At 76.0% G+C, this 56893-nt stretch carries 51 protein-coding genes (1 of these 51 cut by a window edge); 30 read left to right on the top strand and 21 right to left on the bottom strand.

All coding sequences use genetic code 11. From position 1 onward, the window contains the following. Window positions 1-1455 (bottom strand): 7,8-didemethyl-8-hydroxy-5-deazariboflavin synthase CofG (gene cofG, locus RM780_RS00005; RefSeq protein ID WP_311628268.1); only part of this gene is annotated, 1455 nt, incomplete at its 3' end. A 204-nt stretch (window positions 1456-1659) separates the two neighbouring features. Here cofG and RM780_RS00010 point away from each other — a divergent pair. From RM780_RS00010 to RM780_RS00030, 5 genes are all read left to right on the top strand, one after another. After that, window positions 1660-3180, top strand: a complete 1521-nt coding sequence (locus RM780_RS00010; RefSeq protein WP_311628269.1) for a CehA/McbA family metallohydrolase — start codon at window positions 1660-1662, stop codon at window positions 3178-3180. Window positions 3181-3230: 50 nt separating this feature from the next. Next, complete coding sequence (locus RM780_RS00015) at window positions 3231-6161, top strand: AfsR/SARP family transcriptional regulator (RefSeq protein WP_311628270.1); 2931 nt, start codon at window positions 3231-3233, stop codon at window positions 6159-6161. Between the two features lie 198 nt (window positions 6162-6359). Then, entirely contained in the window at window positions 6360-6788 is a 429-nt protein-coding gene (locus tag RM780_RS00020) for a hypothetical protein (protein ID WP_311628271.1), read from the top strand. 331 nt (window positions 6789-7119) lie between these two features. Further along, the gene (locus RM780_RS00025; RefSeq protein WP_311628272.1) at window positions 7120-7308 is read left to right on the top strand and encodes a hypothetical protein; all 189 of its coding nucleotides are present in this window, start codon (window positions 7120-7122) and stop codon (window positions 7306-7308) included. 456 nt (window positions 7309-7764) lie between these two features. Then, a complete protein-coding gene (locus tag RM780_RS00030) occupies window positions 7765-8487 on the top strand; it encodes an SDR family NAD(P)-dependent oxidoreductase (RefSeq protein WP_311628273.1) in 723 nt (240 codons plus the stop codon). A 75-nt stretch (window positions 8488-8562) separates the two neighbouring features. Here the strand turns inward: RM780_RS00030 and RM780_RS00035 are convergent, their stop codons facing one another. Next, window positions 8563-10335 (bottom strand): endonuclease/exonuclease/phosphatase family protein, encoded by a 1773-nt coding sequence (locus RM780_RS00035; RefSeq protein ID WP_311628274.1) that lies wholly within the window; start codon window positions 10333-10335, stop codon window positions 8563-8565. 167 nt (window positions 10336-10502) lie between these two features. Here RM780_RS00035 and RM780_RS00040 point away from each other — a divergent pair, with 167 nt between their 5' ends. Together RM780_RS00040 and RM780_RS00045 are read left to right on the top strand one after the other, a co-directional pair. Then, a complete protein-coding gene (locus RM780_RS00040) occupies window positions 10503-11081 on the top strand; it encodes a hypothetical protein (protein ID WP_311628275.1) in 579 nt (192 codons plus the stop codon). A gap of 222 nt (window positions 11082-11303) precedes the next feature. Continuing rightward, window positions 11304-14426 (top strand): AfsR/SARP family transcriptional regulator, encoded by a 3123-nt coding sequence (locus RM780_RS00045; RefSeq protein ID WP_311628276.1) that lies wholly within the window; start codon window positions 11304-11306, stop codon window positions 14424-14426. Window positions 14427-14734: 308 nt separating this feature from the next. Here the strand turns inward: RM780_RS00045 and RM780_RS00050 are convergent, their stop codons facing one another. Beyond that, on the bottom strand, window positions 14735-17155 hold the full coding sequence (locus RM780_RS00050) for a serine/threonine-protein kinase (protein WP_311628277.1): 2421 nt from the start codon (window positions 17153-17155) through the stop codon (window positions 14735-14737). A gap of 313 nt (window positions 17156-17468) precedes the next feature. On the opposite strand from RM780_RS00050, the gene RM780_RS00055 reads away from it, so the two are divergent. Further along, window positions 17469-18119, top strand: coding sequence for a TetR/AcrR family transcriptional regulator (locus RM780_RS00055; RefSeq protein ID WP_311628278.1), 651 nt, complete (start codon window positions 17469-17471; stop codon window positions 18117-18119). A 381-nt stretch (window positions 18120-18500) separates the two neighbouring features. Further along, the gene (locus RM780_RS00060; protein WP_311628279.1) at window positions 18501-19715 is read left to right on the top strand and encodes a flavin-containing monooxygenase; all 1215 of its coding nucleotides are present in this window, start codon (window positions 18501-18503) and stop codon (window positions 19713-19715) included. Window positions 19716-19883: 168 nt separating this feature from the next. On the opposite strand, the gene RM780_RS00065 is transcribed toward RM780_RS00060, so the two are convergent. Continuing rightward, window positions 19884-20357 (bottom strand): ATP-binding protein, encoded by a 474-nt coding sequence (locus tag RM780_RS00065; RefSeq protein ID WP_311628280.1) that lies wholly within the window; start codon window positions 20355-20357, stop codon window positions 19884-19886. Between the two features lie 175 nt (window positions 20358-20532). Further along, window positions 20533-20907 (bottom strand): STAS domain-containing protein, encoded by a 375-nt coding sequence (locus RM780_RS00070; RefSeq protein ID WP_311628281.1) that lies wholly within the window; start codon window positions 20905-20907, stop codon window positions 20533-20535. Window positions 20908-21299: 392 nt separating this feature from the next. Here RM780_RS00070 and RM780_RS00075 point away from each other — a divergent pair, with 392 nt between their 5' ends. Next, on the top strand, window positions 21300-21944 hold the full coding sequence (locus RM780_RS00075) for an RNA polymerase sigma factor (RefSeq protein ID WP_311628491.1): 645 nt from the start codon (window positions 21300-21302) through the stop codon (window positions 21942-21944). Window positions 21945-22111: 167 nt separating this feature from the next. Then, entirely contained in the window at window positions 22112-23131 is a 1020-nt protein-coding gene (locus RM780_RS00080; protein WP_311628282.1) for a zf-HC2 domain-containing protein, read from the top strand. 104 nt (window positions 23132-23235) lie between these two features. Here the strand turns inward: RM780_RS00080 and purU are convergent, their stop codons facing one another. From purU to RM780_RS00100, 4 genes are all read right to left on the bottom strand, one after another. After that, window positions 23236-24099 (bottom strand): formyltetrahydrofolate deformylase, encoded by an 864-nt coding sequence (gene purU, locus RM780_RS00085; RefSeq protein ID WP_311628283.1) that lies wholly within the window; start codon window positions 24097-24099, stop codon window positions 23236-23238. 45 nt (window positions 24100-24144) lie between these two features. Continuing rightward, window positions 24145-24591 carry an SCO4402 family protein gene (locus RM780_RS00090; RefSeq protein WP_311628284.1) on the bottom strand — a complete coding sequence of 149 codons (447 nt, stop codon included), beginning with the start codon at window positions 24589-24591 and terminating at the stop codon, window positions 24145-24147. 65 nt (window positions 24592-24656) lie between these two features. Continuing rightward, on the bottom strand, window positions 24657-25604 hold the full coding sequence (locus RM780_RS00095; RefSeq protein ID WP_311628285.1) for a hypothetical protein: 948 nt from the start codon (window positions 25602-25604) through the stop codon (window positions 24657-24659). 989 nt (window positions 25605-26593) lie between these two features. Next, window positions 26594-28012, bottom strand: coding sequence for a transcriptional regulator (locus RM780_RS00100; protein WP_311628286.1), 1419 nt, complete (start codon window positions 28010-28012; stop codon window positions 26594-26596). A 269-nt stretch (window positions 28013-28281) separates the two neighbouring features. Here RM780_RS00100 and RM780_RS00105 point away from each other — a divergent pair, with 269 nt between their 5' ends. Then, entirely contained in the window at window positions 28282-28914 is a 633-nt protein-coding gene (locus tag RM780_RS00105; protein WP_311628287.1) for a bifunctional DNA primase/polymerase, read from the top strand. 28 nt (window positions 28915-28942) lie between these two features. Here RM780_RS00105 and RM780_RS00110 read toward each other — a convergent pair whose 3' ends face one another. Beyond that, entirely contained in the window at window positions 28943-29797 is an 855-nt protein-coding gene (locus tag RM780_RS00110) for an alpha/beta fold hydrolase (RefSeq protein WP_311628288.1), read from the bottom strand. Between the two features lie 275 nt (window positions 29798-30072). Next, complete coding sequence (locus RM780_RS00115) at window positions 30073-30777, bottom strand: metal-dependent transcriptional regulator (protein WP_311628289.1); 705 nt, start codon at window positions 30775-30777, stop codon at window positions 30073-30075. Window positions 30778-30910: 133 nt separating this feature from the next. Between RM780_RS00115 and RM780_RS00120 the strand changes: the two genes are divergently transcribed. After that, window positions 30911-31663 carry an SIS domain-containing protein gene (locus RM780_RS00120; RefSeq protein ID WP_311628290.1) on the top strand — a complete coding sequence of 251 codons (753 nt, stop codon included), beginning with the start codon at window positions 30911-30913 and terminating at the stop codon, window positions 31661-31663. A 44-nt stretch (window positions 31664-31707) separates the two neighbouring features. On the opposite strand, the gene RM780_RS00125 is transcribed toward RM780_RS00120, so the two are convergent. Both RM780_RS00125 and pdxH read right to left on the bottom strand, forming a co-directional pair. Then, complete coding sequence (locus RM780_RS00125) at window positions 31708-33150, bottom strand: PAS domain-containing protein (protein ID WP_311628291.1); 1443 nt, start codon at window positions 33148-33150, stop codon at window positions 31708-31710. Between the two features lie 423 nt (window positions 33151-33573). Continuing rightward, complete coding sequence (gene pdxH, locus RM780_RS00130; RefSeq protein WP_311628492.1) at window positions 33574-34197, bottom strand: pyridoxamine 5'-phosphate oxidase; 624 nt, start codon at window positions 34195-34197, stop codon at window positions 33574-33576. 295 nt (window positions 34198-34492) lie between these two features. On the opposite strand from pdxH, the gene RM780_RS00135 reads away from it, so the two are divergent. From RM780_RS00135 to RM780_RS00145, 3 genes are all read left to right on the top strand, one after another. Beyond that, window positions 34493-35587: a citrate synthase 2 gene (locus tag RM780_RS00135; RefSeq protein WP_311628292.1), complete on the top strand. Its 1095-nt coding sequence runs from the start codon at window positions 34493-34495 to the stop codon at window positions 35585-35587. 70 nt (window positions 35588-35657) lie between these two features. Continuing rightward, window positions 35658-36560 (top strand): PhzF family phenazine biosynthesis protein, encoded by a 903-nt coding sequence (locus RM780_RS00140; RefSeq protein ID WP_311628293.1) that lies wholly within the window; start codon window positions 35658-35660, stop codon window positions 36558-36560. A gap of 596 nt (window positions 36561-37156) precedes the next feature. Further along, window positions 37157-37495 (top strand): MerR family transcriptional regulator, encoded by a 339-nt coding sequence (locus RM780_RS00145; RefSeq protein WP_311628294.1) that lies wholly within the window; start codon window positions 37157-37159, stop codon window positions 37493-37495. A 42-nt stretch (window positions 37496-37537) separates the two neighbouring features. Here the strand turns inward: RM780_RS00145 and hemC are convergent, their stop codons facing one another. After that, the gene (gene hemC / locus RM780_RS00150; RefSeq protein WP_311628295.1) at window positions 37538-38473 is read right to left on the bottom strand and encodes a hydroxymethylbilane synthase; all 936 of its coding nucleotides are present in this window, start codon (window positions 38471-38473) and stop codon (window positions 37538-37540) included. A gap of 84 nt (window positions 38474-38557) precedes the next feature. After that, window positions 38558-38956: a DUF6463 family protein gene (locus RM780_RS00155; protein WP_311628296.1), complete on the bottom strand. Its 399-nt coding sequence runs from the start codon at window positions 38954-38956 to the stop codon at window positions 38558-38560. Window positions 38957-39017: 61 nt separating this feature from the next. Between RM780_RS00155 and RM780_RS00160 the strand changes: the two genes are divergently transcribed. The 4 genes from RM780_RS00160 to RM780_RS00175 all read left to right on the top strand — a co-directional run bounded on the left by RM780_RS00160 (window position 39018) and on the right by RM780_RS00175 (window position 40889). Next, window positions 39018-39668, top strand: coding sequence for a TetR/AcrR family transcriptional regulator (locus tag RM780_RS00160; protein WP_311628297.1), 651 nt, complete (start codon window positions 39018-39020; stop codon window positions 39666-39668). Between the two features lie 85 nt (window positions 39669-39753). Beyond that, the gene (locus RM780_RS00165) at window positions 39754-40206 is read left to right on the top strand and encodes a hypothetical protein (RefSeq protein WP_311628298.1); all 453 of its coding nucleotides are present in this window, start codon (window positions 39754-39756) and stop codon (window positions 40204-40206) included. 40 nt (window positions 40207-40246) lie between these two features. Beyond that, the gene (locus tag RM780_RS00170; RefSeq protein WP_311628299.1) at window positions 40247-40531 is read left to right on the top strand and encodes a hypothetical protein; all 285 of its coding nucleotides are present in this window, start codon (window positions 40247-40249) and stop codon (window positions 40529-40531) included. 7 nt (window positions 40532-40538) lie between these two features. After that, window positions 40539-40889: a hypothetical protein gene (locus RM780_RS00175; protein WP_311628300.1), complete on the top strand. Its 351-nt coding sequence runs from the start codon at window positions 40539-40541 to the stop codon at window positions 40887-40889. A gap of 207 nt (window positions 40890-41096) precedes the next feature. Here the strand turns inward: RM780_RS00175 and RM780_RS00180 are convergent, their stop codons facing one another. After that, window positions 41097-41294, bottom strand: coding sequence for a DUF397 domain-containing protein (locus tag RM780_RS00180; protein ID WP_311628301.1), 198 nt, complete (start codon window positions 41292-41294; stop codon window positions 41097-41099). Window positions 41295-41304: 10 nt separating this feature from the next. After that, window positions 41305-42003, bottom strand: a complete 699-nt coding sequence (locus RM780_RS00185; RefSeq protein ID WP_311628302.1) for a DUF5753 domain-containing protein — start codon at window positions 42001-42003, stop codon at window positions 41305-41307. Window positions 42004-42143: 140 nt separating this feature from the next. On the opposite strand from RM780_RS00185, the gene RM780_RS00190 reads away from it, so the two are divergent. The 3 genes from RM780_RS00190 to RM780_RS00200 all read left to right on the top strand — a co-directional run bounded on the left by RM780_RS00190 (window position 42144) and on the right by RM780_RS00200 (window position 43673). After that, the gene (locus tag RM780_RS00190; protein WP_311628303.1) at window positions 42144-42356 is read left to right on the top strand and encodes a hypothetical protein; all 213 of its coding nucleotides are present in this window, start codon (window positions 42144-42146) and stop codon (window positions 42354-42356) included. A gap of 35 nt (window positions 42357-42391) precedes the next feature. After that, on the top strand, window positions 42392-43177 hold the full coding sequence (locus tag RM780_RS00195) for a phytanoyl-CoA dioxygenase family protein (RefSeq protein ID WP_311628493.1): 786 nt from the start codon (window positions 42392-42394) through the stop codon (window positions 43175-43177). Window positions 43178-43265: 88 nt separating this feature from the next. Further along, a complete protein-coding gene (locus RM780_RS00200; RefSeq protein WP_311628304.1) occupies window positions 43266-43673 on the top strand; it encodes a PPOX class F420-dependent oxidoreductase in 408 nt (135 codons plus the stop codon). Window positions 43674-43714: 41 nt separating this feature from the next. Here RM780_RS00200 and RM780_RS00205 read toward each other — a convergent pair whose 3' ends face one another. Further along, on the bottom strand, window positions 43715-44413 hold the full coding sequence (locus RM780_RS00205) for a 2OG-Fe(II) oxygenase (protein ID WP_311628305.1): 699 nt from the start codon (window positions 44411-44413) through the stop codon (window positions 43715-43717). A gap of 73 nt (window positions 44414-44486) precedes the next feature. Continuing rightward, complete coding sequence (locus tag RM780_RS00210) at window positions 44487-47306, bottom strand: FAD-binding and (Fe-S)-binding domain-containing protein (RefSeq protein WP_311628306.1); 2820 nt, start codon at window positions 47304-47306, stop codon at window positions 44487-44489. Window positions 47307-47645: 339 nt separating this feature from the next. Between RM780_RS00210 and RM780_RS00215 the strand changes: the two genes are divergently transcribed. From RM780_RS00215 to serC, 7 genes are all read left to right on the top strand, one after another. Beyond that, complete coding sequence (locus RM780_RS00215) at window positions 47646-50396, top strand: ATP-binding protein (protein WP_311628307.1); 2751 nt, start codon at window positions 47646-47648, stop codon at window positions 50394-50396. Beyond that, the gene (locus RM780_RS00220) at window positions 50393-50815 is read left to right on the top strand and encodes a roadblock/LC7 domain-containing protein (RefSeq protein WP_311628308.1); all 423 of its coding nucleotides are present in this window, start codon (window positions 50393-50395) and stop codon (window positions 50813-50815) included. Before RM780_RS00215 ends, RM780_RS00220 begins: the two co-directional genes overlap by 4 nt. Beyond that, window positions 50812-51171 carry a DUF742 domain-containing protein gene (locus RM780_RS00225; protein ID WP_311628309.1) on the top strand — a complete coding sequence of 120 codons (360 nt, stop codon included), beginning with the start codon at window positions 50812-50814 and terminating at the stop codon, window positions 51169-51171. Before RM780_RS00220 ends, RM780_RS00225 begins: the two co-directional genes overlap by 4 nt. After that, on the top strand, window positions 51152-51814 hold the full coding sequence (locus tag RM780_RS00230) for a GTP-binding protein (RefSeq protein ID WP_311628310.1): 663 nt from the start codon (window positions 51152-51154) through the stop codon (window positions 51812-51814). The genes RM780_RS00225 and RM780_RS00230 overlap by 20 nt, the downstream gene beginning before the upstream one ends. A gap of 23 nt (window positions 51815-51837) precedes the next feature. Then, window positions 51838-53190: a cytochrome P450 family protein gene (locus RM780_RS00235; protein ID WP_394812852.1), complete on the top strand. Its 1353-nt coding sequence runs from the start codon at window positions 51838-51840 to the stop codon at window positions 53188-53190. Next, window positions 53187-54512, top strand: a complete 1326-nt coding sequence (locus RM780_RS00240; protein WP_311628311.1) for a cytochrome P450 family protein — start codon at window positions 53187-53189, stop codon at window positions 54510-54512. Before RM780_RS00235 ends, RM780_RS00240 begins: the two co-directional genes overlap by 4 nt. Before the next feature lie 104 nt (window positions 54513-54616). Then, window positions 54617-55735, top strand: coding sequence for a phosphoserine transaminase (gene serC / locus RM780_RS00245; RefSeq protein ID WP_311628312.1), 1119 nt, complete (start codon window positions 54617-54619; stop codon window positions 55733-55735). 102 nt (window positions 55736-55837) lie between these two features. Here serC and RM780_RS00250 read toward each other — a convergent pair whose 3' ends face one another. Beyond that, window positions 55838-56686, bottom strand: a complete 849-nt coding sequence (locus RM780_RS00250) for an ABC transporter permease (RefSeq protein ID WP_394812847.1) — start codon at window positions 56684-56686, stop codon at window positions 55838-55840. Next, window positions 56683-56893: the 3' end of an ATP-binding cassette domain-containing protein gene (locus RM780_RS00255; protein WP_311628496.1), read on the bottom strand. Its footprint extends 983 nt past the window's final position; only the last 211 of its 1194 coding nucleotides appear in the window; the start codon falls outside the window, past its right edge; its stop codon occupies window positions 56683-56685. The genes RM780_RS00250 and RM780_RS00255 overlap by 4 nt, the downstream gene beginning before the upstream one ends.

Genomic DNA, 56893 nt, shown 5'->3' on the forward strand with positions numbered 1-56893 from the left:
GCGTTCACCCGGCGCGTCCGTGGGCGAGGCGGTGGCTTCTGCGAGGGTGCGCAGTTCGGCCCAGTCGCCGTAGACCTCCTCGAAGTCCGCGCGGCGGTCGCCGGTGCGGCCCTGCGTGTCGATGGTGCGGTGCAGGTCGGTGCGGCCCGCGGCGGTCAGGGGCCGGTCGGGCTCCTGCCAGGGCAGGCCGCGCGGCAGGGCGTTCTCCCGGGCCAGGCCGGTGTCCGGGTCGGCCAGGGCGGTGACGTGCGGCAGCAGCCTGGGGTCGAGCCAGGGCTCGCCGCGCAGGACGAACTCCGGGTGGATGGTGAGGCGTTCGCGCAGCGTGAAGCCGGAGGCGGCGGTGCGGGCGGCCAGTTCCTCGATGTGCGGCCAGGGGCGTTCGGGGTTGACGTGGTCGGGGGTGAGCGGGGAGACGCCGCCCCAGTCGTCGATGCCCGCGCGGATCAGCGGGGCGTATTCCTCGTCCACCAGGTTGGGCGGGGCCTGCACGCGGGCGGCGGGCCCGAGGAGCAGGCGGGTGACGGCCACGGCCGCGGCCAGGTCGGCCGGCCCGGCGTCGGGCGCCGCGCGCATCGCCGTGTCCGGCTTGGCGCGGAAGTTCTGGACGATGACCTCCTGGATGCCGCGGTAGGCGCGGGCCACCTGCCGCATCGCCAGGATGGACTCGGCGCGCTCCTGGTAGGTCTCGCCGATGCCGATGAGGATGCCGGTGGTGAAGGGAACGCTGGAGCGGCCCGCGTCGTGCAGGACCCGCAGGCGGACGGCGGGCTCCTTGTCCGGGGAGCCGTGGTGGGGGCCGCCGGGCTCGGACCACAGGCGGGTGGCGGTGGTCTCCAGCATCATGCCCATCGAGGGGGCCACGGGCTTGAGCCGCTGGAAGTCGGTCCAGGACAGGACGCCGGGGTTGAGGTGCGGCAGCAGGCCGGTCTCCTCCAGCACCCGGATGGCCATCGCCCGGACGTAGGAGAGGGTGTCCTCGTACCCGGCGGCGGCCAGCCACTCGCGGGCCTCGGGCCAGCGGTCCTCGGGCCGGTCCCCGAGGGTGAACAGGGCCTCCTTGCAGCCCAGGGCCGCGCCCCGGCGGGCGATGTCCAGCACCTCGTCCGGGGAGAGAAAGAGGCCATGTCCCTCGGCCCGGAGCTTGCCCGGGACGGTCACGAACGTGCAGTAATGACAGCGGTCCCGGCAGAGCCTGGTCAGCGGGATGAACACCTTCTTGGAGTAGGTGATCACGCCCGGCCGTCCGGCGGCTTCGAGGCCCGCGTCCCGCACCCGGCCGGCGGCCTCGGCCAGCCGTTCGAGGTCCTCGCCGCGGGCCTGAAGCAGCACGGCGGCCTCGGCGGCGTCCAGGGTCACGCCGTCGCGGGCGCGGCGCAGGGCGCGCCGCATGGCGTTCGGGGTCGGCGCCGGCGCCGTCGGTTCCTGCGGCCCGGCAGTCGTTCTCCGCGTCATGCCCCGAGCATAGAGACGGACCCCCCGCGCGGGTACGGCGTCGCCCGCTGTGCGCCGCCTCCTCCCCCGCGCTTCCCCTGGGCGCCATCCGGGCGTGTCAGCGTGTCCACTCCCCCGTCCCGCGCGCGTCCGTCCCGCCCGCGCCGCGCCCGTGTGCCGCGACGGACCGTTCCCTCCCGGACATGAACGATCGGAGACATTTCCATGAACCGACGTGACATGCTCAGAATCGGCGCCACCACGGGCGCGACCGCCGCGGTGACCCTCGCCCCGCTGGACTTCGCCCGGGCCGCCCCCGGCGAGGAGAGCGGGGACGGCGCCACCACGACGCGCACCGTGCGCGGCCATCTCGACACCGGCGCCCCGGACTTCGTCCACCTGCCCGTCCTCGTCCCGCGCGGCGTGCGCCGGATCGCCGTCTCCTACCGCTACGACCGGCCGCAGGTCCCGGCCGGAACGCCCGGCAACGCCCTGGACATCGGCATCTTCGACGAGCGCGGCACCGACCTGCCGGGCGCCGGCTTCCGCGGCTGGTCCGGCGGCTTCCGCACCGAGTTCGCCATCAGCGCCGAGGAGGCCACCCCCGGCTACCTCGCCGGGCCCGTCAACCCCGGCACCTGGCACGTCATCCTCGGCCCCTACACCGTCGCGCCCCAGGGCCTGGACTACGAGGTGACCGTCACCCTGGAGCGCGGAACGGCCGGGAGCACGCCCCGCCCCGTCTACCCGCCGGAGCGCGCGACCGGGCGCGGGCGCGCCTGGTACCGCGGGGACTGCCACCTGCACACCGTGCACTCCGACGGGCAGCGCACGCCCGCCGAGGTGGCCGCCGCCGCCCGTGCCGCCGGGCTCGACTTCATCGTCACCACCGAGCACAACACCACCTCCGGGCACGGCGCCTGGCAGGGCCTGTGGGGGGACGACCTGCTGGTGCTGTGCGGCGAGGAGGTGACCACCCGCAACGGCCACTACCTGGCGCTCGGCATCGACCCGGGGACGTTCGTGGACTGGCGCTACCGCGCGCGGGACGACGCGTACGGGCGCTTCGCGCGCCGCGTCCACCAGGCGAACGGGCTCGTCGTCCCGGCGCACGCGCACGCCACGTGCATCGGCTGCTCCTGGAAGTTCGGCTTCCGCGAGGCCGACGCCGTCGAGCTGTGGAACGGTCCCTGGACGGCCGACGACGAGCTGTCGCTGGCCAGTTGGGAGACCCTGCTGCGCGCGGGCGGCGACTGGCTGCCCGCGATGGGCAACAGCGACGCGCACCGGGAGCCGCAGGTCGTGGGACTGCCGCAGACCGTCGTCCTCGCGGACGGCCTCACCCGCCGCGACATCCTCGCCGGGCTCTCCGCCGGGCGCAGCTACCTCGCCGAATCCTCCTCCGTTGAACTGGAGTTCGGAGTCAGCGACGCGCGCGGCCGGCACGCCGGCATCGGCGGACGCCTCGCGGCCCCCGGCGGAACGCCCGTCACCGTCCGCCTCGCCGTCCGGGGCGGACCGGCCGGCGGAAGCGCACGGCTGCTCACCGACCAAGGGCTGATGCGCAGTTACGCACTCGCGCCGGACGGCTCCGGAACCGTAACCTGGCAGACCACCGTCTCGAACGTCGGTTTCGTGCGGGCGGAGGTCCGCCACGCTCCCGTCGGCGGCGGGGTGCCGGGCCTCCCTGGAGCCATGGCGGCCATGACCAATCCGGTCTTTCTCGACCGCGTCGGTGGCCTATAGACTCCAACGTTCTGCTCCATAGGTTCAGTAGGTCAGAAGCAGAGGACACCATGACCGTTGGTGAGGGGACCACGGGGGGCCACACTGTTCTGCGTTTCGCCGTCCTGGGACCGGTCCACGCCTGGCAGGGAGACCGGCCGCTCCCGTCGGGTTCCCCTCAGCAGCGCGCGCTGCTGGCGGCGGTGCTGCTGCGGCGCGGCCGGACGGCGACCGTCGATGAGCTGATCTCCGCGCTGTGGGGCGAGGACCCGCCGCCGCAGGCGCTTCCCGTGCTGCGCACCTACGCCTCCCGCATGCGCCGCGCGCTGGCCCCGCGCAACGACGTGCTGGTCACCGAGCCGGGCGGCTACGCGCTGCGGCTTGGGCCGCCCGACGAGCTGGACCTGGACACGGTGACCGAGCTGGCCGCCCGGGCGGAGCGGGCCGCGGCGGCAGGGCGCCCGGCGGCGGCGCACGTGCTCTACGGCGAGGCGCTGGAGCTGTGGGAGGGCGAGGCGCTGGGCGGGGTGCCGGGTCCGGAGGCGGACTCCCAGCGCGACCGGCTGGCCGAGCAGCGCCTGGCGTTGCGGGAGCAGCGGCTGGAGGCCGGGCTGGAGGCGGGCCTGCACGCCGAGTCCGTCTCCGAACTCACCGCGCTGACCACGCACTACCCGCTCCAGGAGCGGCTGCGGGAGCTGCTGATGCTGGCGCTGTACCGCAGCGGGCGGCAGGCCGAGGCGCTGGCGGTGTACGCGGATGCCCGGCGGCTGCTGATCGAGGAGCTGGGCGTGGAGCCGCGCGCGGAGCTGTCGGAGCTGCACCAGCGCATCCTCACCGCCGACGCCTCCCTCAACCTCGCCGGCCCGGCCGCCGGGCAGGCCGCTCCGGCCGTGCGGCCCGCCCAGCTCCCCGCCGCCGTCCCCGACTTCACCGGCCGGGCGTCGTTCGTCGCGGAGCTGGGCGCGCAACTGGCCACCGCGGGCGGGCGGGTGATGGCGGTCTCGGCGGTGGCCGGGATCGGCGGGGTGGGCAAGACCACCCTCGCCGTGCAGGTGGCGCACGCCGCGCGCGAGCACTTTCCCGACGGCCAGCTCTACGTCGACCTCCAGGGCGCCGGCCCCGCCCCCGCCGACCCCGGCGCGGTGCTCGGGGCGTTCCTGCGCGCCCTGGGCACGCCCGACGACTCCATCCCCGACGGCCTGGCCGAACGCGCCGCGCTGTACCGGTCGTTGCTGGACGGGCGGCGGGTGCTGGCGTTGCTGGACAACGCCCGGGACGCCGCCCAGGTCCGCCACCTGCTGCCCGGGACGCCCGGCTGCGCCACGCTGATCACCAGCCGGGTGCGGATGGTGGACCTGGCCGGGGCGCACCTGGTGGACCTGGACGTGATGAGCCCGGAAGAGGCACTGACCCTCTTCACCCGCATCGTGGGCGCCGACCGGGTCGGCGCCGAGCGCCAGGCCGCCATGGACGTGGTCGCCGCCTGCGGATTCCTGCCCCTGGCCATCCGCATCGCCGCCTCCCGCCTGGCCGCCCGCCGCACCTGGACCGTGGCCGCCCTGGCCCGCAAGCTCTCCGACGAACGCCGCCGCCTGGACGAACTCCAGGCCGGCGACCAGGCCGTCAAGGCCACCTTCGAACTCGGCTACGGCCAGCTCGAACCCGAACAGGCCCGCACCTTCCGCCTGCTGGGCCTCACCGAGGGCCCCGACATCTCCGTCGCCGCCGCCGCGGCCCTCCTGGACCGCGACCCCGAGGACACCGAAGACCTCCTCGAATCCCTCGTCGACACCTCCCTGCTGGAATCCGCCGCCCCCGGCCGCTACCGCCTCCACGACCTCGTCCGCCTCTTCGCCCGCGCCTGCGCCGAACGCGACGAACAGCCCCCCAGCGAACGCGAGTCGGCCCGCTCCCGGCTCCTCGACCACTACCTCGCCACGGCCACGGCGGTCTACCGCATGCAGCGGCCGGGGGACAGGGTGGCGGACCACCTGGAGCGGGCGGCGTACCCGGGGCTGGAGTTCGCCGACAGCGCGGCAGCACTCGAATGGCTCTTCGCCGAGGCGGCCTGTCTGCTGGCCTGCGTCCGGGCCTCCCGTGTGAGCGGGCAGCACTTCCTGCGCCGTGCCGTGGACACCCTCTACGCGACGGAGGACCTGGCCGAGTCCGGCGCGTACTCCATCCAGCACGAACAGGTGGTCAACATCCTGCTGGACGCCGCGCAGCAGGCCGAGGACGAGCGGGCGCAGGGACGGCTGCACGGACTGATGAGCAGGCACCACGTCGTGGCCGGCCGCTTCGACCAGGCCGATGTCGAGGCGCAGCGGTCCCTCCTGCTGGCCACGGCGGCGGAGGACCCCCTGGCCACCGGCGAGGCGCTCAACGGACGGGGCATCGTCGCCATTTACCAGTCGCGCTTCCGGGACGCGGAGGCGTATCTCAACCACGCCGTCGACGCCTACCGCGAGGACGGCAACCGGCCGGGCGAGGCCAGCGCCCTGTGCAACCTCGCCCGGGTGCACGTGGCGCTCGGCCGCCTGGACAGCGGCGTCAACCTGGCCCGGGAGGGCATCGCCATCTACGACGCGGCGGGCCTGGCCATGCGGCGGGCCAACGGGCGTTACACCCTGGGCGTGGTGCTCAACCAGGCCGGGCGCACGGCCGAGGCGCTGGGCGAACTCAACCAGGCCATGGCCGACTTCCGCAGCAACCGGCAGCGGCTCTGGGAGGGCGTCACCCACTTCAGGATCGCCGAGGTTCACCACGCCGACGGACGCCCCGCCGAGGCCGCCGCCCACGCCGAACAGGCCCTGGCCCTCAAGGGCATCGGCGGCGAATGGCGCCGCGGCACCGTCCTGCTGATCCTCGGCCGCGCCCTGCGCGACCTCGGCCAGACCGACCGCGCCCGCGCCTGCTGGAAGGACGCCCTGACGATCTTCGAGAAGCTGGACAGCCCGGAGGCGCCAGAAGCCCGGAACCTCCTGAGCGCTGTCGGCGTCTGAGACCGCAACAGCCCGCGCGCCCAAGGGGGGGCGTTCAACCATCGTTTATGGGGCCCGTGCCACGCTGCTGCGCATCCAGCGCCGCCGCAAGCGGGGGGGCTGGCGGCGGCTGGGACCCAAAGGCCATGGACATGGGGAAATCAATGGCCGGCCTCACCGCATCTCGTGCCTACCACGACGACAGGTGCAGGAGCAGACATGACCGACATAACTGTGCAGAGTGAGACCACCACCGAGCCCGGCAGCGGGTCGGCCAAGCCGCCGCGGCCGGTGGCGCCGAAGGACCACCACGCCTCCAGCGAGCCGGCGGTGGCCGGTCCGCCGCGGCCGAGGCCCCAGGACCAGCAGGTCTCGGACGAGCCCGTCGACGCGGGCCGGGACGGGGACGCGGAGGAGACGGCCGCGGACGAGGCCGGGGACAGCGCCGCCGTGACCGTCCCGGGGCAGCGCAAGCCCGCCCAGGCGGGGGGAAGGAAGCCCGCCCCGGCCGACGGCAAGAAGGACGACCCCCGGCTCACCCGGCCGCCGCGGCCGGTGACCCCCTCGGACCACCACGCCTCCAGCGAGCCGGCGGGGGACGCCGTCCCGCCCCGCCGCCCGGCCCCGGCGGACTCGCGCCCTTCCTGAGGGCGCTTCGGAGGGCCGTCGCCGGGCCGGCGAACGGCCGGGGGGAGACAGCACGCAGTCGGCAGGGCCGGTTCCCACGGCTTCGGGGAACCGGCCCTGCCCCGTGCCCGCGTGCACACTTTTCGGCCATCGACGCGTCACATCTCGCCCGTCTCCGGCGCATATCCGCACCCGGAATCTCCGCTTCCGCCCTAGTAGGCCGGAGGATGGGGCAGGTACATCTGGCACGCGCTTTCGGCCGCGCCCGGCCCGCGCCGGGCGCGGCTCATCGTGGGGGGACGGCCCGCCCCCGGTGAAGCCACCAGGACGACACGATCTTGAGGAGCTGAGCATGACGCGCTGGAAGAGAATGGCCGCAGTGGCCGGGCTGGCCGTAGGCATAGTCGTCGGCGCGGCCGGTGCCGCGCAGGCGGACCACCACATGAGCAGGACGGTCTCGCCCACCGATACGCACGTCTCGGGGGGCCAGGCCGAGGAGGGGCCGGGCGCGATCCGGCCGCTGGACACGCACGTGTCCTAGGCACGCGGCGCACGTCCGGGCCCTGCGGTCAGGAGGCGGGCCGGCTCCCGTTGTCACCACGGGGCCGGCCCGCTGTCGTTCTCCGGAGGGCACCGAGGGCGGCCCCGAGGCCCGGATCACGCCTGCGACCAGCGTTTATCGCTTGTTTATGCCTGACTGCCATGCTCGTAGTCACCAGCCGCACAGGGGTGCGTGGCTGGTCTACGCGGGTCTGTTCGGCGGCTACGGGGGAGCCGCTGGGCAGACCCCGGAGCAGACGTCCGGATCCCGGGCGGCGCGGAGGGGGCGCCGCCCGGGCCGGGCCAGGTCTGCGGCCCGGCCGCCCGGCCGGGATCGCCGGTGGGGGCCGGCGCTCCCGCCGGGCGGCCTTTCCGTGTCTGCGGCTCTCCCAACCCCGCGTCTTTTCCCCGACGCGCTCTGGTCCGTACCCGGGCGGGGCGTCGTAGGGTCGGGGGCATGACAGGTGCGCTTGAGGGCAAGGCGGCCGTCGTGACCGGGGGGTCGCGGGGCATTGGGAGGGCGATCGTCGAGCGGCTGGTGCGGGACGGGGCGCGGGTTGTCTTCAGCCACGCCTCGGCCGCGGGGCCGGGGGCGGCGCCGGGGGGCGCGCGCGGGGTTCGCGCGGACTTCACCGATCCGGCCGCCGCGGAGCGGCTGATGGCCGAGGCGGAGAAGCTGCTGGGCGGGCTGGACGTGCTGGTGAACAACGTGGCCCTGGTGTCCGGGCCCACGCCGCTCGCCGAGACGACCGAGGAGGAATTCGAGCGGGTACTGGGGGGCAACGCCAAGGCGGCGTTCCTGACGATGCGGTACGCCGCCCGGCACATGAGCGACGGCGGACGGATCGTCAACATCTCGTCCATGAACACGGTGCGCCCCGCGCCCGGCTTCGCCCTGTACGGGGCGAGCAAGGGCGCGCTGGAGCAACTCTCCGCGGTGGCCGCGGAGGAGTTGGGGCCGCGAGGGATCACGGTCAACGTCGTCTCCCCCGGCGCCACGGACACGGAGCTGCTGCGCGGGGCGAATGCGCCCGAGGCGCTGGAGCAGGTCCCGGCCCTCACGCCGCTGGGACGGCTGGGCCAGCCCTCGGACATCGCGGACGTGGTGGCGTTCCTCGCCGGCCCGGACGGACGCTGGATCACCGGCCAGAACATCCGCGCCACCGGCGGCCTGGCCTGAACGCCCGGACGGACGCGGGGGAAACGGCCGGGGCCGGGGCGCGCCCGGCCGTTTCGCTCCAGGCAGGCGGCTGCTTCAGTCCAGGTAGACCGTGACGGCCAGCGGCAGGTGGTCGGAGGCGTCGGAGTCCAGGATCTCGAACTCGCCGAAGGAGACGCCCGGCGCACCCAGGATCCAGTCCACGCGGCGGGGCGGGGCGAGGGCGGTGTCCCGGTCCGGGTCCCCGATCTCGTCCTGGGCGCTGCGCAGCCCGGCCGCCGTCACCTCGCGGGTCTCGGGGGAGCCGGGGCGGGCGTTGAGGTCGCCGGCCAGGACCGCGGCCCGGTCGGGGCCGACCGCGCGCAGCAGCGGCCCGAGTTGAGCGAGCCGGGCGCCGGGGTCCTCGGCGCCGTCGAGGTGCGTGGTGGTGACACGGGATGTCTCGCCGTCGGTGAGGCGGACGGTGGCCGAGGCGTAGGAACGCCCGTGCGGGAGCCCCCCGTTGGCGCGGTCGACGACGGGGAGGCTGGTGAGGAGGAGGTTGCCGGTCTGCGGGCTGCCGCCCTCGGCCCAGACGGCGGTCGCGTCCACGCGGCGCTCCAGCCAGGCTGCCAGGTCGAGCCCGCCGGAGCCGGTCCAGCCGCGCGGGACCTCCTGGAGGAGCACGACGTTGGCCTGCGAGCCGCGGATGACGTCCACGACAGCGGCGGCGGAGGGCTCGCCCCCGCGGTCCAGGGCACCGTGGACGTTCCAGGTCAGGACGCGGTAGGTGCCGCCCGCGGTGTCGGTGGGCAGGGGGTCGGGCGCGGCGCGCAGCGCGCCGGCCAGCGGGGGCAGCGCGAGCAGGACCGTGGCGGCCAGGACGGGGCGGTAGGCGTGGCGCAACGGCGGGAGCGCGGCGTTCCCGGCCCCGGGTCCAGCCGCGAGAGCCGCGTAGCCCGCCGCCCCCGCGAGGGCCAGGACCGCCACGAGCCCGCCCGCGCGCGGGGCGAGCGCAGGCAGCGCACAGGCCAGCCCCGCGCCAGCGCCCGCAAGGGCCAGGTCCGCCAGCGCCCCGCGCCCGGTCGTGAGCCGGGGCACGCGCAGGGCGGCGCGCAGCGCGGCGGGGAGCGCCGCGAGTCCGAGCGCGAACGCCGCGGCGGGCAGCGCGGGAAAGGCCACGGCCGCCAGCAGCAAGGCGCCCGGCGCGGCCCAGGCGGGCTGGGGCAGGGAGAGCGCGGCCACGCCCAGCAGCGCCCCGGCCGCCGCCCACAGCCCGGCGGCCTGGACCGAGAGGCCGGCCTGCGCGCCGAGCCAGCCGGGCGAGGCCAGCAGCCACGCCCACAGGCCGACGGCCGCGCCCAGCAGGGCCAGCTCCGCTCCCCCGGCCGGCCCAGCGGGCGGCGGGACGCGGTCGGCCCGGAGCGCGGCGGCGGCCAGCAGCCCGGTCAGCGCCAGGGCCGCGGCCCAGCCCGCCGCCCCGCCCAGCCACAGCGGCCCGCGCAGGTCCGTCACCAGGCGCAGGGCAACGTCCGCGGCGACGGCGAGCGCGAGGGCACGGGCCGCCCGGCCGGGGCCGTTGCCCGAGGTGGCGGCCAGGCGGCGGACGGTGAGCAGCAGCGCGGCCAGGGCGACGCCCGCGGCGAGGGCCAGGACCGGCGCGGTCCGGGCGACGGGCAGCTGCGTCAGCAGCCGCACGGCCGCCAGCGCGCCCAGCGCGGCGGGAACGGCCCGCCGGGCGCCCAGCCACCACACCAGCGGCCCCGCGCCCGCGGCGGCGGCCAGGGCGAGCGGGATCGCGGCCGGGGAGCCGGCCGCGGCGGCCCCCCGCAGCAGGTCGAGCAGGACCAGGCCGGCCAGCGCGACGGCGGCCGGGAACACGGAGGTCATGGGCGGTGAGAGTAGTGCCCGCAAGCGGGCCAGGCCCGTTCGGGGTGCGGGCTCGCCGGAGGGCACGTAGCGTCGGGAGAGGGACAACAGAAGGGCCGGACGGCCCAAGGAATCTCGACAGACCAGAGCGGGCGCAGGGGAGAGCGGCCCCGCCGAGGAGGCTTGTCATGTTGCGTAACACGCTTGGCTTCGTGCTGGCGCTGATCGGTGCCGCAGTCGGTCTGGCCAGCGTTTTCTTCGACTGGTACGGCGGCCGGGACGGCCGGCACTACCGGTGGACGACGCTCTTCACGGGCGACGGGATCTCCGGCACCACGCCGGGCCTGTGGGGCGGGATGTTCCTGCCCATGCTGGTGGCCGCGGCTCTCGCGGTGGCCGCGATCCTGCTGCGCTCCCGCCTGCTGATGCTGCTCAGCGGCATCGCCTCGCTCGGCTTCACCGTCCTGTGGCTGGTGCGGCGCTACCTGATCAACGACAACCTGATCATCGGCGCGGACGGCCTGAAGTGGCCCGCTCTGGCGGCGCTCGCCTCCGGCGTCCTGCTGCTGCTCAGCGCCTCCGGCATGGCCGGGCGCCACGTCCGGGAACGCCGCGTCGCCCCCGCTCCCGCGCCGACCGCGCGCCGGGGCGAGCCCGCCGGCCCCAACGGCGAGGTGCGTCAGGGCCCGTGGCCCCAGGACCCGGAGGCCCCTCGCCCCGGGCAGGAGGCCGAGCCCGGGCGGCACCGCCGCCGCGACGTCGCGTGAGCGGCCTCCGGGCCGCTTGAACCACCCGAAGCGGTGGCCGACTTGTGGTGGGGAGAGACGGGCACAGGCTGCCCGTCTCTCCCCCTGCGGCGTGCTCGCGCCTGCCGCATCAACCGAGCGACGGGGGAGTGCGCTCGCTCTATAGGCTGGTGGGCGCGGCTGAATTCATGCTGATATTCCGCTGAACCCCGGCGTCAACGGCCAGAAAGGTAGGGGGCGTACGTGGAGGCGGTGGGCACGGAGCACGGGGAACGCGTCGGACTCGGGGAGAGCGTGGCGGACTTCCGGCTGCTGGGGCCTGTCGGGCTGTGGCGGGGAAGCGCGTTGCTGGGGCCGACCACGGCCCAGCAGCGCACCGTTCTGGCCATGCTGCTGCTGGAGCCGGGCCGGGTGGTGCCGATGGACCGCCTGGTCACCGCGCTGTGGGGGAACGAGCCGCCCGGCTCGGCCCGGAACGCCGTGCAGGGCATTGTCTCGCGGCTGCGGCGGCTGCTGGCGGGGCTCGGCGCCGGGGAGGGTCCGGCGGGCCCCCCGGCGGAATTGGCCACCGCCTCCCCCGGCTACTGCCTGTGGGTGGGCCGGGACCGCGTCGACCTGCACCGCTTCCGCGAGCTGGTCCGCCGCGCCAAGGCCGAGGAGCCCGAGCGCGGCCACCGCCTGCTGGGCGAGGCGCTGGCCCTGTGGCGCGGCCCCGCGCTGACGGAGGTCTCGGGGAGCTGGCTGGCCGAGGCCGTTGCGCCGGGGCTTGAGGAGGAGCGGCTGTCCGCGCAGGAGGAGCGCGCGGCGCTCGACCTGCGCCTTGACCGCCCGCACGAGGCGGTCGCGGGCCTGTCCGCGCTGGTCGCCGCCCACCCGCTGCGCGAACGCCCGGCGACACTGCTGCTGACGGCGCTGCACCGCAGCGGGCGGCGGGCGGACGCGCTGGAGCTGTTCCGGCGCGTGCGGCGGCGGTTCGTGGACGAGCTGGGCATCGAGCCGGGCGAGGCGCTGCGCGGCGCCCATCAGGACGTGCTCGCCGGGGACGCCGGGCCCGGCGGGGCCCGGGAGCGCACCGCCCCCCGCGCGGCCACCGTCCCGGCACAGCGCCCGGCCGAAGTGCCGCCCCAGCGGCGGGCGTTCGCCAGGGTTGCCCCTGCCCCGCTGGCCGTTCCGAAGCAACTTCCCCCCGACATCGAGCACTTCGCGAGCCGCGACGCGGAGCTTGCCATGCTCAGCACGCTCGCCGAGCAGGGTTTGAGGCGCAACGCCCCGGGATCGCCTGTCATTTGCGTGGTGGCGGGCACAGGCGGCGTGGGCAAGACGGCCTTCGCCGTGCACTGGGCGCACCGGGAGCGCGCGCGCTTCCCCGACGGCCAGCTCTACGTCAACCTGCGCGGCTTCGGCCCCACCGGCACCGCGCTGTCCACGGCGGACGTGGTGCGGGCGTTCCTCGACGCGCTCCAGGTCGCGCCCGACCGGATCCCGGACGCGCCCGAGGCTCAGGTCGGGCTGTACCGCAGCCTGCTGGCGGACCGGCGGATGCTGATCGTTCTCGACAACGCCCGGGACGCCGACCAGGTCAGGCCGCTGCTGCCGACCTCGCCGGGCTGCCTGGTGCTGATCACCAGCCGGAACGAGCTGACGGGCCTGGTCGTCGCGGAGGGCGCGCACCGCCTCCCGCTGGACCTGCTCTCGGCCGCCGGGTCGCGCGAACTCCTGCTCCGCCGCCTCGGCGCGGGCCTGGCCGGCATGAGGGGGGAGGCGGGCGCGGCCTGCGCGGCGGCCTTCGCGGAGATGTCCCGGCCGGAGCCGGCGCCCGGCGCGGTGCCGCCGCCGGGTGCGGAAACGTCAGGCGCGGGAAGGCAGCCCGGCGCGGGAACGGCCGGGACGACGGCCGTCAACCGCATCGTGGACGACATCGTGGCGATGTGCGCCGGGCTGCCCCTGGCGCTGGCCATCGTGGCCGCGCGAGCGGCGACGCACCCGGCGTTCACGCTGGCCTCGCTGACCGCCCGGGAGCCGGAGGCGGCGGGCGAGGAGCTGGACCTCTTCGACAGCGGTGACCCCAGCACGGACGTGCGGACCGTCTTCTCCTGGTCCTACCGGGCGCTGACCGGGCCCGCCGCCCGCCTCTTCCGGCTGCTCGGCCTGCGCGAGACGCCGGAGCTGACCGTGGCGGCTGCCGCCAGCCTGGCGGGGGTTCCGGCCGGGCAGGCGCGGCGGCTGCTGGCGGAGCTGGTCCGGGCGCACCTCGTCGGGGAGCGCGCGCCGGGCCGTTTCAGCTGTCACGACCTGCTGTGGGCGTACGCGCGGGAGCTGACGGAGGAGCTGGACACCGAGGAGGACCGGCGCGAGGCGCTGCACCGGCTGCTCGACCACTACGTGCACAGCGCCGTGGCCGGGGACCGGCTCCTCAACCCGCACGTGGGCATCCCGGTCGAGCCGGGGGCCGCGTGCCCCGGCGTGACGGTCACCGGGCACGCCGACGCGGCAGCCGCGCGCGCCTGGTTCGCGGCCGAGCTGCCCGCCCTGCTGGCCGCCATCGCGCAGGCCGAGCGGGCGGGCTTCGACGCGCACGCCACCCAACTGCCGCACGCCGCGCGGGCGTTCCTCTACCAGTCCGGGCACACGCGCCACCAGCTGGCCACGCACGAGGTCGCGCTGGCCGCCTCGCGCCGCCGGGAGGCCCCGGCCGACCAGGCGCTCTCCCACCTCTACCTGGGTCAAGCCTGCGGGAAGCAGGGCGACTTCGGGGCGTGGCACGCGCACGGGCAGCGGGCGCTGGAGCTGTTCGAGCGGTTGGAGGACCGGCTCGGGCAGGCGGTGGCGCACCTGCACCTGGACATCGCCATGGGCTCCCAGCGGCGCTTCGAGGACTCGCTGCACCACTCGGCCCGCGCGCTGGCCCTCTTCCGCACCATCGGCAACCGGGTCGGGGAGGCCCAGGCGCTCAACAACGTCGGCTGGAACCACGCCCGGCTCGGGGCGTTCGAGGAGGCGCGGCGCTACTGCGAGATGGCGCTGGCGATCCACCGCGAATACGCCTACGTGATGGGCGAGTCGGCGACGCTGGACAGCCTGGGGTACATCCACCACCGCCTGGGCCGCCCGGCCGAGGCCATCGCCTACTACGAGCAGGCGCTGGTGTGGCGGGCGGGCAAGGAGCGCGTCACCGAGGCCGCCACCCGCACGCGCCTGGCCGAGGCCCAACGCGACGCCCACCGCCCCGAGGACGCCCGCCGCACCCTCCGCCAGGCCCTGTCCCTCCTGGAGGAGATCACCCACCCGGACGCGACGCGGGTCCGCGACCTGCTCAGGGCCCTGCCGGCGGGGCCGGCGGAGGAAACGGTGGACGAGGCCTCCTGAGCGCGGCGGCCCCGCGGCCGGCGCGCGGCCCGCGCCGGGGCGGCAGGCCGGATGTCGCGCAGCGACAGGCGGCCGGGGCACAGCGACAGGCGGCCGGGGCGCAGCCCCGGAAACGGGCAGCGGGGGCAAGCTGCCGCGCCGCAGGCCCGAAGCCGCCCGGCGGCGGACGCCCGCCGGGCCTCACGTCCGGGGCCGCGCAGGGGCGCCCTTCTCGGGGACGACGTCCCGGAGCCGCGCAGCGGCAGGGGGCGGGGCGCAGCCTCGGAGGGCGCGGCGGACGCGCCGGGCCCAGGCCGCAGGCCGCAACGCTACTGCGAGGACTGGCGCGTGCCGCGGGCCGCGTCGAGGGCGTAGACGCAGTGGTCCTTGCTACAGGCGAAGATCATGCCGTTCGCGGCGGCGGGGGTGCCGGTGATCGCGCCGCCGGTCTCCAGCTTCCAGCTCAGGCGGCCACTGACCGCGTCCAGCGTGTAGAGGCAGTGGTCCTCGGAGCCGAAGTGCAGGCGGCCGTCGGAGACCACGGGCGCGCCCACGATCGCGCCGCCCACGGCGTACCGCCAGCGCGGGGTGCCGCTGACGGCGTCCAGCGTGTACATCGCGACGCCGCTGCCCAGGTGGACCAGGCCGTCGGCCACCACGACGGGCTCCGCCGACTGCCGGGCCTCCGTGGCGATGCCCCACCGGTCCGCGCCGGTGGCGAGGTCGAGGGCGTAGACCATGCCGCGGTAGTCCGTGAAGTAGACCCCGGCGGCGGCGGAGCCGGCCGGCTGGTACGCGGCCGGGCACAGGATCGCGGCCGGCCCGTCGAAGCGCCACCGCTCACCGCCCGTCGCGGCGTCCAGCGCCAGCACCCGCGACCCCGCGCACACCAGCAGCAGCCCGTCGTCGGTCGGCGTCACCCGCACGGGCAGCCCGCCGGTGGCGGCCGTGTCCCCGACCGGGTAGCGCCACAGCGGGGAGCCGGTGCGCGCCTCCAGGGCCGAGAGCATGCCCTCGCCCCAGACGTAGACCACGCCGCCGTGCACCACCGGCGCGGTGTCGTGCGTCTCGAAGTCGGCCTGGGCGCCGGAGATCTCCCACAGCCGCTCGCCGGTGCCCGACTCCCACGCCTGAACGCCCCCGCCGCGCGTGGCCGTCACGACCGTGCCGCGCTCGGCGCGCAGCGCGTAGATCCAGGAGTCGGTGGGGACGCGCCAGCGGTCGGAGCCGTCCGTGGCGTCCAGCGCGTAGAGGCTGGGGCCGTCGGAGGCCAGGACCCGGCCGCCGGTGACGGCCATCGACCAGGCGACCTCGCGGGTCTTGAACTGCCGCCGCCCGCTGGCCACGTCGAGCGCATGCACCTCGAAGGAGGTGACGTAGAGGAGGCCGTCGCGGACGACGGGGGTGCCCCACAGGTCGTTGTTCATCCGGAAGCGCCAGGGGCGCCAGCGGGCGGGGGCGGCCGGGTCGCTCGTGCGGACGGCGGCCTGGCTCTGCCCGGGGTGGGCCGTGGAGGGGCTGGGCATGGGGGCGCTCGCGGCGCCGGTCGGCGGGCGGGCCCAGTCCGGGGAGTGCGGGACCAGATGGTCGCCGGGGGCGGCGGGCTCGCCGCGCTGCGGCCCCGGACCGATGGGCAGGCGGGGCGCGGAGGGCAGCCTGACCGCGTCCTCGGCCGCGGGCACCGGGGTGGCCGGCGGCGGCAGCGAGGGCGGGGACGAGGGCATGGGCGGCGCGGCGGAGGGGGGCGGCGAGGGCGCGGTCGGCAGGGAAACGGCCGCCCGCGCGCCGGGGGCCGGGGACGGAGCGGAGGAGGGGGCGGGCGAGGGGGCGGCCCGGCCGGCGGGCGCGATCTGCGGGCCGCGCCCGCGGCGCCGCTCGATGAGGGCGACCGCGCCGGGCGGCAGCCAGGCCGAGGCCGTGCCGGTGTCGTCGCCGCCGGCGAAGAGGTGCGGGGCGAGCTGGGCGGTGAGGTCGGCCGGGGAGGGGCGCTCCTCCGCCTTGTGCATCATCAGCGACTCGATCAGCGGCAGCATCTCGTCCGGCAGGCCGGTGAGGTCGGGCCGGTCGCGCAGCAGCATGAACACGGTCTCCACCGGGTTCGCCCCGTGGTAGGGCGGGTGGCCGGTGGCCGCGAAGACGAGGGTGGAGCCCAGGGAGAAGATGTCGCTGGCGCCGCTGACGCTGCGCGAGTCCCTGGCCTGCTCGGGCGACATGTACGCGGGGGTGCCGACGGCGACGTTCGTCATGGTCAGGCGGGTGTTGGAGACGCCGGAGGCGATGCCGAAGTCGATGACGCGGGGGCCGTCCTCCACCACCAGGACGTTCGAGGGCTTCATGTCGCGGTGCACCAGGCCCGCGCCGTGGATGGACTGGAGGGCCTCGGCGATGCCGGCGGCCAGCCAGCGCACGGCCTGCGGGGGGAGCGGCCCGCACTCGTTGACGATCTCCTCCAGGGAGGGGGCGGGCACGTAGGCGGTGGCCAGCCACGGGACCGCGGCCTTGGGGTCGGCGTCCACGACGGCCGCGGTGTAGAAGCCGCTGACCGCGCGGGCGGCCTCCACCTCGCGCGTGAAGCGCACCCGGAAGAGCTGGTCCTCGGCGAGCTCGCTGCGCACCGTCTTGATCGCGACGCGGCGGCCGGACGCGGAACGGGCCAGGTACACCAGCCCCATGCCGCCGGCGCCGAGACGGCCGAGCACCTCGAACGGCCCGATCCGCCTCGGATCGTGCTGCGTCAGCTGCTCCACCATGTGCTGGACACCTCCCCGTACGGGCGCTGATTCACACCGCCCCGTGCAGCATCTCATTGCCACGCGGTACCGCGGACCTCACCCGACGATTCTTCCCCGCGGGACCGACAGTGGCGAACCCGGGGTCTGGATTGGAGGAAATGTCAGGAATTCTCCGTAGCGCCGCGAACACCCCGCGCGACGCCGCCGGAAGGTTTCGGCCGTCCGCCCGCAGCGCCCGGGAGGGCCGTCCGGAACGCCCGGGCCAGGGGCGTTCACCCCGTTCGGATGCGATCAAATCGCGCCTAGATCACGCGTCGATAAGCTGACTGGCATGACAGGACAGGTAACAACCGTCGACGGCCGGGTCGCCGGCCGCCGCGGGCAGGCGACGCGGCAGAAGCTGCTCGACTGTCTCGGCAAGATGCTGGGCAGCTCCCCCTACCGCGACGTCCGGGTCATCGACGTGGCCCGCAAGGCAGGCACCTCACCTGCGACGTTCTACCAGTACTTCCCCGACGTCGAGGCGGCGGTGCTGGAGATCGCGGAGGTCACGGTGCGCGAGGGCGCGAGCCTGAACGAGCTGGTGGCGGGCCGGGCCTGGGCCGGGAAGGCGGGGCGGCAGACCGCGGAGGACCTCGTCGAGGGCTTCCTGGCGTTCTGGCGCAAACACGACGCCATTCTCCGGGTGATCGACCTCGGCGCCGCCGAGGGCGACCGGCGGTTCGTGCGGATCAGGACGCGCGTGCAGGGCGCCCTGGTCAAGCCGCTGGCCGACGCGATCGAGGCGCAGCGGGCGCGGGGGCGCGCGGCGGGCGAGGAGCCGGCGGCGGCGGCCGTCGCGGGGTCGCTGGTCACGATGCTGGCCGCGGTCTCCTCCCAGCCCAAGAGCCTCCAGTCGCTGGGCGCCAAGCAGACCGACCTCAAGCCCGCGCTCGTCCAGCTCGTCCACCTCGGGGTCACGGGCCGCAAGCCCGCCAAGTAACGCCCCGGGCAGCGCCGCCGCGGAAGCGTCCCGCGGCCGTCACCGCCCGCGCCCGGCCGGCCGAGCCGCCGAGCGTTTTCGCCGCCGGGGAGAGGGGCGCGCGCCGCCTGTCCTGCGCCCGTCGCCCTCCGTTCCCCGCCGTCGCCGTCCGTCACCACCGCGCGGCCCCCGCGCACGCCCGCGCACGCCTCGGCCGTTTCCGGTGAACGCCCGCCGCGGGCGTCGTCCCGGAGCGCACGCCCGCCCCGGCCGGGCGTTCACCCGGGGCGTTCCCCCTGGTCGTCCTGGGCGCGGTGTCCGGTTCCCGACCGGCGGGTTCCCGCCCGATCACGATTGCGAGAAGCGGGCTCGCGCGCCCGTGCGCGCGCTTATGCTCACGCCATGCCCGCCCCGCCGCCCGTCCACGTCGTCGGCGCCGGCCCCGGCGGTCTCGCCGCCGCCGCCGCGCTGGCCCAGCGCGGCCTGCGAGCCGTCGTCCTGGAGCGCGCCCCCGACGTCGGCGGCGCCTGGCGCGGGCACTACGACCGCCTGCGGCTGCACACCACCCGCCGCGGCTCCGCGCTGCCCGGCCTGGCCATCCCGCGCTCGGCCGGGCGCTGGGTGGGGCGCGACGAGTTCGTGCGCTACCTGGAGAGCTACGCCCGCCGCCACCGGATCGAGCTGGCCGCCGGCGTCACCGTGGCCCGCGTCGACCCGGCAGGGGACGCACCCGGCGACTGGCTGCTGCGCGCCAACGGCGGGCGCGAGCTGCGCGCCCGCGCCGTGGTCGTGGCCACCGGCCGCAACCACACGCCCCACCTGCCCGACTGGCCCGGCGCCGCGGCCTGGGACGGCGAGCTGCTGCACGCCGCCGACTACCGCTCCCCCGCCCGCTTCGCGGGCCGGGACGTGCTGGTGGTCGGGGCGGGCAACAGCGGCGCGGACATAGCGGCCGACCTGGCGGCGGGCGGCGCCGGGCGGGTGCGGCTGGCGGTGCGCACCGCGCCGCACATCCTGCGCAAGACGATCCTGGGCTGGCCCTATCAGCGCGGGGCCACGCTCGTGGGGCGGCTGCCCGCGCCGGTGGCCGACCGGCTGGCCGCGCCCGCCGCCCGGCTGATTCCCGACCTGGCCGCGCACGGCCTGCCCCGGCCGGAGGGGGGCCTGTACACGCGGCTGCGGCAGGGCCGTTTCCCCGTGCTGGACGACGGGCTGGTGCGCGCCGTGCGGCGGGGGGAGGTGGAGCCGGTGCCCGCGGTGGTGGCGTTCGAGGGCGGGAAGGTGCTGCTCGCCGATGGGGAGGCCATAGGGCCCGAGGTGGTCATCGCCGCCACGGGCTACCGCACGGGCCTGGAGCCGCTGGTCGGCCACCTCGGCGTGCTCGACGCCTCCGGCCTGCCGCCGGCGGCCGGGCGGCGGGCCCACCCCGCCGCGCCGGGGCTGCACTTCACCGGCTTCGGCACGCCGCCCGGCGGGACGCTGCACCGGCTGGGGCGGGAGGCCGGACGGATCGCCGCCGCCATCTCGGCCACCCAGCGCGAACGCCCGCGGCGGGCGAGGGCCGCGCGGCCCTCGCGGCGGGATCGGCGGGGCTCACGCCCCGGCGCGGCGGAGTGACCGAGCGCCCCTCCCCACAGCGGGGAGGGGCCCCGCGGCGGGTGATCCGCGTTCGCCGAGGCCAAGCCTCGGCGTCCCCTCGCAGCGCATCACCCGCGCGCCCCCGCCGTCCCGGCCTCCAACGGGCCGGCGGGAACCCTCGCAAGGTGATCGGTCCGCCACGGAACGTCAATACCCGGCCACCACCGGGCTATTCGCGCCAGGCGCCGCGCGGTCGCCGTCCGTGGGAGCGCAGTCCAGCTCGCACCACACGCGTTTGCCCCCGCCCTCCTGCTGCCAGCCCCAGCGGTCGGCCAGCGCCTCCACCAGCTCCAGGCCGCGCCCGCCGGTGTCCTCCCCGCGCGCGCGGCGCGGGCGCGGGGCGCGTCCGCTGTCGTCCACCACCTCCAGGCGCACCGGCACGGCGCGGCCGGGCCCGGGCGAGGCGGGCGCGGTCAGGCGCAGCACGGCGGGGCGGCCGGTGTGCACCACGGCGTTGGTCACCAGCTCGGAGACGAGCAGCACCAGCGTGTCCGTCTGCGCGGGGTCGGGGCTCACCGGGCAGGGCTGGCCCCGGCCGAGCTGCGCCCGCAGCCACCTGCGGGCCCGGCTCACCTCCGCGGGGTCGGCGGCGACCTCCAACTGCTTGTCCAGCTCCTGCACCGTTCACACCATCCGAACCCGGCGGACATGTCCCCTCACGCCGGGTGCAACCCCGGCTGAGGACAGCATGATTGACGGGCGAGTCGGACAACAAGCGCTTCAGTAATATTCCGGCGCAAAGGAGTAAGTGCCCGGCAAACATGTGCGACGCGCAGAGCGCGGCATCGAACACGCCTCAGCGCGCGCTGCGGACGGCCGCCCGCGCCACCGCCGTCTCCAGATCGGGGTAGCAGTCGAACAGCCGCCGCACGCCGAGGGCGGCCAGCACGCGGTTGACGTGCGAGCCCTCCTCCGCGCCCCGGGCGGGCAGGATCAGCCGCAGCTCCCCCGCGCAGGACCGCATCAGCCGCCGCGCCGCCACCAGCACCCCCACCCCGCTGGAATCGCAGAACAGCACCCGGGAGAGGTCGAGCACCAGCCGCCGGTGCCCCTCGGCAACCGCCTCGTGGACGTGGCGCCGCACGGACGGGGAGGCGACCAGGTCCAGCTCGCCGACGACCCGCAGCACGGTCCACTCCCCCCGCCGCTCACCCTGCACTCTCAACGTCACGCCGCACAGCCCTTCTTGTCGGCCCGCGGGACGCCGCCCGCGAGGGCCGCGTCCCCTTGGTGTCCCGCACACCCACGGGTGCCGGTCACATGTCCCGCTGTGTCCTGCCGTGTCCGGCACTGTCCCTGAGTGTCCCGTTCCGCGTGGCCCGCTGTCACCCGGTGCCGCGCCGGAGCCTCTGAAGCGCCCTGCCCAGTTTCCCGGCCATCACGCGTGAAACGTCCCTTCCGGCCCGTCCGTCGGGAGGCGCGGGGCGCGGGATCCGGGCACAGGGGCGCGCGCGAACATCCCCGCACACTACATTTGACGTACGCACGGGGCCGGAGGTTGTCGCAAGGCGCACGCAACGCGAACACGATGCGGGAATCGCGGGAGTTGGGGGCCTGATGCCCATGGCGCACGAGACGCCGCCGCAGTGGGACCGGGACGTCCGGCAGCGGCTCCTGCGCGGTGAGGCCGCCGCCCTGTCCGAGGTGTACGACCGTTTCGCCGCCCTCGCGCACGGGATCGCGCAGCGGGTCCTGGAGGGGTGGGACGACGAGGCGGCCCCGGGGCGCGTCACCCGGGAGGTGTTCGCGCTGCTGTGGTCGGCCCCTGAGGACTTCGACCCGGGCGCCGGCCCGCTGCGTTCGTGGATCGCCTCCCGCGCGCACGGCCTGGCCGTGGCCGAACTCCGGCGCGGCGCCGAGGAGGACCCCGCCCTCGGCCCCGCCGCCCAGGCCGCCCGCATCCGCGCCGCCTCCACCGCGGCCCGCGCCGACTACATCCTCACCGCGATGCCCACCCCGCTGCGCGCGGCCCTCGAACACACCCGCTACCAGCACCTCGACGCCGCCCGCACGGCCGCCCGCCTCGGCATCACCGAACCGGAGACCCACCGCAGGCTCCGCCTGGGCCTCCAACTGCTGTCCTCGGCACGGGGGTACGCGGCGGAGGCGGAGCCCGGGCCCTTGCCCGGGACCGGTCCCGGGGCCGGTGCCGAGACTGGGGGTGGGCCCCGGGGCGGGCCGGAGGCGCGCCCGGGGGCGGAGTCGTGAGCGGGGCGTGCGGGCGCTCGCCCGAGCGCGGGCCCCGGCCGGGCTCCGGTCACCCGCCGGGGCAGCCCGTGCCGGGCCCGCAGGGGCTTCGTCCCCCGGACGGGAGCCGTGGCCGGGTGCCCGGGCAGCGTGCGGGCGGGGCGGCGCAGCGAAAGGCGAGTGAGGCGATGTCTCCTCCGGAGGAGGCCCATCAGGGGCTGATGGCGCTGCTGGGCGCCTGGGCCCTGGCCGCCTGTTCGGCGGCGGAGGCGGAGGCCGTCGAGGAGCACCTGAGCGGCTGCGGCTCCTGCGCCGAGGAGGCGCTGCGGCTGCGCGACGCCGCGTCCCTGCTCGAACCGCGCCGCGGCCTCGACCTGGACCCCACGCTGCGCGCCCGCGTACTGGAGGAGTGCCTGGGCCGCCGCCCGGCCCGGCTCCCGCTGCCGCCGTGGGCGGCCCCGCTGGACGAGGAGGCGGCCCGCCTCGACGCGCTGCTGAACGACCTCACCGAGGAGGAGTGGAACGCCCCCGTCGACCCGGGCCCCGCACCGACCCCCACCGGGGTCCTCGGCCGGCTCCGCGCCGACGACGCCCTGCTGGCCCGCGCCCTCGGCCTCCCGGATGTCGAAGGCGAGAACGCGCGGGAGACCTGGCGCGAGCAGACGCGGGCCCTGGTGCGCGCCGCCCCGCAGGCGCACGGGCGCACGCTCCCTGAGACGGCCTATCCGCCCCTCGCGCCCCCGCCGGGCGGCGAGGCCCGGCTGCCGGTCGCGGACGTGTACCTGGACCGCGCGTTCGCCTGCTGGACGCACGCCGCCGACATCGCCCGCGCCGTCGCGTACCCCTACGCTCCCCCGCAGGGCTCCCGCCTGCGGCTGCTCGTGGACCTTCTGGCGCGGCGCCTGCCCGGCAGCCTCGCCGCCTCGGCCCCCGCGCCGGCCGAGGCCGGGCGCCCCGGCCGCCTCCTCCACCTGGAGGTCGAGGGGCCGGGCGGCGGCCACTGGGCGGTCCCCGTCGACGCGCCCGCCGGGCCCGTGGGCCGCGCGGCCCCCGCCGGGGCCGTGGCCCACCTGGTGCTGGAGGACGTCGTCCTGTGCCAGCTCGCCGCCGGCCGGATCTCCCCCGAGGAGGCCGCCTCGGGGGGAACGGGCGACGCCGCCGTCCTGCGCGACGCGCTCCTGGCCACCGCCGCGCTCGCCCGGCCCTGACCGACGGGCCGAGGCCGGGCGTTCAGGCCGGGCGTTCAGGCCGGGCGTTCAGGCCGGGCGTTCAGGCCGGGCGTTCGGAAACGACCGGACACGACCGGACAGGGTCAGGAAAAGACCACCGTGCGGCTGCCGTTGAGCAGGACGCGGTGCTCGCTGTGCCACTTGACCGCGCGGGCCAGCGCCTGGCACTCCACGTCCCGCCCGATGGCGACCAACTGCTGCGGGGTCACGTCGTGCCCGACGCGTTCGACCTCCTGCTCGATGATCGGGCCCTCGTCCAGCTCGGCCGTGACGTAGTGCGCCGTCGCGCCGATCAGCTTCACGCCCCGGGCGTGCGCCTGGTGGTACGGGCGGGCGCCCTTGAAGCTCGGCAGGAAGGAGTGGTGGATGTTGATGATCCGGCCGGGCAGGCGCTTGCACAGGTCGTCCGAGATGACCTGCATGTACCGGGCCAGCACCACCAGCTCCACCTCCTCGTCCTCGACGATCCGCAGCAGCCGGGCCTCCGCCTCGGGCTTGGTGTCGGCGGTCACGGGGATGTGGTGGAAGGGGATGCCGTAGGAGGCGGACAGCTCGGCGAAGTCGGTGTGGTTGGAGACCACGGCGGCGACCTCGACCGGCAGGGCGCCGATCCGGGTGCGGAAGAGCAGGTCGTTGAGGCAGTGCCCGAACTTGCTGACCATCAGCAGCACGCGGGTCTTCCGGTCCGCCGGGTGAAGCTGCCAGTCCATCTGGAACGAGTCCCCGACCGCCGCGAAGGTGGCGCGCAGCTTCTCCAGGGTGACGGGCTCGGTGGCCGCGAAGAGCACCCGCATGAAGAAAAGCCCGGTGTCCCGGTCCCCGAACTGCTGGCTGTCCTCGATGTTGCCGCCGGTCATGAACAGGTAGCTGGACACGGCGTGCACGATGCCCGGCTTGTCCGGGCAGGAGAGGGTGAGCACGTAGCGCTCGGTCGGGTGGTCGGTCATGGTCCCCTAGCCTGGCACACCCGCCGGCGTGCGCGCACCGCCCGCTCAGACGGCGTGCAGTGAGGCCGCGAGCTGGTCCAGGCTGACGGGCGGGGCGTCCGGGTCCTCGCCGTCGGCCGTCGCGAGCCGGACGTGCGCCTCGCGGGCCGCCCGCACCGCCTCGGGCCAGCCGTGGTGCTGGAGGTAGGCGCTGAACGGCGCGTCCGGCCCCACCTGGTGCAGGATGCGCAGCACGCGCAGCACGGCCACGTCCACCAGGGTCGCCTCCTGGCTGTCCCGGAAGACGGTGCCGACGTACTTCTCCGCCGACCAGTTGTCCAGCCAGGTGTCCTCGACCAGGCGGTAGACGGCGTCCGTGACGTCGCCGTAGCCGGGGACGCCCGCGGCCCAGCAGCTCTGGTGGAAGGCCGGGTCGGAGAGCATGTGCAGCGCCGAGCGGACGTTGGCCCGCCAGCGCCACCACGGGAGGTCGTTGAGCGGCATGGGAGACATGGTGCGCGACGGGACACCGGGACGGGAAGGCTTTGCCGGGGCCGTTCCCTGGCGGGCGGGCAACGTCACAGCTGGGCCGCCGCTCGCTCGGGCAGGCCGTGCTGCCGGGCCACCGGGTTCCACAGCGCGGCGGCGCGCTCCTTGGCCTCGGTCGCCCGGCCGCTGGCCCGGTCGCCGCGGGTGGCGCGGTCCGTGTGGCGGGCCTGGCCCCCGCGGCAGACGCCGCGCTCCTGGCGGGCCTCGTCGGCCCAGGCGGCGTAGTGGGTGTCGGCCTCGGCCGAGGCCGACCAGGCGGTGCGCAGCGACGCGGCCAGCTCGTCGCCGTCGGGGATGTCGCTCACGGTCAGGTTCTCCAGGCGGGCGAGGAGGCCGTTGCGCTGCTCGGCCGCGGCGCGCAGGCTGTCGGCGGCCTGCGGCAGTCGCCGGCAGGAACGGATGTCGGCCACGGCTCCGATGACGGCGTCGCGGCTGTCGTTGCTCTCCGCCAGCAGCGCGGACAGCTCGGCGGCCTGGGCGCGGGCCTCGGCGGAGTCCCCGCCCTGCTCATCGGCCGGGGCCGTGCCCGCGCCTGCGTCCTCCGTCCCGGCCTCGGCGCTGGAGGCGGGGGCGCTGGGCTCGCCGCCTCCGCCGTCCTCGCCCCCGCCGCTGAGGGCGGCGCCGGCGGCCAGGCCGACGAGGGCGCAGCCGACGACCACGGCGGCGGCCACGGCGCCGGGCGAGCGCCGGGCGGCGGGGCGCCGCCGGGCCGGGCGGTAGGGCTCCTCCTCTTGGGGGGTCGTGGCGGCGGCCGAGCGGAAGAGGCTGTCGAAGTCGCTGCTGACGGCGGGCATGGCCCGGGTCTCGGTGACGTCCTCGCGGGGGCGGCCGGGGACCGGGCGCAGCTTGGTGGTGGCGGGGTCGGGCGCGGCCTCGCGCACGGGCGGGATCAGCTGGGTGGCGCCCTCGGGGTCGACGGCCGGTATCAACTCGGTCGCGGCCTCGGGCGCGTGCCGCGCGGGCGGCGCGGACGGCATCGCGGGCGTCGCCCGCTGCGGCAGCGCGTGCGGCTCCGCGCCCTCCCCGCGGCCCCCGGCGGCCCGCTCGGCCCGCCGCCGGGCGGCCCGCCCGCCGACCGGCTGCGCACCGTCGCCTCCGGCGTCGAGCCCGGGCGTGCCGGCGAACGCGCCTCCCGCGCGGGACGGCGGACCTTCGGGCGCGGCGTGAGAACCACGGGCGGCACCCGGCGCGGCCCGCCCGCCCTTCGGGCCGCCGGGCACGCCCCCGGAAGCAACGCCGGGCGTACCGGCGAACGCGCCTCCCGCGCGGGACGGGAAACCGCCGGATGCGGCCTGAGCGGCACCCGGGTCGCCCGGTACGCCTCCGGTGGGAAGGCCCGGGGTTCCGGCGAACGCGCCTCCCGCGCGGGACGGCGGACCTTCGGGCGCGGCGTGGGCGCCGCCGGGGGCGGTCGGCGGGACGGGGGGCGCGCCCGCGGGGCGCGGCGGGGGCGCGGCGGGGAAGCCCGCCGCGGGGGCGCCGGGCTGCCCCCCGTCGCCGGGCGCGGCACCGCCCGGCGGAGGGCTGGCGTACACGCCGGGCGGACCGTCCGTCGCGGGGGGCGCGTCGGGCATGCGCGGGGCGTGCGCCGGAGGTGGGGGCGCCGCCGCGGGCGCGCGGCGGCGGCCCGGGCCCGGCGTCGTGGCCGGCGGGGTCTCGGGGCCCGGCGCCCGGCGGCGGCCCGTGCCTGGGGGTGAGGTCGCGGGCGGGGGCGGGGCCGCCTCGGGGCCCCAGGGCTGGCCCCACGGCTGGCCCGGCGGCGGCGCGGCCAGCGTCCCGGCGTCCTGGGCCCGGGGCGCGCCCTCGCCGGCGTTCGACGGCAGAATCACGCCCTCGCGGGGCTCCTCGTCCCGTCCGTGGTGGCTGCTCACCAGGCTCCTCGCAGGTCATTCCGACAGCGCCGGGCCGCGCTCCCGGCTCCCCTGGAGACTGGTCGGGGCACCTGCGAGCCGTCAAGTCGGGCAGGTCACGGCCCGGTTCTCGCGAGGGCCGGCTGCCGCCAGCGGGCCGCGAACTCCTGCACCAGCGGCTCGTTCCGGTGCGGCTCCAGACGGGACCTGAACTCCGCGAAGTACTCCCGGCCGCGGCCCGAGCGCAGGCCCTCCAGCGCCGAGCCCGCCTCCTGCGCCGTGTGGCAGGCCTGGTCCAGCTCGCCCTCCTGGAGCTGGCCGGTGGCCAGCAGCAGCAGCCCTATGGCCCGCCGCCTGGCCCTCCCCTCGGGGTGCCCGGCCAGCGCCTCGGCCGCGCGCTGCTGGGCCGCCCGGCCCTGGCCGAGGTCGCGGTGGCAGTGGGCCAGCTCGTCGGCCAGGTACGCGGCGTCGAAGTGCGCGATCCAGGGCGGGTCCTCGTCCGCGCCCGCCTCGGCCCGGTCCATCGCGGCCAGGGCGTCCGCCGCGCAGCGGCGGCACGCCTCGCGGTCGCCGAGCTGCGCGTGCCCGCGGGCCTCGGCGGCCAGGAACAGCGCGTCGGCGCGGGGCGTGGCCCTGCCCCGGGAGCCCTCCTGGGCGGCGCGGGCGAGCTGGATGACCTCGCGGGGGTTGCCCAGCTCGGCGGCGAGGTGGCTCATCCCGGCGGCCAGGACGTAGCCGCCGAAGCCGCGGTCGCCGGCGGCCTGCGCCAGCCGCAGGGCCTGGATGTAGTACCGCTGGGCCAGCCCGGGCAGGCCGCTGTCCACGGCCATGTACCCGGCCAGCTCCGTCAGCCGGGCCGCCGCCCCGTACAGCCGCCGGCCGACCGCCTCGCGGTAGGAGCCGCCCAGCAGGCCGGAGACGACGCCGTTGAGGTAGTGGACGACGACGGGCCGCACGTGGCCCGCGCCCCAGCGCCGGTCCAGGTTCACCAGGGCGTCCGTGGTGGCGAGAACGGCCTCCACGTCCGCGGTGCCGACCCGCTGCCCCGCCGAACGCGCCACCTCGGCGTCGGCCGGGGTGATCAGCCAGTCGCGGCTGGGCTCGACGAGGGCGGCGGGCGCGACCTGGGAGCCGCCGGCGTAGGGGTGCTGGCCCTCGCCGTTCTCCCGTCTGGAGACGTCCGAGCGCCACAGCTCGGTGGCCTGCTCGACGGACTCGGCCAGGCCGGCGGCGAAGTGGAGCCCGACCGAGGAGGTGAGCTGGCGGGCCGTGCCCATGCCGATCTCGTCCACGGTCACCTGGCGGCCGAGCTTGCGCCCCAGCGCCTCGGCGATCACCTCGGGCGCCCGGCCGCGCGGCTGCTGGCCCCGGATCCAGCGGGCGACGGAGGTCTTGTCGTAGCGGTAGTCCAGTCCGCGCTCGGCGGCGCACATGTTGACGCGGCGGGCCAGCCCGGCGTTGGAGCAGCCGGCCTCCCGGATCAGGGAGAGCAGCCGCTCGTTGGGCTGGCGTGCGATGAGTGGTCGGGCGGTCATCAACGGCTCCCTCGCTGGGCCGGTGCTGGGCTGACGCGGGATCCCCCGCGGGCCCCGGTGCGATCCCGGCTGATCACTGCCCGGTGGTGACCGGTTCCATCCCGTATGCACCCCGTGATGCACCAGTGCGCCCCGCGTGCGGGAATTCCCCGCACACCCGTACGCCTCCGGCCGTAACCCGTCCGGAGCAACGAAGTTGAGCCTCGTGTGGATGAGGAAGAACGACACAGGGAAGCGGGCGGGGCGCGGGCGCGCGGCCCGCAGGGCGCGTGCCGGAGCAGCGCGACGACGGCCTGCTCGAACAGGCGGTCAGGTACGTGAAGGAACGTCACTGGGAGGTGCTTCCCGGGGCGTGGATCGAATTCGACGCGGCGGGCGCTGCGCTGTGCTCGTGCGCCGCGGCGGACTGCGGCGCGCCGGGCGTGCACCCCCTGCGCCCGGGGTGGGGGTCGGACGCGACAGGGAGCGAGACGCAGGCCAGGCGCCTGTGGACGCGCGAGCCGCGCGCCTCGGTGCTGCTGCCGACGGGGCGGACCTTCGACGTGCTGGAGGTGTCCGAGGGGGCGGGCTGCCTGGCGCTGGCCCGGATGGAGCGGATGGGGGCGTCGCTGGGGCCGGTGGCGGGGACGCCGCTGGGCCGGATGCTGTTCTTCGTGATGCCGGGGGGCGCGGCGAAGGTGCCGGGGAAGCTGCGGCAGCTCGGCTGGGCCCCGGCCTCGCTGGACCTGACGGTCCGCGGCGAGGGCGACTTCGTGGCCGCGCCGCCGAGCCGCCTGGCGACGGACGGGACGGTCCGCGGCCGGGTGCACTGGATCCGTCGCCCCACCCCCGTCAACCGCTGGCTCCCGGACCCGGCCGAGCTGCTGGCCCCCCTGGCCTACGCCTGCGCGCAGGAGGACTGAGGGCCGGGGGCAGTGGGGCGCGGGCGCCTCAGCCGGCCGTTTCCGCGAGGAAGGGCTCGACCAGGGCGCGCCACTCCGCGGGGCGTTCGAGGTGGACCAGGTGCCCCGCGTCGGGAATGTCGGCGTACCGGCCGTCGGGCAGGACGCGGACCATCTCCTGGGCCTCGGCCCGGCCCAGCTCGCCGTCCAGGCCGCGGATGACCAGCGTGGGGCAGCGCACCTGGGCCAGCTCCTCCCAGTGCGCGTCGCGGACCCAGCCCTCCCGGGCGGCCATCATCTGGCGGCGCGAGAAGACCGGCCGCCAGCCGTCCGCGCGCTCGGCCATCACCTCGGCGTAGAAGTCGCCGCGGGCAGGGCGGGGGCGGTCCAGCGTGGGGTCCTCCTCGCCGAACCAGCGCCGGACGTCCGCGAGCGTGGCGAACGGCAGCGGCCAGGAGTCCAGCCAGTCCTGCCACTCGCGGCGGGACTGGACGCCCATGGCGGCGGCCCGCATCTCGCAGATGACCACGGCCCGCACCAGGTCGGGGCGGCGGGCGGCTAGCTGCCAGGCGGTGAGCGCGCCCATGGCATGGCCGACCAGGGCGACGGGGCCCAGGCCGAGCTGCTCGACGGCCGCCTCGGCATCCGCGACGAAGGCGTCGCGGTCGAACGGCCCCGCCGCGGGCTTGTCGCTGCGGCCGTGGCCGCGCTGGTCCAGGGCGACGGCGCGGAACCGGCCCGAGATCCGGCGGGCGAAGCCCGCCCAGTGCGCCGCGCGCCCCAGCAGGCCGTGAAGCAGCAGCACGCCGGGGCGCCCGGCCTGCTCCTCCTTCGGCGGCTCGGCGAACTCCCAAGCCGCGAGCCGGACTCCGCCCTGTCCGATCACCTCGGTACGCCTCACCATCGCGCCCAACCCCCTTCCTCCTCGCCAGGACCGGGAAGGCGCCCCCGCTCGCCGGCCCCCACGATATCGAATGCGCGTTCGAACACGCGTGCATCGAGGGCGGATAACCCTCGGACGAGTGATGGCAGGCCGACGCGCGGCGGTCGGCCCGCGGGACGGACGGGCAGCGGGCCGGCCGCGCACGGCGGGCGGCCCGGCCGTTTCCGGCCCTCGGTCATCCGCGCCGCCCGGGGCGCGGCTCCCCGGCCCGGGCGCCCCCGTGCGCCCGGCGCGCCTCAGCCCTTGGCGACGAAGACATGCGCCGCCACATCGTGCGCCAGCTCGGCGGCCTCGCCGCCGCTGCCGACCTGGATGCCGCCGCCGGCGCCCAGCGTCACGCTGACCGACGCGCCCGGCTGCACCCCGGCCCGCCGCAGCGTCCGCATCACGCGGGCGTCGGTCTGGATCGGCTCCCCGATGCGGCGCACGATCACCGTCCGGCCGCCGCCGTCGACCCCCTCGGTGTCCACATCCACGAGCGCCACCAGGCCCTCGGCGATGAACGGGTCGGTCTCGCCGCGCTCGCCCAGCTCGGCCAGGCCCGGGATGGGATTGCCGTAGGGGGACTCGGTGGGGTGGTTCAGCAGCTCGAGGACGCGGCGCTCCACGGCGTCGCTCATCACGTGCTCCCAGCGGCAGGCCTCGGCGTGCACCTGCTCCCACTCCAGCCCGATGACGTCCACCAGGAGGCACTCCGCGAGGCGGTGCTTGCGCATCACCCGCTGCGCCAGCCGCCGCCCCTCCTCCGTCAGCTCCAGGTGCCGGTCGCCCGCGATGACCAGGAGCCCGTCCCGCTCCATGCGGGCGACGGTCTGGCTGACCGTGGGGCCACTCTGCTCAAGCCGCTCGGCGATGCGGGCACGCATCGGGACCACCCCTTCTTCCTCCAGCTCCAGGATGGTGCGGAGGTACATCTCGGTGGTGTCGATGAGTCCGGACATAAGTGCCCCTCGATCTCTCGTGCGGTGGCCCTGCACCAATTCTGACGTACGCCAGTGACAACCGGCCCCGCTTCGTGTAACCAGCCGCTTGCTCATTGACAGAGGAGTGGTCCAGACCACTACGGTGGGCGCCATGAGCGAGACCACGCTGGGCGGCCGTTTCCTCGACGAGACCATCGCGCTGCTGCGCCGGGCCCGCGAGGAGGGGGGGCCGGCGATCGCGGAGGCCGCCGCGCTGCTGGCCCGGACGGTGACCTCGGGGGGCCGGCTCTTCGCCCACGGCGCGGGCCACTCCGCCCTCCCCGCCCAGGACCTGGTCTACCGCGCGGGCGGACTGGCGCTGGTCAACCTGCTGGCCGTCCCCGGCGCCACCGGCGTGGACGCCAGGCCCGCCACGCTGGGCAGCGCCCTGGAGCACGTCGGCGGCCTGGCCGCGGCGACGCTGGACAGCAGCCCGGCCGCGGCCGGGGACCTGCTCATCGTCATCTCCGTTTCCGGGCGCAACGCCCTCCCCGTGGAGATGGCCCGGCACGCCCGCTCCGCCGGGCTGAGCGTGATCGGAGTCACCTCCGTCGCGTACGCGACCGAGACGGCCCCGCGCCACCCCTCGGGCACCTTCCTGAAGGACCACTGCGACGTGGTGCTCGACAGCCGCGTCCCCGTCGGCGACGCCCTGCTCACCAGCGAGCGGATCGGCGCACCGTTCGCCCCCGCCTCCACCGTGGTGGCCTGCGCCCTGCTCCAGGCCGTCGTGGCCGAGGCCGCCGGCCTGCTCGCCGCGGGCGGCACCGAGCCGCCCCTGCTGCGCTCCGCCAACGTGGACGGCGGCCGGGAGTGGAACGAGCGCGTGATCGCGGAGCACGCCGAGCGCATCCACTGGCGCTAGCACCCCGCCGCGGCCGTTGAACCCGCGCCGCCCGCCGCGGCCGTTCAGCACGGCGGCGCCAGGCAGGACGCCCCGCAGGCGGCCGCCAGGTCCGCCGCGGCGGCCACGCGCAGGGCCACGTCCTCGCCGTACGCCGCGTCCGCGCGGTCGAACGGCCGCCGCCCCTCGCCGCGCAGGAAGGTCAACACGCCCAGGCTCCGCCCCCGGCTGCGCAGCGGCACGCACAGCGCGTGCTCCGCCTCCTTCGGCCAGCGGTGCTCCGCCGCCCACTCGGCGCGGCCCGTTCCGCCCGTCGCGCGCACCGGAAGAGCGCGTTCCATCGCCTGGAGCGCGGGGTGGCCCGACCGGTAGCGCACGCGCGCACCCGGGGTCGCGTACCGCTCGCCGTGCGCCAGCGGTCCGGGGCTCTCGGTCCGGCGCACCAGCCCGCCGCGCTCCCCCGCGAGGTCCAGCAGCGCGTGGTCCGCGAAGCCCGCCAGCGCGTAGTGCAGGTGCAGGGCCACGGCCTCCATCGGCTCCTCGCACTCGGCCGCCGCCCGCGCCGCGCGCCCCAGCTGCTCGGCGCGGAACGCCCGCCGCGCCGCGTCCCTGGCCGCGTGCCTTGGCCGGGTCACATCCCGGAAGAGCCAGGCCACGCCCAGCGGCACCGGCCCGCCGTGGCCCGGCGCCAGCCGCAGGAAGCCGCTGATCAGAGTGCGCCGCCGCCGGTCGCGGCGCGGCGGGAACGCGGCGTCCCCGAGGTGGTCGCCGCCCTCGCCGTCGCCCAGCAGGGACAGCGAGAGCTCCACCGGGCCCATCGGCTCCTGCCCGGCCAGCGCGTGCTCCAGAGCGCTCTCCAGCTCGTCCAGCCCCGCCCCGAAGAACCCGCCCAGCGGCTCGCCCAGCATGTCCGCCGGGGTCACGGACAGCACGCGCGCCGCCGCCTCGTTCACCGCGACCGTCCGCAGGTCGGCGTCCACCACCAGCACGCCCCAGGACGGCCCGGCCAGCAGCGCCTCGCTCAGCGCCAGGTTCCGCTCCAGCGCGAGCTGGGCGTGCACCTCACCGAAGGCGCAGTAGACCCCGGCCGCGGTGCCGTCCGCCCGGCGCACCGCCGCCGCCCTGGCGCGCACCAGCACCCGCCCGCCGTCCTGCCGGAACATCGCGAACTCGCCCGCCCAGCGCGCCTGTGCGCCCTCCGGCTCGGGCCGCTCCCGCACCGCCAGGAGCTGATCGAGAACGGCCGGGGCGTCCGCCGCCCGCACCAGCCACCCGCCGGGGCCCGGCCGCCCCACGGCCTGCTCCCGGGTCCAGCCCAGCAGCCGCTCGGCCTGGCGGTTCCAGTGCGTGACGCGGCCCTGGTCGTCCAGCGCGAACAGCGCGGCGTCCATGCCGTCGAGTAACGCGGTCAGCAGGCGCGCGTCGTCCGCCCCGCCGTCCGCTGTCCCGCCGTCCGCCTCCCCGGCAGATCCACGGTTGAGAGCCTGAGTCTTCGAAGGAACGGTCACCTGACACCCCCAGCACAGGAGAAAGCGCGCCGCCCCGGGCGCCGGACCATTCAACTGCATCGTGACGGCCGTCACATAGGTGTTCACCGCATCTCGTTGCCGCACCGAAATTTGGTTGTGGCGCGGCTGGGGCGCCGCCTACCGTTCGGGGTACACGAGAAGGGAGGTGGTTCGGCAGATGTATGACAACCGGACGCGTGAGGTGACTGCGGCCTAACGGCCGACATCACACGACGTGTGGCGCCGGCTCCGCCGGCCAATTCCCAGCAGTCACCCGATCCGCGGGCCGCCGGTAAGTCCGGCCGGCTCCCCGGGGCGCGCGAGCGCTCCGGGGACCAAGGCCCGCGGATCGTTCTTTGTGCGCCTTCGAGCGCCGCTCGCGCCGCACGTCGCGCACCCCCGAGTCCCGCCTCCCGGGGCCGCCTAGGGGCAGAGCCGCTCCACGGCCCAGCGCTCCCCCTCCCGCACGTACCGCAGGCGGTCGTGCAGCCGGTTCTCCCGGCCCTGCCAGAACTCCACGCTCTCCGGGACCACCCGGAAGCCGCCCCACTGCGGCGGCGCCGGAACGTCCTCCCCCTCCGGGTACCGCTCGGCCAGCTCGGCGTAGAGCTGGTCGAGCTGCGCCCGCGAGGCCACCGTCGAGGACTGCTCGCTGGCCCAGGCGCCGAGCTGCGAGCCGTGCGGCCGGGTCCTGAAGTACGCGGCGGTCTCGGCGCGCCCGGTGCGTTCGACCGTCCCCGAGACGATCACCTGGCGGGCCACGGCGTGCCACGGGAAGAGCAGCGAGGCGCGGGGATTGGCGGCCAGCTCGCGGCCCTTGCGGGAGCCGTAGTTGGTGAAGAAGACGAAGCCGCGGCGGTCGAAGCGCTTCAGCAGGACCGTGCGGGTGCTGGGCCGGCCCTCGGCGTCCGCGGTGGCCAGCACCATGGCGTTCGGCTCGTGCAGGCCGCTGGCCGCGGCCTGGGCGAACCACTGCTCGAACTGATCCACGGGATCGGCGGCCAGGTCCTTCTCGTCCAGGCCCGCCTGCCGGTACCGCGCCCGCATCGCGGCGGGGTCGAGCCGGGGCGCGTCGCCGGGCCCTGGGGCAGCGGGATCCGGGACGGTCGGGTCGGGGCCGGCGGCGGGATCCTGGGCGGGATCCTGGGCCGGACCGGTGGCGGCGGCCGGTGCGGCGGCGGGGCGGGCGTGCTCGGCGTGGGACACGGCCCATATCTTGCAACATTCGGCTGACAGTGGACCACGCTCCGGAGTTCCCGCCCCGCGCTCTGCGGCTCCCCGACACCCGCAGTTAAGGTGACCGCCAGACTTACCGCGCGTACTGAGGCGGAGGAGAGTGCTGATGTCCGATTTCGTTCCTGGGCTCGAAGGGGTCGTGGCGTTCGAGACCGAGATCGCCGAACCCGACCGGGAAGGCGGTGCCCTCCGCTACCGCGGCGTGGACATCGAGGACCTGGTGGGCCACGTGTCGTTCGGCGAGGTCTGGGGCCTGCTGGTGGACGGCTCGTTCGCGCCCGGCCTGCCGCCCGCCGAGCCGTTCCCCATCCCGATCCACTCCGGCGACGTCCGGGTGGACGTCCAGGCCGCGCTGGCCATGCTGGCGCCCGTGTGGGGCCTGCGCCCGCTGCTGGACATCGACGCCGGGCAGGCCCGCGAGGACCTGGCGCGGGCCGCCGTCATGGCGCTGAGCTTCGTCGCCCAGTCGGCGCGCGGCACGGGCGTTCCGATGGTGCCGCAGCGCGAGATCGACAAGGCGGAGAACATCACCGAGCGCTTCCTGCGGCGCTGGCGCGGCGAGCCCGACCCCCGGCACGTGGCCGCGCTCGACGCGTACTGGACCTCGGCCGCCGAGCACGGCATGAACGCCTCCACCTTCACCGCCCGCGTCATCGCCTCCACGGGCGCCGACGTGGCCGCGGCGCTCTCCGGCGCGGTCGGCGCGATGTCGGGGCCGCTGCACGGCGGGGCGCCCTCCCGGGTGCTCGGCATGATCGAGGAGATCGAACGCAGTGGCGACGCCGAGGCGTACGTCCGCAGCAAGCTGGACGCGGGCGAGCGCCTGATGGGCTTCGGTCACCGCGTCTACCGCGCCGAGGACCCCCGGGCGCGCGTGCTGCGGCGCACGGCGCGCGAGCTGGGCGCGCCCCGGTTCGAGGTGGCGGAAGCCCTGGAACGCGCCGCGCTGGCCGAGCTGGGCGCCCGTCGGCCGGACCGGGTGCTGGCCACGAACGTGGAGTTCTGGGCCGCGATCGTGCTCGACTTCGCGGAGGTCCCGGCGCACATGTTCACGGCGATGTTCACGTGTGCCAGGACGGCCGGCTGGTCCGCCCACATCCTGGAGCAGAAACGTACAGGCAGGCTGATCCGCCCCTCCGCCCGCTACGTCGGCCCGCCGCCGCGCGGGATCGCGGGGATCGAGGATCACGGGGCGCACTAGGCGCGCGCCGGGCACGGGCTGAGGCGCGGGCTCAAGGGAGCGCGGGGGGCTCCGCCTAGGCTGGTCCGGCGTGGACCACATCTTCTACCTCGCCGACGTCTTCACCGACCGCCCCTTCGGCGGCAACCAGCTCGCCGTCCTGCCCGACGCGCGCGGCCTGTCCGACCGGGCCATGCAGACCCTGGCCCGCGAGTTCAACTTCTCCGAGACCTCCTTCGTGCTGCCGCCCGAGGACCCGGCCCACACCCACCGGGTCCGGATCTTCACGCCGACGGCCGAGCTGCCGTTCGCGGGCCACCCGACGGTCGGAACGGCCGTGGTCCTCGCCGCGCACGAGGGCCCGCCGCCCGGCGGGCGGCTGCTCTTCGAGGAGAACGTCGGGGTCGTCGCCGTGGACGTGGACGGCGGCCACGCCCGCCTGACCCTGAACGCCCCCTACGAGGCCCCCGAGGCGTCCCCCGACCCGGGGGCCGTCGCCGCGGCTCTCTCGCTGGCCGCCCCCGAGGTCGAGGAGGTCTGGTACGGCGGGGTCGGGCTCGGCTTCTGCTACGTCCGGCTGGCGGACCCGGGGGCGGTGGACCGCGCGGCCTTCCACCACGCCGCCTGGGCGGCGGGCCCGGCCGCGGGCTGGTCCCCCAACTTCTACGTCTTCGCGGGCGAGTTCCGCGCGGGCGGCCGGGTCCACGCGCGGGCCTTCGTCCCCGGCGCCGGCATCGTCGAGGACCCCGCCACCGGCTCCGCCTGCGCGGGCCTGGCCGCCGCCCTCACCCAGCGCAGCCCCCACCCCGACGGCGCCCACACCCTCACGATCACCCAGGGCGTTGCCATGGGCCGCCCGAGCCACATCGAGGCCACCGCGACCACGGCCAACGGCCGCCTGACGGCCGTCTCGGTCGCGGGGCACACGGCCGTGGTCGCCCGTGGAACGATCGCCGCCCCGCAGGAGGGGCACGACCCGTCGACCCGGCCGTGACGGCCCTGCTCCCGCCCTCCCTCGCTCCTCGGGAATGATTACCTCACCGCCGGACGCCCGGAAATCTATCGCGGCCGGAGTAGACATAGGGCGGTGGCGTGGGTAGGGTTTCTCTTGTACCCAGAGAGTCATCGGGGCCTGGCAGAGATGGACTGCCGGCCGGCAGGACAAGCAGTTCGCAGGACGGTGCGGCGGTGGAGTTCCGAAGCCAGAGCGGTTGCAGGACGGCGACGGGACTGACGGCCGGACCGGGTGGCCCGCAGTGATCAGGGGCCGCCGTGAGCGGGGCCGCGGCTGGCACAGCGACGGTCCCGCTGGATGAGCAAGTGAGAATCACCGAGGGAAGAACGGAGGAACCCGCGCCATCAGGATCGCCCGGGCGTAGGTCTCGAGCCCGGGTACCGCAGGACATCGATAGTGAGGTGGTCTCCGGTCAAGCAACCGCGATCCTCGCGCCCCCGGCAGCACGCAGGCCGGGTCCGCGGAAACACGAAGCCGGCGCAGGACCGAGGCCGGCAGATGGTTTAGCAGTTCCTTCGGGGCCCTGGTGCCGTACGGCACCAGGGCCCCTCCACGCGTTCCACAGAGGGGTGCAAATGACAGCAGATAACTCGTACGACCGCCTTGAAGACGACGACTACCCCGCCTACACGATGGGCCGGGCCGCCGAAATACTCGGCACCAGCCAGGGCTTCCTCCGCGCGATCGGAGAGGCCCGCCTCATCACCCCGCTCCGCTCCGAGGGCGGCCACCGCCGCTACTCCCGCTACCAACTGCGCATCGCCGCCCGCGCCCGGGAACTCGTCGACCAGGGCACCCCCATCGAGGCCGCCTGCCGCATCATCATCCTCGAAGACCAGCTCGAAGAAGCCCAGCGCATCAACGCCGAATACCGCCGCGCCGCCGAATCCGCGAACCCGCCGGCCGCGGGTTGAGGCCGCCGGGGCCCGCCCGCCCGCGGGGCCGTGGCGGCGGCCTCAGTGCGGGATGGACGCGATCAGCTCCTGCGCCCCCTGGCGCTTGAGGGTCAGGGCCGCGGAGGCGCCCAGGTCCTCGGGGCTGAGGGGGCCCGCCCACTCGTGGACGTCGAGCACCTGCTTGCCGTCGGGCGAGAAGACCCGGCCGCGCAGCGAGAGGCGGCCGTCCCGCTCCGCACGCGCGTAGCCCGCGATCGGGGAGTTGCAGTGGCCCTGCAGGACGTGGAGGAACATCCGCTCGGCTGTCGCCTCGCGCCACGTCGCCGGGTGGCCCAGGGCGCTGACCGTGTCGATGGTGGTCGCGTCGTCGGCCCGGCACTGGAGGGCCAGGACGCCCGCGCCGACCGGCGGGCACATCGTCTCCACGGACAGGATCTCGCTGATGCGGCCGGTCTCGCCGATGCGTTCGAGGCCGGAGACGGCCAGCAGCAGGGCGTCGGCCTCCCCCGCGTCGAGCTTGGCCAGGCGGCGGTTGGCGTTGCCGCGCATCGGGACGCATCTCAGGTCCGGGTGCGTGGCGGCGAGTTGGGCGATCCGGCGCACGGAGGACGTGCCGATCCGCGTGCCGGGCGGCAGCTCGTCCAGCGTCCGGCCGCGCGGGTCGATCAACGCGTCGCGGATGTCGTCGCGTTCGAGGTAGGCGGCGAACACGGTGCCGGCCGGGAGCGGCCGGTCGGCCGGGACATCCTTGAGGCAGTGGACGGCCAGGTCGGCCTCCCCGGCGAGCAGCGCGGCGTCAACCTCCTTGGTGAAGGCCCCTTTTCCGCCGAGGCGGCTGAGATCGCCCATCCACCGGTCGCCGCTGGTGGTGACGGGAACGACCTCGGTGCGGATGCCGGGGTGGCGCGCGGCGAGTTCGGCGCGGACCCGCTCGACCTGGGCGAGCGCCATGGGTGAGGAGCGTGAGACGATCCGGATCAGCTCGGTGGTGGCCATGACGCGATGCTAGAGCTTCGGGCCGCGTTCGTCCCGGGGCGGGGAGGGTCCGGGACGCGCCACGGGGCCGCCCCCGGCGGCCGGTTACCGCCCCGCGACCGGCGGCGTGCCTGGTCGCGCGGCCCGCGCCGGCCTCCGTCGCAGCGCGAGAACGCCCACCAGCACGAAGACGAGAAAGGGCGAGGCGGGTTTCACCAGCGCCCCCGCCAGTCCCACCCCGATCAGCGACCACCCCAGCCACGCCGGCACCGCGCGGGCCTGCGCGCGCTCCGCCCGCCACACCAGCGCGCCGAGCGCGGCGAGCAGAAGCCCGGCGCACAGGTACCAGAACGCGGCGTCCGGCTCCTCCGGCGCGTCCGGCGCGCCGTCGATCACGCCGGCGCGCAGGATCTCCCCCGCGCCCCCGTCGTAGAACACGGCGACGGCGGCGACGTGCAGCGCCGCTATCCCGCCCAGCAGCGGCCCGACCAGCGGACGTGGCATGGGTGCCTCCAGCATTCCGTACAGTTCTGCATGGTTCCGACCGTACAGTACTGTACGGTCCATGGCCCCACCCGCGCACCCCCGTCCCCGAGCCGACTCCCGAGCCCGGACGCCGGCCCGCTCCCGCCCCCGGCTCAGCCGCGAGGACTGGATCGCCGCCGCCCTCGCCGCCCTGGCCCGCTCCGGAGTGGACGGCCTGCGCGTGGACGTGCTCGCCCGGGAACTGGGCGCCACCCGGGGCAGCTTCTACTGGCACTTCGCCGACCGCCGCGCCCTGCTCATCGATGCCCTGGAGGAGTGGCGCCGCCGCTCCAGCACCGAACTGCTCGCCCGCGCGAGCGCGTTGGACGACCCCGTGCGGCAGGCGCGCTTCCTGGTGGACGAGGCGCTGGACGACGAGCTGGCCGCCGGGCTCGAACCGGCCCTCGTCGCGCACTGCGCCGACCCCGACGTCGCCCGGGTGACGCGCGCCGTGACGCGGGAGCGGATGGCGTTCTTCGCCTCGGTCCTCGAACGCATGGGGTGGCCGCCCGCCGAGGCCCGCCGCCGCGTCGTGGCCCTCTACGCCCTGCTGCTCGGCGTCCTCCAGCTCCGCCGCTCCGTCCCCGACCTCGTCCCCGAGAGCGCCCCCGACCCGGCCCGCCGGGCCGAACTCCTCGCCCTCCTCGAACCGCTGCTCACCCCCCCGCCCGGAACCGGAGGCCCCGCGTGACCCAACCCGCCCCCGGCGCCCGGCCGTTCAGCGTCCGCCTGGGCCTGTACGCCACCCCCGCCGAGGCGGCCCGGCTCGCCGAGGCGTGCGCGCGACTGCTCCCCGAGGGCCCGCCGCCCCACCGCCTGAGCCTGCACGACGGCGCCTCGCCGCCAGCCCGGCACAGGCATGGCTGCCCGACCCCGCGGCCTGGTCCACCGTCCTCGCCCTGCTCCTGGACGCCCACGGCCCCGACCACATCCCCGTCGGCCACCTCGACCTCAAGCCCGAGCACCTCCGCCGCCGCACCGACGGCCGCCTCGCGCTGCTGGACGTAGAGACGCTGCGCCCGGACATCACCGGCCTCATCGACGTCATCACCCTGCCCGCCGTCCTGCGGCAGGCCGCCCGCCCCCTGCCCGGACCCGACATCCTCACGCTGTACCAGCGGGCTGCCGTGCGGCACGGCGCCCGCTGGAGCCTCACCGGCCTGCGGGCCGGCCTGATCGCGTACCAGCGGGCCACCGGACTCGCTACCCTCGACGGGCTGGCCGACTGAAGCGACCGGCACCCCGCCGACCCCTTCGGAGCCCCCGGCCGTGGAACCCACCCCGCCCGCTCACGCGCTGGTGCGCGCCGCCCTGGACGCTCTCGGCATCGACGCCCCGGCCAAGCACCTCACCGGCCGCAAAGGCGCCGACACCTGGCGGGCCGGGGAATGGACCATCAAGACTGCGCTGCCCGGCGCGCGCGGCCACCTCGGCCACGAGACCGCCGCGTACGAACTGCGGCACCGCCAGGGTCTCCATCCCGGCGTCCGCCACTCCGCCTCGGACAACGGCCGGTGGCTGGCACTCCCCTGGCTGGAGGGCCGCTCCCTGTAGGAAGTCTTTGCCCCCGCCCGCGGCTGGGCCGCCGTTCCCGAGGCGCAGCGCCCGCAGATGCGCGCGGCGGCCGGCGCCGCGTTCGACGCGCTGCGGGAGTTGCACCGGGCGGGCTGGCTGCACGGCGACATGCAGGCCGAGAACGCCCTCGTCCTGCCCGGCCGGCCGGGTCGAGTTCATCGACTACGACCTCGCCCAGCACGACCCCGGTCTGCCGCTGCCCTTCCCCTACCGGGGCGGCCTCGTCCACGTCATCGCCCCGGAACTTGCCGCACGTCTCCTGGCCACCGGCGAGGACCAGCACGCGGAACTCACCCCCGCCGCCGAGCTGTTCGCCCTGGGCGCCGCCCTGTACTGAGCCTGGACCGGCCACCGCATCACCGACTACCGAGGCGACCCGGCCGGCCCGCACCCCGCTCTCTACGCTGACATCACCCAAGGCCGCCGCCGCGATCTCCGCGACGACAGGCCGTGGCCGGACCCAGCGCTGGAAGGACTCATCGACGGCGCGACCCGGGCGGAACCGACCATCCGCACGCACTCCGGCTGACCGGAGCAGCTCCCGTCAGCCGAGCCGGTCGAACGCGCCGGCCTTGCTGGCGCGGAGGAGGGCGGCGAGGCGGGTGGGGGTGGTGACGGCTACGACATCGGGGGTGTCGGACTCGCGGAGGAGCAGGTGTTCGGCGTCCCGGCTGAGCTCGACGCAGTTGTTCTCCAGCTCCTGCATGGAGTAGGAGGACTTCTGCCAACGTAGGTCCGTCACCGCCGACCCTTCACAGTTGCTTGACGATGTTGCTCACGAAGTCGCGCGTGGCGCTTCGGCTGAGCGCGATCCTCTCCATCCTACGGAGCACGGTCCGGTACTTGTCGAGGACGGCGGGAGCATCGAGGAAGTGGGCGCCCGTCGCCGTGTCGTAGACGACCGTGTCCAGTTGCGGCACAGGACCGTCCGCGTACTCGATCGACGATGCCCCGACCATGGCAAATCCTCCTGCCGCGATGGGAATGGCGCGCACTTCGATGCCGGGGCGCTCGGATGCCTCCAGCAGTCTGTTCAACTGGAGCCGCATCACGGCTGGCCCGCCGAAGTCCAGGCGCAGCGCCAACTCGTGGACCAGGAAAGTGCACTGGGGTGGATCGTCGCGGTCCAGAACGTCCCGGCGGCGCATCCGGAACGACAGGCCGAGCCGAAGTTGGGCAGGCAGATGCTCGGGGATCGCGGTGCCGAAGACCGCCCGTGCGTACTCCTCGGTTTGCAGCAGACCTGGAAGGTGCGCGACGCCGAAGTTGCGGAGGGCACACGCGTGATGCTCCAGCTCGGCAAGGTCCAGGGCGGCGGCGCCGATCTTGCCTGCGTAGTCCTCCCACCACCCTTTGACCCGGAGGTCGGCCATTTCCGCCAGGGCCTCCACGTACGCCTGATCCGCGCAGGCGTAGACGTCTGCGAGCGTCCTGACGCGCTCGCCGCTCACGCCGAGCCGTCCCGACTCCGTGTTGCTGATGCGGCCAGGCTCACCCGGGGCCGTTGCGCAACGGCCCGGACGGGCAAAGCTGCCCGGACTGCGGGGACTTGATCTACAGCCGCGCGGTGCTCGGCGGGGCTAGGGTCAGCGTGCCCGTGCTCGTGGACCCGCGCACCGTCCGCTGTGGGGACACGATCCTCGTGGGTGGGCCGGCGTTGACCGTGGAGAACATGACGCTGCTCGGACTGGGCGCGCGGCGGCTGGAGTTCGGGGGCGGCGAAACCTTCACCATGCGGCCCGCCACCGCGCTGTGGGCCTCGCGGAAGGTGGACCCGCGCCGGGGGCGCGGGAAAAGCGGTTGAGGGGTTCGGCGGCGGGCCGGGAGGGTGGGTGGGTGCTGAAGGACGATGATGTGGAGCGGTTTGTCGCGGAGGGGTTCGTGCGGCTGCCGGGGGCGTTCCCGCGTGAGGTGGCGGAGGAATGCCGGGACGCGCTCTGGGAGTTGATGGGGCTCTCGCCGCAGGACCCGGCGGGGTGGACGCAGCCCGTTGTGCGGATCGGGGGGTCGGCGGCCGAGCCGTTCCAGCGGGCGGCCGACGCTCCGGCGTTGCGTGAGGCGTTCGACCGGCTGGTCGGGGCGGGGCGGTGGGTGCCGCGGCGCGGCATGGGGACGTTCCCGATCCGCTTCCCGCACCCCGATGACCCCGGGGACGCGGGCTGGCACCTGGACGCGAGCTTCGCGGGCGAGGACGGGAGCTGGCGGATCAACCTCCGCTCACGCGGGCGGGCGTTGCTGATGCTCTTCCTCTTCTCCGACGTCGGGCCGGACGACGCGCCGACGCGGATCAAGGTGGGCTCGCACCTGGACGTCCCGCCGTTCCTGGCGCCGGCCGGAGAGGCGGGGCGCGAATTCTTCGAGCTGTGCGGGGAGTTGGAGAAGGCGGGGCGGCTGGACGCGCCGGACCGGGAGACCGCGCTCGCGATCGGAGAGGCCGGGGACGTGTTCCTGTGCCACCCCTTCCTGATCCACGCCGCGCAGCCGCACCGGGGCCGGGAGCCCCGCTTCCTGGCGCAGCCGCCGCTGGAGCCCGTGGCGCCGCTGGATCTGGAGCGGCAGGACGGGGCGTTCTCGCCGGTGGAGCGCGCGGTGCTGCGGGGGCTGGCGGGGGACGCGGGGCGGTGAACGGGAATGCTGAACGGGAATGGGGCGCGCGGCGCGGGGCGTTGACCCGGCACGATGCCGACACCGGCGCGAGGCGAGGAGAACGGCCGTGAGCGCGACCCCCTTCCAGGACTTCGACGAGAGCACCCGCGCGATCCTCGACGGGAAGAACTTCGCCACGGTCGCGACGCTGCTGCCCGGCGGCGCGCCGCAGACCTCGGTGGTGTGGATCGACCGCGAGGAGGACGCGGTGGTCTTCTCGACCACGGCGCACCGCCGCAAGGCGCGCAACCTCGCGGCCGACCCGCGCGTAAGCCTCACCGTCTTCGCGCTCGACAACCCCTACCGCTCGGTCGAGATCCGCGGCCGGGCCGAGCTGATCGAGGACCCGGACAAGGAGCTGCCGCGCCGCCTGTCCCACAAGTACCTGGGTCAGGACCCGCCGAACGAGAGCCCCGAGGAGCGCCGCCTGATCGTGCGGGTGCGGCCGGAGCGGGTGATCTCCTTCTCGGTGTGAGGACGCCTGCCGCGGGCGCCCGCGGGGCGGAGCCGGCCGGCTCAGGCCGCGTCGTGGAGGACCAGGCCGAGGGTGTGGCGGTGGCCGGAGGTGAGGGTGCTGACGCCGTGGCGGACGGGGGCCGCGGACCAGCCGCGGGTGGAGGGGACGGGGCGGTCGCGGGTGGTGAACGCCAGGCCGTGGCCGCGCGGGAGGGTGACGGCGGTGCCGCGGGACTGGGCGCGGGGGCGCTGCTCGACCAGCAGGAACGCGCCGCCCGTGTAGTCCGTTTCCGGCTCGTCGAGGCCGATGACGACCTGGAGCGGGAAGACCAGGTCCCCGTACAGGTCGCGGTGCAGGGCGTTCCAGTCGCCGGGGCCGTAGCGCAGCAGGATGGCGGTGGGGCGGGTCTGCCCGGCGGCGTGGCACAGCTCCAGCCACTCCTCCAGCGTGTCCGGCCAGGGCGCGGGGCGGCCCAGGCGGGCGGCCCAGTCCCGGGCCACGGGCAGCAGGCGCGCGTACATCGAGGCCCGCAGCGCGGCGACGGCGGGCGGCAGCGGGTGGGCGAAGTACCGGTAGGCGCCGGAGCCGAACCGGTGCCGCGCCATGTCCACGGTGGCCCGGAAACGGCCGCCCTCGGCGTCGTCGTACAGCGCGGCCAGCTCCCGGCACTCCTCGGCGGTGAGGAGGGGTTCGGTCAGCGCGCAGCCCGTCGCGTCGAGGGCGGCGGCCAGGTCGGCGGTAGGGGGCGCAGGGTGCATACGGCCGATGCTGCCCCGCCGGAACGCCCCGGGCTGGCGGTTTCCGGACAGGGCGTTCCCCCGGGGAGCGCGTCTACAGCCCCGAGGCCAGGGCTTCCGCCAGGTGGTAGGAGCGGTGGCCGCCGAGGTGGGTGAGTTGGGTGCGGCAGGAGTAGCCGTCGGCGAGGAGGAGGGTGTCGGGGGTGGCGGCGCGGACGGAGGGGAGGAGGGTGTCTTCGGCGCAGGCGACGGAGACGTCCCAGTGGGCGCGTTCGAAGCCGAAGTTGCCGGCGAGGCCGCAGCAGCCGCCGGACAACGGGCCGTGGAGGCCTGCTCGTTCGCGCAGGCGGCGGTCGGGGGTGTCGCCGAGGACGGCGTGCTGGTGGCAGTGGGTCTGGCCGGCGACGGGGCGGTTCAGGCGGGGCGGGTCCCAGGCGGGGGCGTGGCGTTCGAGGGCTTCGGCGAACGTCAGGACGCGGGAGGCCAGTTGGGCGGCGCGCGGGTCGTCGGGGAGGAGGGCGGGGAGGTCGGTGCGCAGGGCGGCGGCGCAGGGGGGTTCGAGGACGGTGACCGGGAGGTCGCCCGCGAGGGGGAGCCGGTCGAGGGTACGGCGCAACACCGCGCGGGCCTGGTCGAGTTGGCCGGTGGTGATGTAGGTGAGGCCGCAGCAGACCGGGCGCTGAGGGAGCGCCGGGGGAAGGCCAGCGGCGGTCAGGACGCGGACGGCGGCCGAACCGGCGGACGGGGAGAGGTAGTTGGTGAAGGTGTCCGGGAAGAGGAGGACGGCGGGAGGGCCAACCGGGGACTGACGGGACCACCAGCGGCTGAAGGGCTCGCGGGCCAGCGGCGGGATCGGGCGCTGTGGCGCGACCCCGGCCAGGCGCTTGGCGAGGGCGGCGAGCGGGGGAACGCCGGCGGCGGCGTTGGCGGCCGGGGCCAGGCGCAGCGCCGCGGTCAGGGCCAGCCAGCGCGGCAGGCGGCCCAGGGCGTAGTGGGCGGCCGGGCGCAGGCGTCCGGCGTAGTGGTGGTGCAGGAACTCCGCCTTGTACGTGGCCATGTCGACCCCGACCGGGCAGTCGCTGTGGCAGCCCTTGCAGGACAGGCACAGGTCCAGGGCCTCGTGCACCTCCTCCGAGCGCCAGCCGCCGGTGATCACTTCGCCGGTCAGCATCTCGTGCAGCAGCCTGGCCCGGCCGCGCGTGGAGTGGCGTTCCTCCCCGGTGACCCGGTAGGAGGGGCACATCACCGAGGAGTCGGCGGGCGAACGCGGCTGCGTGTCACGGCACTTGGCCACGCCGACGCAGCGCCGCACGGCGGCCGAGAAGTCGCCCCCGTCCTCCGGGTAGGCGAACGCCATGGGCAGCGGCCGTCGCGGCAGCCCGTCGAAGCGCAGGTGGGAGTCCAGCGGCGCGGGCCGCGCCAGGACGCCGGGGTTGAGGCCGCCGTCCGGGTCCCACAGGTCCTTGAACTCGGTAAAGGCCGCGACGAGTTCGTCCCCGTACAGGCGCGGCAGCAGCTCGGCGCGGGCCATGCCGTCGCCGTGCTCGCCGGAGAGCGAGCCGCCGTGCGCGGCGACCAGGCCCGCCAGCTCCTCCGCGAACGCCCGGTAGCGGGCGACGCCTTCGGCGCTGAGCAGGTCGAAGTCGATGCGGATGTGGATGCAGCCGTCCCCGAAGTGCCCGTACGGCGTGCCGCGCAGCCCGTGGTCGCGCAGCAGCCCCCTGAATTCCCGCAAGTACGCCCCGAGTCGGGCCGGGGGCACCGCGCAGTCCTCCCAGCCGGGCCACGCCTCGCCGCCGTCGGGCATGCGGGTGGACAGGCCTGCGGCGTCCTCCCGCAGCCGCCACAGGGCGCGTTGGGCCTCCGGCGCGGTCACGACGGCGTGCGCGCGGGCGTTCCCGGCACGCCCCAGGGCCTCGGCGGCGGCGCGCGCGGCGGCATCCGTCTCCCCGCCCGCCTCCGCGAACAGCCAGGCCCCGCCCGGAGGAAGCAGCTCGTGACCCGCGCCCGCCAGGAGGTCGGCGGCCATGCCCTCGACGGTCAGCGGCCCGTGGGGCAGCAGCCCGGCCGCGGCGTCGGCGGCGGCCGACTCGTCCGCGTAGGCCAGAACGGCCAGGGCCCGCGCCGCGGGGGGACGGACCAGCCGCACGGTGGCCTCGGTCAGCACGCCCAGCGTTCCCTCGCTGCCGGTGAACGCCCGCGCCCAGTCGCGGCCCTTCTCCGGCAGCAGCTCGTCCAGCGCGTAGCCGGAGATGCGGCGCGGCAGGTCGGGGTAGCCGGTGCGCAGCAGGGCGAGCCGGGCCGCGACCAGTTCCTCGACGCCGCGGCGCAGCGCGGGCGGGACCTGGGTGGCGCCGTTCGCAACTCCCCTGGCCAGGCGGGCGGTCTCGCCGCGGTAGGTGAGGACGGACAGCGCGTGGACGCTGTCGGCGGTGGTGCCCCAGGCGACGGAGTGGGCGCCGCAGGAGTTGTTGCCGATCATGCCGCCGAGGGTGCAGCGGGCGTGCGTGGAGGGGTCGGGGCCGAACGTCAGCCCGTGCGGGGCGGCGGCCTCGCGCAGCCGGTCGCAGATCGCGCCGGGCTGGACGGTGGCGGTGCGCGCCTCGGGGTCCACGGACAGGACGCGGTGCATGTGGCGGGTGAAGTCCAGGACGACGCCGGTGCCGGTGGCCTGCCCGGCGATGCTGGTGCCGGCGCCGCGCGCGAGGACCGGGGCGCCGTGCGCGCGGGCGACGGCCAGGGCCGCGGCCACGTCCTCCGCGTCGCGCGGGGCGACGACGGCGAGCGGCACGCGGCGGTGGTTGGAGGCGTCCATGGTGACCAGGGCGCGGCTGGCGGCGTCGCCCGCGACCTCGCCGGCCACCGCGGCGCGCAGCTCGCGGATCAGCGGTTCGTTCGGTGCGTGTCGTGCCATGCGGACAGCCTGTCACTCCGGGGCGGGGGCCGCGCGTATGCGTGCGGCGCGCGGTCCCGGACAGGCGGGGCCACTGGGTGAACGCCCGCGGCGGGCGCGGTGAACGCGAAGTGCGGGCCGGAGGGTGGCGGGGGCGCGCGGGCGGCTTTGTGCGCGGGCACGCGTTCGCGCCCTCATGTGCGCGTCGGGGCCCGGCGAGTTCCGTCAGCACATGAGCAACACGCGTCTCTATCACAGAGTTTCCCCACGCCTCGCCGAACCCTCCTATAGTGTTGCGTAATTGAGTGGTTCCCGTCCGCTCTCACCATCGCCCCCTCCCGTCCGCGAGGTCTTCGACTCATGACGGAGCGTTCCCCCCTGCGGCCGACGCTGCTCGCTCTGGCCACCGGCGTCACAGTCACCGCGGCGGCGTGTCTGGGGGCGGTCCTGGCCGCCCCCGAGTCGTTCCGGCAGGAGGTGACCTGGGGCGCGGGCGCCGCGGCCCTGCTGCTGACCGCCGCCGTCACCACCGCCGTGTGGGCCCTGGCGCGCGGGCGCGCGCTGGGGCGTTCCCTCCGGGAAGCGCGGCGGGAGTGGACCGAGCTGGCCGACGCGACCGTGCCCGCCGTCGTGGCGCGGCTGCGCGAGGGCGCGGCGGCGGACACGGCGCTGGCGGGCCTGCCGCAGCCGCGCGACGAGGCGGCGCGCAGCGTGCTGCGGACACTGGCCGCGGAGGTGGCGCGCGGCGAGGGCGCCAAGGCCGCGACGCTGGCCTCGGCGGCGAACGCGGCCGGGCGGATGCAGGCGCTGGCGACCAGCATGCTCGCGGACCTGCGGGAGATGGAGCACCGGCACAGCGACGAGGAGGTCCTGGGCGACCTCCTGCACCTGGACCACCGCACCGCGCAGGCCGGGCGCCTGGCGGACAGCGTGGCCGTGCTCACCGGGGCGCGCTCGGGGCGCCGCTGGGCCAAGCCGATCCCGATGGAGTCCGTGCTGCGCGGCGCGATGGGCCGCATCGGCGGGTACCAGCGCATCCGGCTGCACGCCGCCGTCAACGTCGCGGTCGCCGGGCACGCGGCGGAGGGCGTGATGCACGCGCTCGCCGAACTCCTGGACAACGCCGCGAACTTCTCTCCCCCCACCGCCGAGGTGCACGTCTACGCCGAGGAGGTGCCGGCGGGCGTGGTGCTGACGGTGGAGGACAGTGGCCTGGTGATGAGCGAGGTCGCGCTGCGGCGCGCGGAGGCCGCCGTCTCTCCCGAGGGGCCGATGGACCTCTCGCGCCTCTCCGGCACGCGCCTGGGCCTGGCCGTCGTCGGCGCGCTGGCCCGCAAGCACGGCCTGAAGGTCTCCTTCCGCCCCTCCGCGCGCGGCGGCACGGGCGCGCTGATGATGATCCCGCAGGAGCTGCTGTCGCGGCCGGGGGCCGGGGCGCGCCCTGTCGTCCCGGCGCCGGCGGCGAGTGCTTTGAGCAATGCCCTGGGCGGGCCGTCACCCGAGGCCGCGGCCTCGGCGGTGGACGGGGCGATCCGGGCGCCCCGGCCCGCCGACGCGTCGCGGGTGCCCCCGCAGGCTGCTGCCCGGACGGACGACGGCTCCTCCGCGCCCGCGCTGCCGCGCAGGGGCGGCGCGAGCGGCGGCGGCCGGCCCGGCGACGGGGTCGCGGACCCCTTCACCGCCGTGGGCAGGTCCGGCGCGGACGGAATCGGAACGGACGGCTGGCGCAGCGGCGACCGTGACGGCGCGGAGGCGACCCCGGACACGGGCGCCCGGTCCGGCCTCACCGCCTCCGGCACGGCCGGTGCGCGGGAGCGCGCGGACGCCACCCCCGGCGGGGAGTTCCCGTCCGGCCTCTCGGCCTCCGGCACGGCCGGTGCGCGGGAGCGCGCGGACGCCACCCCCGGCGGGGAGTTCCCGTCCGGCCTCTCGGCCTCCGGCGCGCCCGGGCCCCGGCCCGCCGTCGGCGGGGCCGCGGACGCCGACTCCCCGGCGGGCACTGGCCCAGCCGGCGCGGGCGGAATCGGAGCGGACGGGCCCGGCACCGGCAGCCGCAGCGCCGGATCGCACCCCGCTCCCGGCGCGCCCGGGACGGGCGCGGCCGGGACCCGGGTCGGCCTCGGCCGGACCGCGGACGCCGACTTTCCTGCGGGTACGCGCGCGGCCGGCACCCGGGCCGGTCTGGGCGACGCGGTGAGCGGCGGGGGGAGGTCCGCCGTCGACGGGATCGTCTCCCGCGGCGATGCGATCGACTCCCCCCCGGGGACCGGACTCCAGCGCCCAGGCGAGGGCGCCGGCCCCGCCCGTGGCATGAGCATCGGGGGCCGGGTGGCCCCCGACCCGCCGGCGGGCGTCGAAGCGCGCACCGCGGCCCCAACCGCCGGTACCGGCGCCGGTGTCCGCACCCCCGGCGGCGGCCACGCCGTCCACGGCACGGCAACCCCGGACGTTGACCCCGACCGGGCAAGCGCCGGGACCGGCGCAACGCCCGCCGACCCCGCACGTCAGGGCGCCAACGCCGAGGCGCGCGCCGCCGGTACCGGCACGGCAACCCCGGCCGTTACCCCCGACCGGGCAGGTGCCGGGAGCGCCGACCCCGCCCGCGCGGCGCGCGCGATCCCCGTCCCGGGCGCGACGGCCGGAGGCCCGGCCGTCGACACCGGCCGGACGGGTGCCGGCAGTGCAGCGCACACAGCCCCGGGCCCCGGTGCCCCGTCCGGAGGGCCGGCAAGCGCCGGAACCGGCGCGCCCGCCGCCACCGGCCCGGCCGCAGCCGCGGGCGTTGCCCCCGAGCAGGCGAGCGCCGAGGGCGACGGCCCGGCGCGCGCGGGGCACGAGCACGGGGGCCGGGGCCGGTTCGGGGAGTCGGACGGGTACGTGGAGTACAGCGACAGCGGCCTGCCCAAGCGGCGGCGTGGCCGTACCCTCGCGGCCGGCGGGCATCCGCACGGCGTGCCGCCCCAGCCGCAGCCGCGCCCCGCGGCGGCGGCGTCCTCGCCGGCCGAGTCGGCGGCCCGCCTCGGCGCGTTCCGCCGCGCGGTGCGGGGCGACCAGGACACCCGGCCCGAGTCCACCCCGGCTCCTTCCCTCCCGGAGGACGACACACCATGACCGCACCCACCACGGGGGTCTCGCTCGACTGGCTGCTGGAGCGCCTGATCGACCGCACCCCCGGCGCCCGGCACGCCCTGGTGCTCTCGCGGGACGGCCTGCGGCTGAGCCGTTCCCCCGGGATCGGCAAGGACCAGGCGGACCAGCTCGCCGCCATCGCGGCCGGGATCCAGAGCCTGGCGCACGGCGCGTCCATCGAGTTCGGCGACGGCACCGGCGGGGTGCGGCAGTCGATGACGGAGTTCTACGGCGGCATCCTGTTCATCGTGGAGGCCGGCGAGGGCGCCCACCTGGCCGTGGTCGCCGGGGCCGAGGCCGACGCCGGCCTGGTCGGGCACAACATGAACGAGCTGGTGGAGCAGCTCGGCGAGCACATGAGCGTGGGGCCGCGGCTCGGCGAAGGCGACGGCCCGGCATGACCCGCTTCGGCCGGGACGACGCCCCCGACCGGCTGTACACCCTCACCGGGGGCCGCAGCCGGGCGGATTCGGACGCCTTTGACCTGGTCACCCTGGTGGTGAGCGAGTGCGAGCCCGCGCCGGGCATGCAGTCGGAGCACGCGCTGATCCTGGACCTGTGCCGGCGACCCACGGCCGTCGTGGAGGTCGCCGCGCACCTGCGGCTGCCGGTGACGATCGTGCGCATCCTGCTGTCCGACCTGCTGGCCATGGGCCGGATCACCGCGCGCCACCCGCGCACGGCGGCCTCCGGCCGGTCCGGTCCCCCCGACACCAACATCCTGGAGCAGGTGCTCGTTGGACTCCGCAATCTCTGATGACCCTCCCATCCTGGGCACCTCGCTGGGACGGACGGCCGAGAACGGCCTGAAGATCGTGATCGTCGGCGGCTTCGGCGTCGGGAAGACCACCCTCGTCGGCTCGGTCAGCGACATCCGGCCGCTGCACACCGAGGAGGTCATGACCCGGGCCGGCCAGGACGTGGACGACACGACCGGCGTCGGGGCCAAGCGTTCCACCACCGTGGCCTTCGACTTCGGACGGATCAGCCTCAACGAGCGGACCGTGCTGTACCTGTTCGGGGCGCCGGGACAGGAACGTTTCTGGTTTCTGTGGGACCGGCTCTTCACCGGAACGCTGGGCGCGGTGGTCCTCGTGGACACCCGGCGGCTGGCGGACTCCTGGTACGCCATCGACCGGCTGGAGCAGCACGGCACGCCGTTCATCGTGGCGCGCAACGACTTCGGCGGGCCGTCGTACACCGCGCAGGAGGTCCGCGAGGCCCTGGACCTGGCCGACGGCATCCCGCTGGTGGAGTGCGACGCCCGCTCCCGGCAGTCCAGCAAGGACGTGCTGATCGCGCTGGTCCGCTACCTCCAGACCCTCGCGGCGGACCGCGCCGCCGACGACGCCCCCAACGCCGACCACGTCCCCAACGCCGCCCGGGAGATCACGCCGTGACCGCCAAGCCCCGTCCAACCGGCCTGCCGGACGGGCCGGTTCCCCTCAGCGGACCGCGCTTCCACACCGACCCCGCCGAGCTGTACCGGGAGATGCGGCAGCGGCACGGGGCCGTGGTGCCGGTGCTGCTGCCGGGGGACATCCCGGCCTGGCTGGTGATCGGCTACCGCGAGCTGCACCAGGTCACGGGCGACACCACCCTCTTCACGCGGGACATGGGCCTGTGGAACCAGTGGCCGAACATCCCCGAGGACTGGCCGCTGCTGCCCATGATCAACCGCCGCCAGCCGTCGATCTATTACACGGTCGGCGCGGAGCACAAGCGGCACGTGGACATGGTCGTCCCCGCCCTCGAAGGCGTGGACGCCTCCGAGCTGCGCCGGCACGCCGAGTACGTGGCGGACGCGCTGATCGACGCGTTCTGCGGCCTTGGTGAGGCCGAGCTGATCGGGGCCTACGCCCGGCGGCTGCCCATCCTGGTGCTGGCCCGGGTCGTCGGCTTCCCCGACGCCGAGGGCCCGGACCTGGCCGACGCGATGAACGCCCTCGCGGACGGCGGGCGGGACGCGCTGGCCGGCCACCAGTACCTGACGGCCGCGATGACGCGGCTGGTCGCCGCCAAGCGGGCCGCGCCCGGCGCCGACATCGCCTCGCGGATGCTGGCGGTGGGCGGGGCGGATTTCACGGACGAGGAGTACCTGCTCGACCTCCAGGCGATCACGGCCGCCGGCCACCTCCCGACCGCCGACTGGATCGGGAACTCGCTGCGCCTGATGCTCACCGACGGCCGGTTCGCCGCCTCGCTCACCGGCGGCCGGCACAGCGTGGGCCACGCCATGAACGAGGTGCTGTGGGAGGACACCCCCACCCAGATCCTCGCCGGGCGCTGGACCTCCCGCGACACCTACCTCGCCGGGCGCCGGCTGCGCGCCGGGGACCTGCTGCTGCTGGGCCTCCAGGGCGCGCACGGCGACCCGCAGGTCCACGAGCCCGGCCAGGCGGCGCCCGGGGGGTACGCGGCGTACGGCGGGTACGGCGCCGCGTCCTACGGCGGCAGCTCCTACGGCGGCGGGTACGGCGCGGGCGGCGGCCTCGGCAGCGCGGGGGGCCGCCATCTGCACGGGAACAGCGCCCATTTCGCCTTCTCGCACGGGGAGTTCCGCTGCCCCTTCCCGGCCCAGGAGATCTCCGAGACCATCGCCCGCACCGGCCTTGAGGTGCTGCTCGACCGCCTGCCCGACATCGACCTCGCGGTGCCGCCCGAAACGCTGCGCCGGCGCCCGTCCCCGTTCCTGCGCGGGATGACGGCGCTGCCCGTCCGCTTCACCCCGACCCCCACCACCGGAACCCTCAGACCCGATGGAGGCCCAAGATGACCTGCCCCGTCACCGGAGCCACGGGAACGACCACCGCAACGACCACCGCAACGACCCACGCGCCCCCCGCCCCGGACCTGGTGCTCGACCCGCTGGTGCGGGACCTGCACGGGGAGACCAGACGGCTGCGCGAGACGGGCCCGCTGGCCCGGATCGAGCTGCCGGGGGGCGTTCCCGCGTGGACGGTCACGAGGCACGCCGAGGCGAGGCGGCTGCTGACGGACCCGAGGCTGGTGAAGGACATCGGGGTCTGGCGCCTGTGGCGCGAGGGCGTGGTGACGCGGCAGTGGCCCCTGATAGGGATGATCGACGCCGGGCGTTCGATGTTCACGGTGGACGGGGCGGAGCACCGGCGGCTGCGGGCCAAGACGGCCCAGGCCGTGACGGCGCGGCGGGTGGAGGAACTGCGGCCGGTGATCGAGGAGATCACCGGCCGTCTGCTTGAGGAGCTGGCCGCGCGGGGGGAGGAGGCCGGGGGCGGGCCGGTGGACCTGAAGGCGGTGTTCGCGCTGCCGCTGCCGATGGCGGTGGTCAGCCACCTGATGGGCGTGGACCCGGGCGAGCACCCGCGGCTGCACCGGCTGTACAAGGCGTTCTTCTCGATGCTGACCCCGCAGGAGGAGCGGCTGGCGGTGATCGACGAGCTGGACGCGTTCTTCTCCGCGATGGTGGCGGAGAAGAAGGCCGCGCTGGGCGGGGCGGACCCCGCGGCCGAGGCGGCGGACCTGACGACGGCGCTGCTGGTGGCGGAGGACGGCGGGGAGCCGCTGACCGACGAGGAGGTCACGGGCAACCTCAAGGCGATGGTCGCGGCCGGGCACGAGACGACGATCAGCCTGATCACGCACGCGGTGCGGGCGTTGCTGAACAACCCGGACCAGCTCGCGCTGGTCCTGGCAGGCGAGGTCCCCTGGGAGGCGGTGATCGAGGAGACGCTGCGCTGGAACACGCCCTCGGTGCACCTGCTGATGCGGTTCGCCACGGAGGACGTCGAGGTCGGGGACGCGGTGATCGCGGCCGGCGAGGGCCTGGTGATCTCGTACCACGCGATCGGCTGGGACGAGGAGCAGCACGGGCCCACGGCCGACCGCTTCGACGTGACCCGGCCGGGCCCGATCCGGCACCTGAGCTTCGGGCACGGCCCGCACATCTGCCCCGGCGCGGCCCTGGCCCGCCTGGAGGCGCGGATCGCGCTGCCGGCGCTCTTCGGGCGTTTCCCCGGGCTGGCGCTGGCGGTGCCGGACGAGGAGATACGCAACCTGCCGATCGTCACCCAGAACGACCTGGCGGAACTGCCGGTCCTGCTGCGCGGGGCCGCCTGAGGGCCGGCCGGTGACCGGGCGGATAGTCGTACGCCCGCCCCGCGGACAGTCGGACGCCGGACCTGAGGTGCGGGTCCGGCGTCCGAGGGGCTACGCTCCGCCTCGTGGCCGATATCCAGATTCCCGCTGACATCAAGCCCGCCGACGGCCGGTTCGGGTCGGGCCCCTCCAAGGTGCGGACGGAGGCGCTGGGCGCCCTCGCCGCGACCGGTTCCTCGCTGCTCGGCACCTCCCACCGCCAGGCCCCGGTCAAGAACCTGGTCGGCCGCGTGCGGGACGGCGTGAGCGCGCTGTTCTCGCTGCCCGAGGGCTACGAGGTGGTGCTCGGCAACGGCGGCACCACCGCGTTCTGGGACATCGCGACGCACGGGCTGATCGAGGCGAAGTCGCAGCACCTGTCGTTCGGGGAGTTCTCCTCGAAGTTCGCCAAGGCGGCCAGCCTGGCGCCGTGGCTGGACGAGCCGACGGTCGTCACGGCGAACGCCGGCACGCACCCGCAGCCGCGCGCCGAGCGCGGCGTGGACGCGTACGGCCTGACGCACAACGAGACGTCCACCGGCGTGGCGGCTCCGGTGCAGCGGGTGCCGGGCGCGGACGCCGGGGCGCTGGTGCTGGTGGACGCCACCTCGGGGGCGGGCGGCCTGACCGTGGACATCGCGGAGACGGACGTCTACTACTTCGCGCCGCAGAAGTCCTTCGCGGCCGACGGCGGCCTGTGGCTGGGGGTCTTCTCCCCCGCGGCGCTGGAGCGGGCCGACCGGATCGCGGCCTCGGGCCGCCACATCCCGGAGTTCTTCTCGCTGCCGACCGCGATCGACAACTCCCGCAAGAACCAGACCTACAACACCCCGGCGCTGACCACCCTCTTCCTGCTGGCCGACCAGTTGGAGTGGATCAACGGCCAGGGCGGGCTCGCGTGGGCCACCGCGCGGACGGCGGACTCCGCCTCGCGGCTCTACGGCTGGGCGGAGAAGTCGGAGTTCGCCACGCCGTTCGTGACCGACCCGGCGCAGCGTTCCCAGGTCGTGGGCACGATCGACTTCGCCGAGAGCGTGGACGCGGCGGCCATCGCCAAGGTCCTGCGCGCCAACGGCATCGTGGACACCGAGCCCTACCGCAAGCTCGGCCGCAACCAGCTCCGCATCGCGATGTTCCCGGCGATCGACCCGGAGGACGTGGAGGCTTTGACCCGCTGCGTGGACTACGTGGCGGAACGCCTGTAGCCGCCCTGGGCGCGCACGGCTGACGGCGGCGCCCCGGCTCCCGTTCCCCCACGGGCGTCCGGGGCGCCGTCGCGTTCGCGCCGCCTGGCTCCGGGGCCCGGCTCAGCGCCCCAGGTCCTGGTAGCGGCGCACGGCCAGGGGCAGGAAGATCGCCGTGATGATGACGGGCCAGACCACGGCCATCAGAAGGGCGTGCTCCTCCACCCAGCTCCCGCCGGTGGGGATGGGGTTGCCGAAGAGGTCGCGGACGGCGTTGGCCGTGGCCGAGACGGGGTTCCAGGTGGCGATGGTGCCCAGCCAGTCGGGCATCAGCTCGGGCGGGGTGAAGACGGAGGAGATCATCCCGAAGGGGAAGGCGACGGCGAAGAGGCTGCCGGCCGCCTCCTGGTTGGGGACCAGCAGGCCGAGGTAGACCCCGACCCAGGTCAGGGAGAAGCGCAGCAGGATCAGCAGGAGGAACGCGCCCAGCGCCGCGGGCAGGCCGCCGTCCGAGCGCCAGCCGACGAGGAGGGCGAGCAGCGCCATCACCGTCAGGTCCACGGCGGCCATCAGCAGGTCGGCGGCGCCGCGCCCGGCGACGACTGCCGAGGGGGCCATCGGCATCGAGCGGAACCGGTCGGTGACCCCGCGGTCCTTCTGGACGACGACGGCCACGGCCGTGTTCATGAAGCCGAACGCCATGGTCATGGCGAACATGCCGGGCATGGCGTAGTCCTCGTAGTCCATGCCGGGGCCGACGTTCATCGCGCTGCCGAAGACGTACACGAACAGCAGGACCGACACGATGGGGAAGCCCAGGCCCCAGGCGATCATGGCGGGCTGCTTGGCCAGGTGGGTCAGCTCGGCCCGGGCGATGGTCCAGCTATCCATCACCGCCCAGTACAGCCGCCGCTCCTCGTCCCGGGGGGCGGCGCCGGGGGGCGTGAAGGCGGGCATCGGCGGCGCACTCATGCGGCGCTCACCCCGTTTCCGTGTCGGTCGGCTTCATGGGCGGCGCGGGTCGCGGCGGGAGCCGCCGGGGCCGCGCCCGGGGCGGGGCCCGCGCCCGAGTCCTCGCGCGCGGCCACCCACTCGCCCTCGATCCGCTGCCGCTCGGCCCACTCGCGCTCCGCCTTCTCGCGGGCCGCCTGCTCGCGGGCGGCCCGGCGCGGGGAGACC

It is taken from the genome of Streptomyces boetiae (genome assembly GCF_031845405.1).
GTDB classification, from domain to species: domain Bacteria; phylum Actinomycetota; class Actinomycetes; order Streptomycetales; family Streptomycetaceae; genus Streptomyces; species Streptomyces boetiae.

What these genes read in the sequence shown, in the direction of transcription:
- RM780_RS00050 (WP_311628277.1), bottom strand. Translation starts at nt 17,155, where the DNA reads ATGGTGGAGCAGCTGACGCAGCACGATCCGAGGCGGATCGGGCCGTTC.
- RM780_RS00145 (WP_311628294.1), top strand. Translation starts at nt 37,157, where the DNA reads ATGACAGCAGATAACTCGTACGACCGCCTTGAAGACGACGACTACCCC.
- RM780_RS00160 (WP_311628297.1), top strand. Translation starts at nt 39,018, where the DNA reads ATGGCCCCACCCGCGCACCCCCGTCCCCGAGCCGACTCCCGAGCCCGG.
- RM780_RS00060 (WP_311628279.1), top strand. Translation starts at nt 18,501, where the DNA reads ATGCCCGCCCCGCCGCCCGTCCACGTCGTCGGCGCCGGCCCCGGCGGT.
- RM780_RS00225 (WP_311628309.1), top strand. Translation starts at nt 50,812, where the DNA reads ATGACCCGCTTCGGCCGGGACGACGCCCCCGACCGGCTGTACACCCTC.
- RM780_RS00080 (WP_311628282.1), top strand. Translation starts at nt 22,112, where the DNA reads ATGTCTCCTCCGGAGGAGGCCCATCAGGGGCTGATGGCGCTGCTGGGC.
- RM780_RS00095 (WP_311628285.1), bottom strand. Translation starts at nt 25,604, where the DNA reads ATGCCGTCCGCGCCGCCCGCGCGGCACGCGCCCGAGGCCGCGACCGAG.
- RM780_RS00115 (WP_311628289.1), bottom strand. Translation starts at nt 30,777, where the DNA reads ATGTCCGGACTCATCGACACCACCGAGATGTACCTCCGCACCATCCTG.
- purU (WP_311628283.1), bottom strand. Translation starts at nt 24,099, where the DNA reads ATGACCGACCACCCGACCGAGCGCTACGTGCTCACCCTCTCCTGCCCG.
- RM780_RS00090 (WP_311628284.1), bottom strand. Translation starts at nt 24,591, where the DNA reads ATGTCTCCCATGCCGCTCAACGACCTCCCGTGGTGGCGCTGGCGGGCC.
- RM780_RS00025 (WP_311628272.1), top strand. Translation starts at nt 7,120, where the DNA reads ATGACGCGCTGGAAGAGAATGGCCGCAGTGGCCGGGCTGGCCGTAGGC.
- RM780_RS00040 (WP_311628275.1), top strand. Translation starts at nt 10,503, where the DNA reads ATGTTGCGTAACACGCTTGGCTTCGTGCTGGCGCTGATCGGTGCCGCA.
- RM780_RS00100 (WP_311628286.1), bottom strand. Translation starts at nt 28,012, where the DNA reads ATGACCGCCCGACCACTCATCGCACGCCAGCCCAACGAGCGGCTGCTC.
- RM780_RS00030 (WP_311628273.1), top strand. Translation starts at nt 7,765, where the DNA reads ATGACAGGTGCGCTTGAGGGCAAGGCGGCCGTCGTGACCGGGGGGTCG.
- RM780_RS00055 (WP_311628278.1), top strand. Translation starts at nt 17,469, where the DNA reads ATGACAGGACAGGTAACAACCGTCGACGGCCGGGTCGCCGGCCGCCGC.
- RM780_RS00155 (WP_311628296.1), bottom strand. Translation starts at nt 38,956, where the DNA reads ATGCCACGTCCGCTGGTCGGGCCGCTGCTGGGCGGGATAGCGGCGCTG.
- hemC (WP_311628295.1), bottom strand. Translation starts at nt 38,473, where the DNA reads ATGGCCACCACCGAGCTGATCCGGATCGTCTCACGCTCCTCACCCATG.
- RM780_RS00210 (WP_311628306.1), bottom strand. Translation starts at nt 47,306, where the DNA reads ATGGCACGACACGCACCGAACGAACCGCTGATCCGCGAGCTGCGCGCC.
- RM780_RS00015 (WP_311628270.1), top strand. Translation starts at nt 3,231, where the DNA reads ATGACCGTTGGTGAGGGGACCACGGGGGGCCACACTGTTCTGCGTTTC.
- RM780_RS00035 (WP_311628274.1), bottom strand. Translation starts at nt 10,335, where the DNA reads ATGACCTCCGTGTTCCCGGCCGCCGTCGCGCTGGCCGGCCTGGTCCTG.
- RM780_RS00010 (WP_311628269.1), top strand. Translation starts at nt 1,660, where the DNA reads ATGAACCGACGTGACATGCTCAGAATCGGCGCCACCACGGGCGCGACC.
- RM780_RS00220 (WP_311628308.1), top strand. Translation starts at nt 50,393, where the DNA reads ATGACCGCACCCACCACGGGGGTCTCGCTCGACTGGCTGCTGGAGCGC.
- RM780_RS00240 (WP_311628311.1), top strand. Translation starts at nt 53,187, where the DNA reads ATGACCTGCCCCGTCACCGGAGCCACGGGAACGACCACCGCAACGACC.
- RM780_RS00205 (WP_311628305.1), bottom strand. Translation starts at nt 44,413, where the DNA reads ATGCACCCTGCGCCCCCTACCGCCGACCTGGCCGCCGCCCTCGACGCG.
- RM780_RS00135 (WP_311628292.1), top strand. Translation starts at nt 34,493, where the DNA reads ATGTCCGATTTCGTTCCTGGGCTCGAAGGGGTCGTGGCGTTCGAGACC.
- RM780_RS00110 (WP_311628288.1), bottom strand. Translation starts at nt 29,797, where the DNA reads ATGGTGAGGCGTACCGAGGTGATCGGACAGGGCGGAGTCCGGCTCGCG.
- RM780_RS00020 (WP_311628271.1), top strand. Translation starts at nt 6,360, where the DNA reads ATGACCGACATAACTGTGCAGAGTGAGACCACCACCGAGCCCGGCAGC.
- RM780_RS00075 (WP_311628491.1), top strand. Translation starts at nt 21,300, where the DNA reads ATGGCGCACGAGACGCCGCCGCAGTGGGACCGGGACGTCCGGCAGCGG.
- RM780_RS00250 (WP_394812847.1), bottom strand. Translation starts at nt 56,686, where the DNA reads ATGAGTGCGCCGCCGATGCCCGCCTTCACGCCCCCCGGCGCCGCCCCC.
- pdxH (WP_311628492.1), bottom strand. Translation starts at nt 34,197, where the DNA reads ATGCGGGCGCGGTACCGGCAGGCGGGCCTGGACGAGAAGGACCTGGCC.
- RM780_RS00120 (WP_311628290.1), top strand. Translation starts at nt 30,911, where the DNA reads ATGAGCGAGACCACGCTGGGCGGCCGTTTCCTCGACGAGACCATCGCG.
- RM780_RS00215 (WP_311628307.1), top strand. Translation starts at nt 47,646, where the DNA reads ATGACGGAGCGTTCCCCCCTGCGGCCGACGCTGCTCGCTCTGGCCACC.